Genomic DNA, 55479 nt, shown 5'->3' on the forward strand with positions numbered 1-55479 from the left:
AGTTGGTCGGGTTCCGACGAGAACAGGACCACTACATTGGGCTCGCAATCCCAGCGCGCGTACTCGGCGCCGACGTCCTTGGCCACCTGGCGCATGCGCGCGGCCACGTAGTTGTTCACCTCGGCCGAGGCGCCCCGGACCAGCGGGCAAACGCCTTGGCGGGCGCCGCCCGTCGGGCCATTGCCGCTCCGCAGCCGCGCCATCTCCACGGCGAGGCCGTTCTCCCGCCGCGCATCGCCCATCATGGTGTCGCTCTGCCGCGCCGAGACGGCCGAACCGGACGCCAGCAGCGTCATCACACCGATACCCAGAAGCACTCGTCGCATGGTGTTTTCTCCCAAGGTGATTGCAGGAGAACACAACCTCTGACTGAGAACAAGCGTGTAGCGCGGCTGAAACGTAAGCTGCGGGCGATGGCTCCCAGACGGTCGATAACCTTTTGGCGGCGCGGTGATCCTGACCAATGGCGACCAGGGGCGGGTCACGGGCCTTGTGGGTCAAGTTCACCTCGACGTAAGGCTCAGCCGGTGTTCGTCTCGACCCGGCGCCCGGTTGCTTGGCGCGCCTCCCCGCCGATGTAGGATTTTTGTCCGACCATGACCGACAAAGCCTTGCCCAAGCCAGACCGTCACCGGGACAGCGAAAGTCAGCCTTGCATGGCCGCGGCGTGAAACTCTTGCTCGTCGAGGACGACGCCATGTTGGGCGCGGCGATGAAGCGAGGCCTGGAGAAGGCTGGCTATGTCGTCGACTGGGCCCAGGATGGCGACGAGGCGCTGGGAGGGCTCAGCGCGCAAGCCTATGAGACCGTGATCCTGGACCTGTCCCTGCCGCTGATGGATGGCATCGAGGTGCTCAAGCGGATGCGCGCTCGCCGCGACACCACACCGGTGATCATCGTCACGGCGCGGGGTCGTGGCGATCAGAAGATCGATGGGCTTGACGCGGGCGCCGACGACTATCTGGTCAAGCCCTTCGACCTCGACGAACTGCTGGCGCGCATCCGGGCCCAGATCCGCCGCGCGGAGGGGCGGGTCAACGACCTGCTGAAGGTCAAGGAGGTGACCCTGGACATCGGCGCGCGCCTGGTGCGGCGTGGCGATGCGACCGTACAGCTGACCGCCAAGGAACTGCGGGTGCTCGATGTCCTGATGCGCCGGGCGGGTCGCTTCGTCAGCAAGGACGATCTGGAGAACGCGCTCTATGACGCCGCCGGCGGGGTCGAAAGCAACACTATCGAGGTGACCATCTACGCGCTGCGCAAGAAACTCGGGACAGACTTCATCCTGACGGCCCGCGGGTTGGGCTACATGGTGGGCAAATGAAGTCGCCCCGCTCTTCCGATCCACGCCCTTTCGATCCAAGGGCCTCGGTGACCGGTCAGCTCTTCCGCCGGGTGACCGCCCTGCTGATCGCCATCATGATCACCGTCTTCGGGATGATGTACTGGACCGCCCGCGACGAGATCGACAAGGTCTATGACGGCCAGCTGATCACCGGCGCCAACGTGCTGCGCGCGCTGATGAGCGAGGAGATCAAGGAGCGCGGCCAGAACCGGTCGGGCGTCTCGCTGGAGATCGGCGACGAGTGGCTGAGCGCCGAGGACCGCAAGGCCTTCGACGCCTATGCCGACTGGCGGATGTTCAGGATCTGGAAGGACGGGCGACTGGTCCTGGGCTCCGACACGGGCCCCAGCCTGGCCCCGCCGCGCGGCCAAAAGGGCTTCGAAACCGCGAAGGTCGCGGGCAAGCATTGGCGGATCTTCAACCTGCCGGTGGGGGAAGCCGGCGTCACCATTCAGGTGGGCGAGCGCACCAGTATCCGGTCGGTGCTGGTCAAACAGATCCTGGTCGAGCTGGCCATACCGCTGATGCTGGTGCTGCCAGCCAGCCTGGCGCTGATCTGGCTGGCCCTGAAGGATGGCCTCCGGGCGGTGCGGGCCCTGGTCGCGGCGATCGGCGATCGCGGCTCGCGCGACCTCAGCCCGCTCGATAGCCGGACCTGGCCGCTCGACCTCCAGCCGATGGCGCGGTCGGTCAACGACCTGCTGCGTCGCCTGCAGCGCAGCTACGAACACGAGCGTCAGTTCATCGACAGCGCCGCCCATCAGCTGCGCACGCCCCTGGCGGCGCTGAGCCTGCAGGCCCAACTGATCGCGCGGGAGGACGATCCGGTCGAGCGCGCGACTCAGGTCCAGCAACTGCGCGAGGGCGTGGCCCGGGCCAGCGAACTGACCGAACAGCTGCTGACCCTGGCGCAGCTGGGGCCGCGTATCGACCGGGACCTGACCGCCGATCCGCGGGCCGAGGCTACCGCCGCCCTGGCCGAGATCGCCGTCATCGCCGCCGCCAAGGGCGTGGCTTTGGCGCTGGAGGGCGAGGCCCCGCGAGTCCAGGGCGACCCGGCCCTGTTACGCCTGATCCTGGCCAATCTGATCGAGAACGCCGTCCGCCACGCCCCACCCGATTCGGAGGTGCAGGTCCTGCTCTCCAGCGACCGCCACCTGGGCTGGGTTACCGTTTCCGACCACGGTCCGGGGATCCCGGCCAACGAGCGCGAGCGCGTCTTCCAGCGCTTCTTCCGCGGCGCCAACGCACGTGGCTCGGGGTCTGGGCTAGGCCTGGCGATCGTCGAGGAGGCCGCCCGCGTTCTGGGCGGGCGGGTTGTTCTGGCGGATCGCGCGGACGGCGCCCCGGGTCTGGAGGCCCGCTTCGGCCTGCCGAAGGTCGCTTCCTAGACGGTCCATCCAGGGGCGACCGAAATCGCCTCATCATTGCCCGCTTCTCTTCAGCTTCGCATCAGCTTCGTCGCTCACACATCGCGCCGAACTGGAGCGGCGCATGCAAGTTTTCTGTGATTTCGACGGTACGATCGCCAAGCTCGACACCACCGATCTGGTCCTAACCCGTCTGGCCGATCCGGCCTGGGAGGATCTCGAGGACCAGTGGAAGCGCGGCGAGATCACCGCCGCGGCGTGCATGCGCGGTCAGGTCGCCTTGATCGGCGGCGACGACGACGCGCTCGACGCGGTGCTGGACAGCGTCGAACTGGTCGAGGGCTTCGCGGACTTCGTCGCCTGGTGCCAAGCCAGCGCCGTGCCGCTGACCGTGGTCAGCGACGGCGTCGACTACTTCATCGCCCGGATCCTGAGCCGACATGGTCTGGGACATCTGCCCGTCATCGCCAACCGCATGGTCGGTGACGCGGTCGCCGGACGCCGGCTGGAGCAGCCCTGGTCCCGCGCCGGCTGCGCGGCCGGGTCCGGGGTCTGCAAGTGCCAGGTCGCCTCGGCCGACGCCCAGGCCGGCAACCTCATGGTCTTCATCGGCGACGGGCGCTCGGACTTCTGCGTCTCGGGTCGCGCCGACCTGCTGTTCGCCCGCGACAAGCTGGCCGCCTACGCCCGCTCACGCGCCATGCCGCACCACGAATTCTCGGACTTCCACAGCATCACCACGACGCTCGCCGCGGTCCACGGCCGCCTGGCCCGCCGCGCCGCCATCTGATCGGAGTTTCCCCATGTACGACGCCGAACACCCCGTCCTCGATGAAGCCGCCCTGCGCGACCTCGAGGCCCAGTACTGCTCCTACGGCGATACGGTCCACTACCTGCCAGACCCGAAGTTCTTCACGGGCTGCGAGGGCTCGTTCATGTACGACGCGCAGGGCCGCGAGTATCTGGACCTGCAGATGTGGTACTCGGCCGTCAACTTCGGCTACCGCAATCCGCGCCTGAACGCCGTCGCCCACCGCCAGCTCGACACCCTGCCGCAGGTCGCCAGCCAGTACCTGCACCGCGAGAAGGTCGAGTTGGCCGCCATGATCGCCCAGGACGCAGAGAAGAAGTTCGGCCGCAAGGGCCGGGTCCACTTCAATGTCGGCGGCGCCCAGGCGGTCGAGGACTCGCTGAAGCTGGTCCGCAACGCCACCGGCGGCAAGCAGCTGATGTTCGCATTCGAGGGCGGCTATCACGGCCGCACCCTGGGCGCTTCGGCGATCACCTCTTCGTATCGCTATCGCCGCCGCTACGGCCACTTCGGCGACCGCGCCCAGTTCATCGAGTTCCCGTACCACTTCCGCGGCCCCAAGGGCATGAGCAAGGAAGATTACGGTCACCACTGCGTCCAGAAGTTCGCCCGCCTGTTCGAGACCGAGTACAACGGCGTGCTCGACACCAAGACCGGCCAGGCGGAATACGCCGCCTTCTTCATCGAGCCCATTCAAGGCACCGGCGGTTACGTCATCCCGCCGATGAACTTCTTCTCCGAACTGAAGAAGGTCCTCGACCAGTACGGCATCCTGCTGGTGGTCGACGAGATCCAGATGGGCATGTGGCGGACCGGCAAGCTGTGGTCGATCGAGCACTTTGGCGTGCAGCCGGACGTGCTGGTGTTCGGCAAGGCCCTGACCAATGGCCTGAATCCCCTGTCGGGCGTCTGGGCGCGCGAGGCGCTGATCAATCCGGAGATCTTCCCCCCCGGCTCGACCCACTCGACCTTCAATTCCAACCCGATGGGCACCTCGGTGGCGCTGGAGACCCTGCGCATGACGCACGAGGTCGACTACGGCGCCCAGGTCTTGGCGAAGGGCGCCTACTTCTTGGAAGGCCTGAAGGACCTGCAGAAGCGCTGGCCGCAGATCGGCGACGTCGACGGCCTGGGTTTGGCCCTGCGCGCTGAGATTTGCGAGGCCGACGGCTTCACGCCCAACAAGGCCCTGCTCAACAAGATGGAAGAGGTCGCCATGTCGGGCGAGCTCGAGGTCGACGGCAAGACCATGGGCCTGATCCTCGACGTCGGCGGTTACCACAAGAACGTCATCACGCTCGCGCCCTCGCTGGAGATCAGCAAGGACGAGATCGACCTGGCCCTGAAGCTTCTGGATGCGGTGCTGCGCCGGTGCGTCGACTGAGTGATCGCCTGACCCCGGTGCTCCTGGACCTCGACGGCGCGTTCGAGGACCAGGCGCTGCTGGCCGAGGAAGCCCTGGCCGCGGGCGGCCGCCAAGTCACCGCCCGCGACCTTGGCCCCGCCTTGCGCCTGTGGAGCCGCCCGCCCGCGCTGGAAGCCCTGCGCGAGCGGCTGCGGGCGGCCGCTCCGGCCAGCCCGAGCCTGGTGTTCACCGGCTCGGGCGACTTCCACCATGTCTCGCCACTGCTGATCGAGCGGGCGATCGAGGCGTCGTGGAGCGGACCGGTGACGGTCCTGCACTTCGACAACCACCCTGACTGGGTGAGGTTCGACAACGGCCTTCACTGCGGCTCCTGGGTCGGCAGGGCCGCGCGCCTGGCCGGCGTGGCCAAGGTCGTCACGGTCGGAGTCTGCAGCGACGACATCGCCCATCCGACCGCGAAGGGGGCGCATCTGGACCTGGCCGACGACGGCCGGCTGGAGCTCTACGCCTATCGCGCCCCCGACGGCGGCGCGGCCGTGCGCGTGGGGTCCGCCGCGTGGCCGACCGTCGAGAGCATGGGCGAGAAGGCCTTCATCGACCTCCTGGCTTCGCGTATCGAGACCGACGCCGTCTATGTCACGATCGACAAGGACGTTTTGCGTGCGGAAGACGCCGCCACCAACTGGGACCAGGGGCGCACCAGCCTACGGTTCCTGGAGGCGATGCTCGACCGCATCCTGGCCGAACGCCGCCTGATCGGCGCCGACATCGTCGGCGACTGGAGCCGCCCGCGCTATGGCGGCGGGGTCGTCGCGGCCTTGCTCAAGCAAGGCGAGGCGCTGCTCGACCAGCCCTGGTCGCCGCCAGCGCCCCAGGCCCGCCAGGCCAATGAGGGCGTCAACCGGCGCCTGCTGCGCCTGTTCGTGCAGGTCGCCGCATGAGCCGTATCCTATCCTCGGCCGCCTTGGGTCTGGCCTTTTGCGTCGTGACCGAGATCACCCGCGAGCTGTGCTTCAAGGCCGCCGCCAACCGGTCTCAGGACGGGTCGAACTACGTTCTCGACCTGGCGCGCCAGCCGCTCCTATGGGTCGGTATGGCGTTCTGGATCAGCGAGACCATCGCCCTGGTCCGCGTCCTGGAGATCGCGCCACTTTCCGTGGCCTATCCGATCACCACCTTGCCCTATGCCGGCATCCCGATCGCCGGCGCCCTGGTGTTCCGCGAGCGTCTCACCCGAGGCCAGGTCGCCGGCGCGGTGCTGATCGGACTGGGCGTGATCCTGGTCGGAGCCTCCGGCCTATGACCATTCAAGACCGTGGTTTCCGGCTGAAGGCCGAGGGCCGTCGTGGCGTGCTGCTGATCCACGGCCTGACCGGCGCGCCCGACGAGATGAAGTTTCTGGCCAAGCGGCTGCACCGCCAGGGGTTTGACGTCATGGCCCCGCAACTGGCCGGACATGGCGCCGACATGGCCACGCTGCTGCGCAGCACCTGGCGCGACTGGCTGGACTCCGTGGTCGCCGCCTACGACGCCTACGCCCGCGAGGTCGACGAGGTGTTCGTCGCCGGCATCTGCGTGGGCGGCGCCCTAGGCCTGGAGCTGGCCGCCCAGCGCCCGGAGATCGCCGCCGCCGTCGTCTACTCGATGACCTTCGAATACGACGGCTGGAACATGAAAGGCTGGATGAAGGGCGCCTATCTGATCCAGGCGGTCGCCAACCTGCCGCTGGTGCGCCGGATCAGTTTCGCCGAACCCTATCCTTTCGGCCTCAAGGACGAGCGCCTGCGCGAACGCGTGGCGCGCGCGCCGGAAGCCTTCATCGAGGGCTCTCTGGACCGCCTGCCGTTCGGGGCCCTGTTCCAGATGTATCGCCTGGGCCGGCGCCTGGAGCACGACGCCAGCGCCATCGACGTTCCGTGCCTGATCATGCATGCGCGCGAAGACGACATGAGCGACCCGCGTAACGCCTGGCGCCTGAAGCGCGCCCTGGGCCCAAAGGCCGAGGTGCGGCTGTTCGAGGACAGCTACCACATGCTGCACGTCGACAAGGAGCGCGCCCTGGTCGCCGACGAGACCGCCGCCTTCTTCCTGCGCCACGCCGCCAGCGCCCCGGCCGTAACGGCCGAGCTCGCGCATGCTTGAAGCCCGTGTCGTCGACACCCTGGCCGCCATCCACCGCGCCGCCTGGGACGCCCTCTTCCCCGACGAGGTCGAGCGCTATGACTATCTGGCCGCCGTCGAGGGCGCCGGCCTGGACGGCTTCGCCTGGCGCTATGTACTGGTCGAGGAGGATGGGCGGCTGCTGGCCGCCGCGCCGGCCTTTCTCACCCCGTACGCCCTGGAAACCACCGTCGACGGCGCCGTCAGGACCCTCCTGCGCGCGATCGGCCGGGTCGCGCCGGGACTGACCACGCTGCGCCTGGCCTGCCTTGGCTCGCCGTGCACGGAGACCGCCCAGCTCGGACTGTCGCCAGACGCCGACCCAGGCGCCGTGCTCGGTCTGTTGATGAAGGCGTTCGAAGACGCCGCCCGACGCGAGCGCTGTGGCCTGATGGCGGTCAAGGACGTGCCGGCCCCGCATGCCGCCCTGTGGGCCAAGGCCCTGGGTCCGGCCGACTACCAGCCGATGACCGGCCTGCCGCTGGCCAGCCTGGACATCGATTTTCCCGACCAGGAAACCTATCTGGCGCGGTTGTCACCGGCGACCCGCAAGGACATGCGCCGCAAGCTGCGCGCCGCCCAGGTCGTGCGGGTCGAGGTTCGCCGCGATCTGAAGGGCTTCGAGTCCGAGGTCATGGGCCTCTACGCCGAGACGAGAGCGCGCGGCGATCTGCGGTTCGAGACCCTTACGGCGGACTATTTCACGGACGTACTGGAGAACATGGGCCAGCGGGCCGCCTGCGTGCTCTATTTCGTCGACGACGCGCTGATGGCCGCCAACCTGGTCCTGATCGACGCCGGAACCCTGGTCGACAAGTTCTTCTGCATGCGGGCCGAGGGCCGCGACCACAATCTCTACTTCCTGAGCTGGTTCACCAACATCGGGCTTTGCCTGGACCTGGGCCTGACCCGCTATCAGAGCGGCCAGGCCGCCTACGCCAACAAGCTGCGGTTGGGCAGCGGCCTCATCCCAACGACCATGTATTTTCGCCACCGCGACCCGTTGCTCAACTTGGCTCTGCGCTGGCTCGCCCCGCTGCTGTCGCCGGACGTCCCCCAATTGCCCCCACCTGAACCGGTCGCCGATCCGGCGCCCCCGACCACCTTCCGCGCGCGGTGGGCCAAGCGCCTCCTGTTCCTGGCCCTGCCTCTGCTGGGCCTGGCCTATCAGGTGACCGCCAAGGAGACCGCACAGGTCATGTCCGGCGTCCCGTTCGGCGGTCGATGGCTTTCGAAGGTGCTCACCGTGCCTTGGGCCCAGGCGCTGATCGGGCTGGAGATCGTCAGCTTCTGCGCCTGGATGGTGGTCCTTTCCGAGATCAAGCTGAGCGAGGCCTTCCCTCTGTCCGCGCTCAGCTACGTGCTGGTGGTGGCGGCCAGCTGGACCGTCTTCCACGAGGCCGCCAGCCTGCTGCAGATCCTCGGCGGCGTCGCCATCCTCGCCGGGGTCTGGCTGATGGGCCGGTCGGGCGAGCCGGCGCAATGAGACCGCTTGCAATCATCCTGGCCGCGTCCATCGGCTTGGGCATGGCCAGCGCGGCCAAGGCTGAAGCGGCGTCGCCCGACGGCGGCCCTTGGACGGTGGATGTCGGATTGATCTCTCGCACGCGCCCCGTCCATCTGGGATCGTCCCGCTACACGACAGACCTGCTGCCGATCATCTCGGCGAGCTATGGCGACCGGGTGGAGTTCAGCCTTGATGACGGCCTGACCGCCAGCGTGTGGCGCGGCGGCGGTTGGTCGGCCGGCCCGGTGGTGGAATACCGCCAGTCCTATAACGACCGCCTGCCCCGGCGCGCCTTCGCCATGGACGACGCGATCGAGGTCGGCGGCTTCGTCAAGCGCCGCACGCCCATCGGTGATATCGGCCTGCGGGTGCGCAAGGCGGTCGACGGCTATGGCGGCTGGTCCGGCGACCTTGCGTTCGATACCGGCGCCCAGGTCTCGCCGCGTTGGAAGGTGGGCGCGCAAGCCCGCCTGTCGTGGGCCGACAGCAGCTTTTCGCGCGAGTATTTCGGCCTGAGGCGCAACACCGACCGACCCATGCAGCTGCCGCGTTTCGGCGAAAACGATTTCTACAGCGCCGGTCTGGAACTGGACGTGGCCCGCGCCATCGGTCCGCGCACGGCCATCGTCGCCACGGTCAGTGAAGACCACATTCTCGGCGAAGAATGGCGCAGCCCCCTATTGCGCAACCGCGACATGATGACGTTCGGCCTGGGCATGACCCACCGGTTCGGCTGATTACGGTCAATTCCGGTGGGTTTTACCCACGCTGGCGCGAACAGTCCGAATTGGGCGGATGCAATAGAAAACGGCCGGCTCTAAGGAGAACCGGCCGCTATTTACGTTCTCAGCCTTGTTCGGCCCTAGAAGGGAATCTCGTCGTCAAGGTCGGCCGAGAAGCTTTCGCGCGGGCCGCTGGGCTGGCTGCGCGGGCCGCCGCCGCCGCCGAAGCTGGAGCCGCCGCCGCCGCCGCCCGAATAGCCGCCACCATACTCGTCACCGCCGCCCGACGAGGCGCCGGCGCTGTCGCCGCGACCGCCCAGCATGGTCAGTTCGCCGCGGAACTTCTGCAGCACGATTTCGGTCGAGTACTTTTCGACGCCGGCGTTGTCGGTCCATTTGCGGGTCTGGATGGCGCCCTCGATATAGACCGTGGAGCCCTTGCGCAGATACTGCTCGGCGACCTTCACCAGGTTGTCGTTGAAGATCACGACGCGGTGCCACTCGGTCTTTTCCTTGCGCTCCCCGCTGGTGCGGTCGCGCCAGGTCTCGGAGGTGGCGATGCGAAGATTGGCGACGCGGTCGCCCGAACCGAGGCTGCGGATCTCGGGATCAGCCCCAAGATTGCCCACCAGAATGACCTTGTTGACGCTGCCAGCCATCGCTCGCCCTTGTTCTCGCCCGGCGACCTTCGCGCCGGAATCTGGAGCGAGACGTTAACGAGAGCTTGCGGCCCGCGCAAGTTTTGTTCTCATAACGTTCTTGTGGACGGGAAAGACGGCTGTGGACGGACGAGCCAGCCGCGCCCTCCTCCCTCGAACGCTACTGGCTGGGCTCGCGGCGGATGGCGCCTGGCACGGCCAAGCGACCGTCACCGGTACGAACCAGCGACATGAAGCGCGGACCTTCATAGGTCTGGCCGACGTAGATGCCTTCCTTCTCGAGGAAGATGAACGAGCCCTGGTAGGCGCCGACCATGCCCACGCTGTTGGACTGGCCCAGGCGCACGAAGCGCTGACGCGCGCCTTCAAGCGCCGCGGCGCAAAGCTCCATCTGGGGCACGTTACGCTCCACCGGATTGTACCTCAGCGTGCCGTCCTTGTTGGTCGCCACCTGGAAGCAGACGCCCTGCTCGAACGGCGCCTTGGTCTGCTTCTCGCAACCCGCGAGCGCAAGACTGGAAACGGCCAGAACGGCGGCGACGGCGAGGACGGTCTTGCTCATGGATTACACTTATAAACCTATCAGCCGTTGGGGATAGAGCAGTTGGGGCCCTGGTCGAACGCGGCGTGGAAGCTGCGGTTGTCGGACGAAATCTCGACGCGGCCGGGCACCAGCCGCAGCGTTTCCTCACCCCAGCGGCCGTAGGTGGCGCCGCCGGTCTTCTCGCAGCGGCCGCCGAACAGCTGCTGGGCGCAGGCGTTCAGGGTGATCTCGCCGGGCAGGCGCCGCCACTCGTTGCCGGCGTAGCGCCAGCAGGCGCCGAGCGGGGTGTTGGCCGCGGTATTGGCTGACGAGGTCGGCGTCGACACGGGCGTCGCCGGGGTCGCGGCGGGCGCTGAGACGGTCGGGGTCGGCGGCAGCGGAGTCAGGACCGTGCCCGCCTGGTCGGCCGCGGCCAAGGCGCCCGTCTCGTCGACGCCGACATCCAGGGCGCCGGTGGCCACGCCGTTCTTCTTGGCGCATTCGGCCAGGGTGATCTCGCCGACGAAGGCGCCGCCGACGAAGCAGCGCAGTGGGCGCGCGGGATCCAGCTTGGTGTCGTCGTCACGGCCCGTCTCGACGATCAAACCGCCTCGCGAGGCCGGCGGAGCCTCGTCCGGCTTCTTGTCATGGCCCGACATCAGGGCCACGGCGATGCCCAGTCCCGCCAGCAGCGCGAGCGCGCCGCCGCCGGCGAAGATGAGGGTTCGGCGATCTTTCAGAAAGTCCATGACCCCTGGCTACGACGCGTCGATGACGCTTTCAAGCTCGTCGGGCTAGAATATGAGGCCTAGCCGCCGCCCGTCAGGCGGTTCAGGGCCGCCTGATAGTTGGCCAACTGGCTGGTCAGATAGGCTGGAACCTTGCCGTCGGTCTTGCCCGAGCTTTTCGAGCTGTCGCTCTTGATGCCCATGGCCGTATCGGCGATCTCGCGATAGGCGCTGCGGACCGACGACATCGCCCGCTGGATGACCATGGTGGCGTTCTTGCGCCCCGCGTCCGAGGTCAGGTCCAGTTCGGGCGGCAGGCTGAGGCCATAGACCGGGCCGCTGCCGTCCGCCGAAACGGTCTTGCCGTCCTCGGTCTTGGTGGCGCGCACGACGCCACCTGCCAACCCCAGGGCCGTCAGCACATCGGCGCCGCCCTTGCCCGCCACGATCTCGATCGTCGAGGTATTGGAGGCGGGGCTGATTTTCAGAACGCGGCTGTTGCCACTCGTGGCGGTCTCCACCTTGGCGCGGTAGCCCGAGGCTCGCTTGATCTTGTCCGCCAGGGTCTCGAGCGTATCCTTGGCATCGATGGTGATCGTGGCCAGATTGCCGCGTTCGCGGGTGCGGATCTGGAATGTGTCGCCGGCCCGCGCCGCGGTCGCCGAGACGATGCGGTCGGACTGGGCGTAGTTTACCGCGCCGGCCGGCAGACCCAGGGCGTCCAGCGACGAGGCCCCGGTCTTGGCGACCGCCACCGAGGTCGGCGCGGCATAGCCGTCCTTGCCGGTCAGGCGCTGGCTCCAGTCGACATTGCCCGTGCCGACATTGACCTGGGCCACGTAGCCGTCCTTGGTCCCGACCGTCCCCTGGCCGTCCAGGTTCGCGCCGGCCGAGCCGACCAGCCAAGCCGTACCGTTCGAGACGTCGAAGCCGGTGACAGTATCGTCGCCCGTGCCGCCGTAATAGGTCAGCGCATCGCTGCCATTGTTGGAAAGGTCCAGCGACATGCGGCCAACGAAGGCGTCCATGCCGCCCGAGGGCGCGGTCGTGGCGCCATTGATCGACATCAGGGTGTTGGCCGTGGAGCCGCCGACATAAAGCTGGCCGCCATCGATCTTCAGCCCCACAAGATCACCGCCCTTCAGCGAGCCCAGGTCGCGCTTGGCGCCGGCCGCGACAGTGGCGGTCTTGGTGTAGGTGACCGGCACGGTCTGATAGGCGCCGTATTGATCCAGCTTACTGACGTTCTCGGTCACGACATTGGCCGAGACGTCGAAGCTGCGTAGGGTGGCCGAACCGTTCTCCTTGGATCCGACGATGACCTGCGAGCCGTTGACGACGATGTCGGAGACGCTGTCGTTCTCGGTCGTGCCGAACTTCTGGGTGAACAGCGCCTGGGGCTTGCCGGCGCTGTCGGTGGCGAAGGCCGTCAGATAGGCGTCATAGCCACCGCTGGGGTCCGAGCCGACCGCGCCGGGGAGGTCAGACTTGCTGCGGCCGCCGACATAGAGCACCCCATCCGAGCCGAACGCCAGGGCCGTGGCCTCGTCGTCCTGCAGCCCGCCGCGGCGCACCGTCCACTGCTCGTCGCCCTTGGAATCGTAGCGGGTTACGAAGCTGTCGCTGGTCGCGCCGGTGTCGCCACTGTTGATCGGACCGTTGACCGCGCCATTCAGGCGGCCGGTAACGGAACCCGCGACGGCCACGCTGCCGTCGTCGCCAACGGCCAGGGACAGGCCATTGGCCTCGTCGGTCGCGCCCAGAGTCCGAGCGTACAGCAGATGGCCGGCGCTGTCGTACTTCAGCAGCGCGACGTCGCTGTCGCCCTTGATCGGCTGACCATTGAGGTCGAGCTTGCCGTCCACCGCCGTGTCGACGTCGGCCAGCATGTAGACCGAGCCGTCCGCGCCGGTCACCGACTTGCGGACGCTGTTGATCGTGCCCTGCAGGGTCTCGGTGAACACCTTGCCGCCCGGCGCGCCGGCGTTGGGGCCGTTTCCAGTCCCGGCCGCGCTGTACTTGGTCAGGGTGTTTTCGTAGACGGCGTCGTTGGTCTTCGAGTCCTTGTCAGGATCCGGATTGCCGGCCTTGGTGGTCACATAGACCGCTGGCGCCGTCGTCGGAGCGCTGAAGCTCACCTGCTCGGCGATGTCGCCGTTGATCTTCAGAGCAAAGTCATCGCCCGTGGCGGGAAGGGTCACGGGCTTGCCGCCGACTTGGACCGTGCGCTCCTGGCCCGCCGTACGCTGCACCGCGAAGCTGGTGTTGAACCCTGCCGCCTTCAGCTTGCCGTTCATGTAGCTGACGACGTTGGACATGGTCCGAGGCGTCGAGCCCATCTCGGAGAGGTCCATGGCGACATTCGAGGTGACGCCGAAGCTCTTGACCGAGACCCCGAACGAGACATCCCCCTTGAAGCGCGGCACCTCGTCGTCGACCTGACCGCTGTAGAGCGTGTCGGTCGTGTACGTGGTGCTGTTCTTGGGAACTCCGACCGTGGCCTTGTCGCTGGTCATCACGGCGCCGGTCGACAGGCGCATCTGATCCAGCGACAGTCCCTGAACGTAGCTGGTGACCTCGCCCAGGCCGCGCGCCAGGGCGGTCTGCAGCCGCTTGATCTCGCCGTCGGTCTGACCCTTCTGCCCCGCTTGGGTGACGAGGGCGGCCATGGTGCTGAGCGCTTGGTACGAGGCGAACAGCTTCTTGTAGTCGGGGCTGACGCCCTTGAGGCTGGAGGCGTTGGCGCCTTCGTCGACGAACTTGCGGCCGTTCAGGGCCGAACGGACCTGCTCACTGGCCGCGGGCGCGTTGCCCAGCCAGGGGGCATTCGGCACGACGGCCTTCTTGCCACCCGACGCCGTGGTCGCCGTTCCAGACGCAGCCGCTCCCGTCACGCCCGCGCGAGCTTGATAGTAGTTGAGCAGGAGGTTGGAGTCGAAGCTGATCACGACCTGTTCCAATCAGGGCGCAAAGCGCCCCCGAACTACCCTTGTCAGACCTTCGCTGACGACTCCTTAACGATCAACCTTAAGCGGCGATAAGGTTAGCGTCCGACAGCGCCCGTCGAGCGCCCTCGCGCAGTCCCGCCCACTCCGAGGCAAGGATTCCCAGCAGCACGACGTCGCGCGCCTCGCCGCTCTTCAGCACATGGCCGCGCAGATAACCTTCGCGCCGGAATCCGGCCGAGGATTGAGCCTTCAAGGCCGCGTCGTTGTCGGCCATCACCTCGGCGAACACCTTGTGCAGGCCCAGCTCGCCAAAGGCGAGGTCCAGGCCCAGAACCTGGGCCGCGCGCCCCACGCCCCTGCCCCGCGCCTCGGCCGAGCCGAGGAACCAGTGCAGGCTCGCGCGGCGATGGTGGCTGCCAAGGCCAGTCAGGGTGATCAGGCCCATGGGCGCGTCGGCGCGGGTGATCATCCAACCGCGCATGTCGGGATCGGTCCGCAGGGCGTCGAACCAGGCCGCGTGAGCCGCGCGGCTCGGCAGTTCCGCGTCGGACATCCAGCGGTCCACCTCCGGTTCGGAGCGCCACTGAAAGAGGATCGCCTCGTCCTCGTCTCGCAAGTCGCGAAGTTCGATCATGCCCGTCGCCGAATCCCCGGTTCGCCTCGCGGAACCTTAGCCCGCGGATGCGACAGGACCTAGGCTCCCCTTGGCCTATCCTGGCCCTAGCCGCCCTTGAACAGCGACAGGATGATCTGCGGCGCGCTGTTGGCGATCGAAAGCGCCTGAGCGCCCAGCTGCTGCTTCACCTGCAAGGCCTGCAGGCGAGCGCTCTCCTTGGCCAGGTCGGCGTCCACCAGGTTGCCGACGCCCGTCTCAAGCACGTCGCTCAGCTTGCCCACGAAGCTGTTGTGAGCCTCGATCTGCTTGGCTTGCGTACCGATATTGCCGACGGCTTGGTTGACGGCGATCATGCTCGCGTCGAGGCGCTGCAGCACCGCGTCGGCATTGGTCGGCGTCAGGATGTCGTCGGTCGTCGTCAGGGTGTTGATCGTGCCGCCTAGCGACAGGTCCTGCGCGGTCAAGGTGATCGCCTGAGCCGCATCGGCGTCGGCCAGGAAGGTCATACCGACCGTCTGGCTGCCATTCAGCAGGTTCGCGCCGTCGAAGACCGCGCTCTTGACGACTTGGTCCAGGTTCTTGAGCAGGCCCTGGAAGTCGGCGTTCAGCGAGGTCCGCGAGGATGTGGTCAGCGAGGTGTCCTTGGCGGCCACCACCTTCTCGCGCAGCAGCTTCAGCAGATCGGAAACCGACTCGCCGCCAGCCAGGGCCACGTCGGCGATCGAGGTCGCGCGGTCCAGGCTCATCTTGACCGCGCCGAGCGCGCTCATGTCGGAGCGCTGTTCCTGAGCGATCGACCAAACGGCCGCGTTGTCTTTCGCGGTCGAGATCGACAGGCCCGTGTTGATGCGCGTCTGCACCGACTGCATGTCGTCGTTGGTGCGGTTCAGATTCTGCAGCGCGATCAGCGCGGGCTGGTTCGTGTTGACGCTCAACGTCATGCGCGGCCTCCGATCGGCGATTTTGCCGTTGGTTGCGATCGCGCGCGATTCGGCGAGCGATCTTGTCGCTCCCGAATTTGGGGCCAGAAGGTAAGATTATGGTTAACGCCTATAAACCATATCCATTTACGACCGCGACTCGCCGTCGCACTCGTCCGTAAAGCCGACCGATCCGCTCAGGCCTGGCCGTCGTAGACGTCGCCCGAAGCGTAGTTGGTCGCCTCGCGCAACTTCAGGATCTGCTCGCGCGGAAACTGCTGCAGCGTTTCGCCCGTTCGGCGGTCGATGGTCTTGTAGACATATTCGCCAGAGTCGTTGTCCTGCTCGATCACCAGGCGCAGGTCTCCAGGCTGCGGACCGTGGTCGACAGGCGCGGGCGGCTCGGGCTCGGCCGCCTGGGCAGGTTGAGCCGACTGGGCCGCTGGCGTCAAAACGACTTTCGCGCCCTCGGACAAGTCCGGGGCGTTCGTAGCGGGAGCGGTTGAGGCGACGAAATCTCTGATCGCCGACAAAGCGGCCTTGGGTTCCATTTTCTAACTGCCGGCCCCGCGGACCGACCCTCCTCTCTCTTACGTTCTCTCCCCCTTCGTCGCTCCCTGGAAAAGAAGGAGGCGGGCCACTCGGACCCGCCCCCTCCCCGCTCCTTAACGGAACAGGCTCAGGATCGACGACGAGGACTGGTTGGCGATCGACAGCGCCTGCACACCCAGCTGTTGCTTGGTTTGCAGCGACTGCAGCTTGGCGCTTTCCTTGGCCAGGTCAGCGTCCACCAGGTTGCCGACGCCGGCGTCCAGGCTGTCCTGCAGCTTGCCCACGAAGGTCAGGTGGGTGTCGAGACCGGTCGAGCTCGTGCCCAGCGAGGCCAGCTTGTTGGTGGCGGTGCCGATGGCGTTGTCGATCTGGGTCAGGACCGCCTTGGCCAGGGTGGCCGTGGTGAAGGTCGAACCGGCCGACAGACCGATACCAGCCAGGCCGAGGGTTTTGGCGCTGACGGTGAAGCCCGAGCCATCGGTGTTGGCCAGGAACGTCATCTTGGTGGTCTTGCCGTCGGCCAGGCTGACGCCGTTGAACTTGGCGTTGTCGGCGGCCTTCGTGATCTGGTCACGCAGCGACGTGAAGTCCGCCTGCAGGGCGTTGAACGAGGCGGTGTTGAGCGAGGTGTCGGAAGCGGCCAGGGCCTTTTCCTTCATCTTGCCGAGCAGGTCGGTGATGGTGTCGCCGGCGGCCAGGGCCACATCGATGGTCGACTGGCCGCGTTGCAGCGAGTCCTTCACCGAGTTCAGAGCTTGGGAGTTCGACGACTGGTTCTTGGCCATGGCCCAGATGGCGCCGTTGTCCTTGGCGGTACCGACCTTCTTGCCGGTGTTGATGCGCTGCTGAACCATACCCAGCTCGGTGTTCGTGCTGTTCAGGTTCTGCAGGGCGATCAGGGCGCCAGAATTCGTATTGATGCTATTCAGCGGCATACGAGTAGTTTCCTTTTCAAGGTAGCCGACGCCATTTTGGCTGCCGGGAGCGTTTTGCTCGAAAAGGTCTGTAGCAATTGCCGGGCCATTCTTGCCCAGTAACGCCGCCCTACTAACTAGCTGAAATTATTGAATTATACTTCCGTTAACGACGAAGGCTCCCGGCAATTTCTGCCGGGAGCCTTTCGCCATGGGCAATTATTGCCGGGCACAATATGCGCACCCGGCGGAAAAGAGGCGCCGGGCGGCTTTTGACGGCCGCCCGGCGTATCGGGCTCACCCCTTGAACAGCGACAGGATCGTCTGCGGGCTCTGATTGGCGATCGAGAGCGCTTGGACGCCCAGTTGCTGCTTGGTTTGCAGCGACTGCAGCTTGGCGCTTTCTTTCGCCAGGTCCGCGTCGACGAGGTTGCCCACGCCGGCGTCCAGGCTGTCCTGCAGCTTGCCCACGAAGGTCAGGTGAGTATCCAGACCGGTCGAGGACGTGCCCAGGGACGACAGTTTGTTCGTCGCCGTCTGCAACGCGCTGGTCATGATCGCGATCATGGCCTTCGCGTCCGTAGCGGTCGAGAAGCTGGTGCCAACCGACAGGCTCAGACCGTCCAGGGACAGGGTCTGAGACTTGACCGTGAAGTTGTCGCCATCCTGGTTGGACAGGAACGACAGCTTCGTGGTCTTACCGTCGGCGAGACTCACGCCGTTGAACTTCGCGTTTTCCGTGGCCTTGGTGATCTGGTCACGGAGAGAGGTGAAGTCGGCCTTGAGGGCTTCGAACGAGGCGGTGTTCAGCGAGGTGTCGGAAGCGGCCAGGGCCTTTTCCTTCATCTTCGTGAGCAGATCGGTGATGGTGTCGCCTGCCGCGAGAGCAACATCGATCGTCGACTGACCGCGCTGGAGCGAATCCTTCACGGCGTTCAACGAGCTCGAGCTCGCGCTTTGCATCTTGGCCATCGACCAGATCGCGCCATTGTCCTTGGCGGATCCAACTTTCTTGCCGGTGTTGATACGGCCTTGGGTGGCGGCGAGCTCCGTGTTGGTTGCGTTCAGGTTTTGGAGCGCGATGAGAGCGCCCTGGTTCGTGTTGATCGAGTTCAGCATTTGATACCTACCGTTTTGGTGGGATTTGCCCGGCGTATTGCCGGTCGGGCGTTTTGCCCCGCGCGAACCATCGCAAACGTCGGGCCAACCGAGCCGAGTTCGAGGCCAGGCCGTAAAATGCTGATTTTATTGAGTTTATTATATGTTCCGGACCAAAACGAAACCGCCCGGCGAATGCAGGATTCGCCGGGCGGCAGGTTTTTCCGAAGCAGGTAGGCAAGACGTTCAGTCTTGCGGAGACCGAAGAATCAGGCCGCGTCGGCGCGCGCGGACAGCCCTTGCATCATCATGCGGTTGATCTCGATCAAGGGCTCGAAGTCCTCCTCCTTGCGCATCACGGCGCTGGAGTGACGACCGACCCACAGACTCAGCGAGATGATGCTGGCCCGAAGCTCTTTCGGCAGTTGGTTTTCAGGCAAGGAACAGTCTGTCGCCAAGGCCGACCAGACCTTGCGATTCCAATCCAATGCGTCGATCCGCGTGGAAATGTCGTCCGCCGGGGCCTGGGACGCGTCCATGAGGGCGCGCGTCACCTGACCGAACAGGCGGTACTCCATTTCACGGGGATTCTCAGCCCGCGTCGCCGCCTGCTGATACGCCCGAAGAGACATGCCCCAACCTCTCGTCTTCGTATTCAATCAACCTACGGCTCAACATCAGAGCCTTGTAGTACTCGCGCGCCATCACGTGCTTCGAAATGGCGATGCAATCCTGCAGAACCACAGGATTGCGGACAACTCCCACGAATTCGTTAAGGCGACCCGCGAAGTCCTCGAAGAACTTCTCGGCCGAGGCCTCGTCGAGGTACATCATCATCACCGGGAAATAGATCCGACGCGCGGGCGTCGTGACCTGGTCCGGCTGCATGATATCCTTCTCTCGGAGGACGGAGGCCTTGTTCTGGAGAACCAGAACTCCGCGCCGATCCCCATTCTGGACCACGGCGCCGTTGAGAACGAACTTTTCGCCGGGCTTCAGCGACAGCTTCAAAGGCACTTAAGGCCGCTCCTTCGTTGACGCTGCTTCGCCCGGTTCCGTCGACATGACGGCTTGAAGGGGAAGCTAGGCGAACACGTGTTAACGCCGTCTTGCCGCAATTCACGCGGTCTTGCGACCGTAAGACGCGGCTTAGGACTCAATTAAGCATAGCCCCTCAAAACATGGTTAATAGCAGAGTCCGAAGGTCGGTTCGCCATGTCCCGTAAAAGCGCCCTCGAAGCGTCCGCCAGCGCCATGGCTCAGGCCGATGTCATGGGCGCCGCGCCCATCCAGCCCGGACAGATCGTGACGGCGATGGGCGATTCGGCGTCCGCCGAAGCCCTCGAGCGCCTCAAGCGCTCGGCGCAGGAGATCAAGACCGCGGAGAACGGCAAGATCGTCGGCCAGGCGATCGAGGCGGTGCACAAGCAGGATTTCGCCAAGGCCGAGAAGCTGGCCATGAAGCTGCTGAAGAAGGACGAACAGCTGGGCCTGGGCTGGCATATCCTGGCCATCGCGCGCGAGAAACAGGGCGACTTCGCTTCTTCCCTCAAATGCTACGAGGCGGCGCTGACGCTGCTGACCGACCACAGCTCGGTCGCCGGCGACCTGGGACGTCTGGCGTTCCGCATGAACATGTTCGAGTTCGCGGCCAAGTTCTTCGCCCACTTCCGCCTGGCCCGGCCCGACGACGTCGAAGCCGCCAACAACCTGGCCTGCGCCCTGCGCGAACTGAACCGGGAGAACGAGGCGATCGAGGTGCTGAAGGCCGTCTTGCGGATTCATCCCGAAGCGCCGGGCCTCTGGAACACCCTCGGCACCATCCTCTGCAATGTCGGCGATCCCGGCGGCTCGCTCGTCTTCTTCGACGAAGCCCTGCGCCTGGCGCCCAGGCACAGCAAGACGCTCCACAACCGGGCCTACGCCAAGGCGGACCTTGGCGACATCGCCGGCGCGCTGATCGACGGCGAAGCGGCGATGAAGGAATCCAAGGATTCCGCCGACCTGGTGGTGATGGAGTTCGCTCGCGCCACGCTCCTGCTGGCGCTGGGCCGCATCGCCGAGGGCTGGCAGGCCTACGAGGCCCGCTTCTCCCCGGAAATCGCCGACGCTCCCCTCTTCCATATCCCCGCGGCCCGCTGGGCGGGCGAGGACCTGAAAGGCAAGACCCTGCTCGTCGTCGCCGAGCAGGGTCTGGGCGACGAGGTCATGTTCTCAAGCATGCTGCCCGACATCCTCGAATGGCTAGGTCCCGACGGCGGGCTGACGCTGGTGGTCGAGCATCGCCTCAAGCCGCTGCTCGAGCGCTCGTTCCCCGGCGTCGAGGTCAGTTCGCACCGGACCATGAAATACGAGGGCCGTGTCTACCGCACCGCGCCCTATATCGAGGACTGGGATCGTTTCGACTGTTGGGCGGCCCTCGGCGATTTCCTGCGCCCTCTGCGCAACACGGTCGAGTCCTTCCCCGACCGGAATTCGTTCCTGTCGCCCGATCCGGCGCGTGTGGCCTACTGGAAGGCCGAGCTCGACAAGCTGGGCCCCGCGCCCAAGGTCGGCCTGTTGTGGAAGAGCCTGAGCCTGAAGGGTGATCGGGCCCGCCAGTTCTCGCCGTTCCAGCTCTGGGAACCCGTACTGAAGACGCCGGGCGTCACGCTGATCAACCTGCAGTACGGCGATTGCGAGGAGGAGATCGCCCTGGCCAAGGAACAGTTCGGCGTCGAGATCTGGCAGCCGCCGGGCATCGACCTGAAGCAGGACCTGGATGACCTGACCGCCCTGTGCCGCGCGGTCGACCTGATCATCGGCTTCTCCAACGCCACCACCAACCTGGCGGGCGCGGCGGGCGCGCCGATCTGGATGCTCACCGCCCCGGCGGTGTGGACCAAGCTCGGGACCGACGCCTATCCCTGGTATCCGCGGGCGCGGGTCTTCTCGCCGCCGGAGCTTGGTCAATGGGCGCCCGTGATGGCCGAGGTCGCCCAGGCCCTGCGCGAAAAGGTCGCGGGCTAGGCCGTGGTCCTCGCCATCCTGCAAGCGCGCATGTCGTCGACCCGCCTGCCCGGCAAGGTGCTGGCGCCGGTGGCCGGGGCGCCGATGGTCCTGCGCCAGATCGAGCGCCTGCGCCGCGCCCGCAAGCTCGAACGCATCGTGGTCGCGACCTCGATCCGAGCCGACGACGACCCGCTGGCCGAGGCTCTGGAGACCGCGGGCCTCCCCGTCTTTCGCGGTGACCTCGACGACGTGCTGGGGCGCTTCATAGGCGCCCTGGACGCCTTCGGCCCGGCGCGGACGGTGGTTCGCCTGACCGCCGACTGCCCGCTGGCCGATCCAGAGGTGATCGACGCCACCATCGCGCGGTTCGAGGACAGCGGCGCGGACTACGCCTCCAACGTCGTCGAGCCCCGCACCTTCCCCAAAGGCCTGGATGTCGAGGTGATGACGGCCGCCGCCCTGCGCCGCGCCGCCTCCGAGACCAGCGCCCCTCACGACCGCGAGCATGTGACGCCCTATCTCTACGGGCATCCGGACCGCTTCCGCCTGGCCGGCTACGCCCAGGCCGCCGACGAGGGCGCGGTGCGCTGGACCGTGGATCGGCCCGACGACCTGGCGTTCGTCCGCGCGGTCTATGACGCGCTCTACGCCGGCGATCCGGACTTCACGTCCGATGCGGTCCGCGCCTTCGTCCGAGGCCGACCGGACCTGGCCATGCTGGGAGGGGATCGTCGTGCCTGATGTCGGTCTGCGCCCCGTCGACGAAAGCGATCGCGACCGTTTGCTGGCGTGGCGAAACAGCCCGCGGGTCGCGGCCTTCATGTATTCCGACCACCTGATCGGCCGCGAGGAACACGATCGATGGTTCGACGGCCTCGTCGGCCATCCGCGTCGCCGCGACTGGGTCGTTCTGCTGGACGGCGCGCACGTCGGCCTGACCAGCCTGGTCGATATCGACCGGGGCCAAGGCCGCGCCGCCATAGCCCGCTACCTCGCCGAGGAAAGCGCGCGGGGCCTCGGCGTCGGCGGTTTCACCGAGTTCAAGGTCGCCGACCACGCCTTCCAGGTCCTGGGCCTGCGCAAGCTTTGGTCCGAGGTGTTGGCCACCAACGAGGCCGCCCTCGCCTCCCACCTTTCGAGCGGCTTCCAGCGCGAGGCCCTGTTCCGCGGCCACGTCGTCAAGCAGGGCCGACCAACCGACGTCATAGGCCTCGGCCTGTTGGCCCAGGACTGGCATGAGCATCGGCCGCGCCTCCGCGCCCGTCTGCTCGCCAAGGGCTTCGCGGACGCCGCGCTCGACGCGCCGCTGTGACCGGCTTCCGCCACGGGCACTTGCCAAGCGCGTAAGCGCCGGTAGTTTGATCCATTCGTTTTGAACAACTGTTCGAACCGGACTTGATTCCGGCGGAGATGGGCATGAGCCAGCGCTTCGAAGGCACTTCAGACTACGTGGCGGCCGACGACCTGAAGGTCGCGGTGAACGCCGCGGTCGCTCTGGAGCGCCCACTTCTGATCAAGGGCGAGCCCGGCACGGGCAAGACCGTGCTGGCCTACGAGGTCGCCAAGGCGATGGGCGCGCCGCTGATCACCTGGCACATCAAGTCAACGACCAAGGCCCAGCAGGGCCTCTACGAATACGACGCCGTCACCCGCCTGCGCGACAGCCAGCTGGGCGACGAGCGCGTCAAGGACGTCAAGAACTACATCAAGAAGGGCAAGCTCTGGGAGGCGTTCGAGAGCCAGCAGCGCCCCGTGCTGCTGATCGACGAGATCGACAAGGCCGACATCGAGTTCCCGAACGACCTGCTGCAGGAGCTCGATCGCAACGAGTTCTACGTCTACGAGACCAATGAGACGATCAAGGCCAAGGTTCGGCCGATCATCATCATCACCTCGAACAACGAGAAGGAACTGCCGGACGCGTTCCTGCGCCGCTGCTTCTTTCACTACATCCGCTTCCCCGAGGAGGCGACGATGCAGGCGATCGTCGACGTCCACTTCCCGGGCATCAAGCAGAAGCTGGTGTCGGAAGCGCTGCGCATCTTTTACGACATGCGCAAGGTGCCGGGCCTGAAGAAAAAGCCTTCGACGTCCGAGTTGCTGGACTGGCTGAAGCTGCTGCTGGTCGAGGACATCGATGACAAGGTCCTGCGCGAGAAGGACCCCACCAAGCTGATCCCGCCTCTGCATGGCGCCCTGCTCAAGAACGAACAGGACGTGCATCTCTTCGAACGCCTGGCCTTCCTGGCGCGTCGCGAGGGTTCGGGGTCTCGTCCGGGCCAATAGGCCCGCGACCAATTGGTCGTTACTTGGATTTCACTGGACGCGCGCCCAGCGCGCGCCCAACTTCCCGCCAAATCAGGGAAGACAGACAACCCATGCGGTATTCCAAATCGCGGACGAAATGGCTGGCCGCGGCGCTGATGATCGGCGTCGGCGCGACCGCCCTCACCGCCTGCCAGCGCACCGAGGCCACCAAGACCGAGCACGCCGAGCACGCCGAGCGCAAGCTGGGCCGACGCGAGCCCATCCGGGTCATCGACCGCCTCGACTGCCCCGACAAGCAGGGCGAGCTGAAGCTGGTCTCCAAGGCCGACGACGGCCAGTCCTGCGCCTATGTTTCGAACGCGGCCTCCGTCGACCTTCGGTTGGTCAAGCTGAACGGCGGTGACGCGGAGGCCGCGCTTGCGCCGATCGAGACCGAACTGAAGGGCATCATGCCCCTGCCCCCGGCCCCGCCGAAGCCACCCGAACACAAGGGCATGGGAAAGAACCGCACCAGCATCAACCTGCCAGGCGTAAGGATTGACGCCAGCGACAGCGGAGCCGACATCCGCATTGGCCATCTGACCATCAACAGCGACGGCGGCGCCGCCGAGGTGAAGGTCAACAAGAACGTCAATTTCAGGGGCGACGACGGCCGTGGCTCGGTCAACATCCAGGCCGACGACGAGCACGAGGGGGACGTCACGATCAAGGCCAATGATCATGGGGCGGAAATCCGCGCCAAGAAGGGCGGCAACGACTCGGTTCGCTCGACCCTGATCCTGGCCAACGACAAGGCCCCGAAGGGCTATCGTCTGGCCGGCTACGAGGCCCGAGGTCCCAAGGGCGGCCCGTTGGCCGTCGCCGTCGTCAAGGCCAAGACCCGCGACACCGACGACCACGACCTGTTCAAGGACATGAAGGCGCTGGTGCGCCACAACGTGGGCGGCTGACGCGGTCTACCGCGGAACCGGCTCGACCTGCATCACCTTGTAGGTCAGCGGCCGGCCGTCCTCGTCGGTGACGGTGACGTATTCGCCCAGGGCGAACCGGTGCTCGCCGAGACGATGCAGCGGTTCGTCGTCGGCGACATCCTCGCTGTCGTAGTCGAAGAACCAGCGCGCGCCGCGCTTGTTCAGGCGGCCGTCCACGGCCTCCTCGTCGGGCGCGAAGCGGCGCACGCTGCACGCGCCCTTGACCTTCGCGTAGGCCCCTTCGTCGATATGGCCGTCCTCGGTCAGCGGAGCCGTCAGGGCATAGCCACGGTGGTCGTCGCCGCCGGCGAACTCGGTGCCAGGATTGCGCGCAAGGCGCATGACGATGCGAGACAGAGACATTCCAGACCTCCCCTTATTTTGAGATTTCAGCGCCTTAGTGCGACAGGAACAGGGACGGCCCTTCGCTGCTCAGCAGCGTGCGGGTCGTGCCCCCGAAGATGAACTCCTGCAACCTGGGATGGCCGAACGCGCCGGCGACCAAGAGGTTCGCCCCGACGTCCTTGGCCGCGCCCAGCAGAAGACTGGCGGCGTCGCCGCCGCCCTCCAGCAGCTTCACGCTCGCCTTGACGCCGCGCGCGGCCAGGAACTCGACCAGCCGATCCAGCTCGAACGCCCGAGACGAGGCGCTCGGCGCGCCCGCCACGATCACCGAGCCCGCCTTCTGCAACAGCGGCAGGGCCGTACGCACGGCGCGGCTGGCTTCCTTGCCGCCGTCCCAGGCGACCAGGGCCACGCCGTCGACCCGAAAGCCGGGACGCGCGACCAGGGTCGGGCGCTGCTCGTCGGCGACCAGTTGCTGGAACGACTCCGCCAGCGGCCCCTTGCCCCGCGCCGAGGCGTCGTCGAAGACGATGACGTCCGACAGGCGACCTTCCATGGCCAGGCCCGCCCAGACCGGTGACTCAAGACTGATAACCCGCGTGCGGGGATAGCCGGTCTCGGCCGCCAGCTTGCCGCAGGCGCGAGCCCCTTCCTGGGCGGCTTCCTTCAGGCTTTCCAGCGCGGTGACCTGGACGCCGCCCATGAAACCTTCGCCCATCCAGGGCATCAGGTCGGCCATGTCGGCTGGCGCGTGAACGCAAGCCAACTCGGCCTGGAACGCGCCCGCGAGCGCGGCGGCGGTGGTCAGGACTCCCTTGTCGTTCGGAGTCCCGGCCAGCGGGACCATAATTCTCGCCCAACTCATGATCGAACTCCCTTTCAGGGCATTTCCACAGATGACGGCGACGGCCACATTGATCTTTCTCAATCGATAGGCCAGTCAACCACCTTCACTGTGAGGAACGATCTCGTGGCCAAAGGGCTGCATAGGGGCGGACCGCCCCGTGCTTGGCAAAGAATGCTCTCCGGACGTCGGCTCGACTTGCTCGATCCGTCGCCGATGGACATCGAGATCGAGGACATCGCCCATGGCCTTGCCCGCGTCGCCCGGTGGAATGGCCAGACGGTCGGCGACCACGGCTTCTCGGTCGCCCAGCACAGCCTGGTGGTCGAGGAGATCGCAGCGCATATCAAGCCGGACCTGGAGCCGCGCTGGCGCCTGGCCGCTCTGCTGCACGACGCCAGCGAATATGTGATCGGCGACATGATCAGCCCGTTCAAGGCGGCGCTAGGCGTCAGCTACAAGGACTTCGAGGCCCGGCTGGAGGACGCGATCCACATCCGCTTCGGCCTGCCGGTTAAGACCCCCGCCCCGATCAAGAAGCTGATCAAGCAGGCCGACCGTGCCTGCGCCTTCTTCGAGGCCACCCAGTTGGCCGGCTTCGAGCATTCGGAGTCTCTGGCGATCTTTGGCGCGCCGCCGACCGGCTATGACCTGAAAATCACGCCGCAACCGCCGTTCGAGGCTCAGGCCCGCTACGTCCAGCGCTTCCACGTGCTGTCGCGCGCCGCGGGCTTCGAGTCGGCCCCAGGCGCGGCGTTCGAAACGGAATGAACACCGCGGTCGTCATCGGCCTGTCGGCGGTGGTCGTCGCGATCCGCGACGGCGAGGCCGTCGTCCTGACCGTGCGGCCGCACGATGCGATCACCGACGTCGCCTCGCCGCTCTCGGGCCTGCCGTTCGGCCCGTTCGACCCCGAGGCCCACCGCACCTTCGAGCTGGGCCTGCGGGCCTTCGTGACCGCCCAGACCCGTTTCCAGCTAGGCTATGTCGAGCAGCTCTACACCTTCGGCGACAAGGGCCGCGACGCCCCGCGCGCCGAGGTCGGGGCTGGCGCGGCGCGCGTGGTCTCGGTCGGCTATCTGGGCCTGACGCCCAAGGCCGTCGACACCGACGCGCCCGACACAGCCTGGGCTCCCTGGACGCGGTTCTTCCCCTGGGAGGACTGGCGCATCGGCCGTCCCGCCCTGCTCGACGACGCCATCGCCCCGGCCTTGAAGCGCTGGGCTGGCGATGACGCGACCAAATGGTCCCGCGCCCGCCTGGCCTTCGCCCTGGACGGGGCGCCGTGGAACGAGGAACGCGTCCTGGAGCGCTACGAGCTACTCTACGAGGCTGGGCTGGCTCCGGAAGCCGCCCGGGACGTCGCTCGCGCCGACGGTCATGATCCCGCCGAGCCCCAGGCCCTGTCGGCGGCTCTGGGCGAGCCGATGATCTCCGACCACCGGCGGATCCTGGCCACCGGCCTCTCGCGCCTGCGCGGCAAGATCAAATATCGCCCCGTGGTGTTCGAACTGACGCCCGAGGAGTTTACCCTTTCGACCCTGCAGCGCACGGTCGAGGCCATCGCCGGCGTGCCGCTACACAAGCAGAACTTCCGCCGGGTGGTCGAGCGCGAGGAACTGGTCGAAGGCCTGGGCCGCCTCGACGCCGAGACCGGCGGCCGCCCCGCCGAGCTGTTCCGCTTCCGCCGCGAGATGCTGGCGGCGCGGCCAGCTACGGGCCTTTCGCTTCCGTTGCTGCGGGACTAGCGCTCTGGCTCGCCTCAACGCGCGCCCGCCACTTGGCCTTCAGCGTGTGGGAGGTGTCGCGCGAACCGTCGGGGCTCCAGCCGGGTGGGCCGAATATATAGCCGAGCGCCTCGCGGGGCGATTTCGAACCCGCCACGTCCTTGCCGATGCCGACCCACTCATGGAAAACGTTGTGCAAAAGGTTGAAGTTGCCCAGGTTTTTCACCGTGCCATAGCGGCAGGGCTCCTCGTCGACCTCGGGGACGAAGGTGCCGAACAGCCGGTCCCAGATGATCAGGATGCCGGCGTAGTTGGCGTCCAGGTAGCGGGCGTTGCGGGCGTGATGCACGCGGTGATGCGACGGCGTGTTGAACACCGCCTCGAACCAGCGCGGCATACGCTTGATCACCTCGGTGTGGATCCAGAACTGGTAGACGAGGCTGACGCCCTTCTGGATGGCCACCATGGCCGGCGGAAAGCCCAGGAACGACAGCGGCAACCACAGCAGCCAGGTGCCGGCGACGCCGCCGGTCCAGGTCTGCCGCAGGGCGGTCGACAGGTTGTAGTGGGTCGAGGTGTGGTGGTTGACGTGGCTGGCCCACCAGACGCGCCGCTCGTGCGAGAGGCGGTGGAACCAGTAATAGGTCAGGTCCTCGAGCAGGAAAACAGCGACCCAGGCCCAGACGGCGGTCATCGGGATCGTGAAGACCCGGTGATGCCAGACCCAGACGGTCGCGGCGAACACCACCCCGCCGAACAGAAGGCCAGCCACGGTGCTGCCGAAACCCATGGTCAGCGACATGGCCGTATCGCGCGCCTCGTAGTTGGCCTTTGCCTTGCCGAGACGGCCGACCAGGATTTCCAGGATGATGGCCAGCACGAAGAACGGGATGGCCAGCTGGACGGGGTCGAAAGGGGCTTTCAGCATCAGGCGAGCTCCTTCGGCGGCCAAGCATCGTCATTGACGGCGAACACGGGACGGGCGTCGCCCAGACGCAGGGCCAGGCGACCGTTCATCGGCTTCAGGCCGGCGATCGCGCTCCACGGCAGGTCGCGCGCGACATAGCTGTCGCCTCGCCGGTAGAGCACCAGCGTCAAATCCCCCTCGCGCGCGATGACCCCATCGCCGTCGGCGGAGATCCAGACAGCGTCCGGCTTGTGATCGGGAAATTCGAGCGCGACCAGCGCGCGGGCGGAATCGGGATCGAGCGGCGGGGTCGCTCTCGCCACCCCCATCCACGCCGCGAACGCCACCAGCAGAGCCACGGCGGCTATCGAGCCGCCGAGCTGAATCAACAGCGCCTTGTCCAAGACCGACGCATCCCCCCGTAACTTATTGCCGTTCAGATTGACGGCTCCGAGGGCGACGTCAAGTCGCCAAAGCGCGAACGGCGCGCCCCTACAGAGGGCGCGCCGCCCTGTCAGGCCACGAGGACCGTTCGGCTAGAACTTGCGGACGTAACCCACAGCCAGAGTGTTCGAGCTCAGGTCGCTCTTGGTATATTCGGACTTGGTCCAATCGGCGCGGATGCCGTTCTTGTCGTCGAACTTGTATTCGGCGCCGACGCCGTAGTTCCAGCTGTCGTGGCTGCCGTCGAAGTTCGTCGCGGCCGGGTTGTTGGTCTTGAATTTGGTCGTCCCGTAGCCGGCGCGCGCCAGCAGATCGAGGTGCGGCGTCACCGGCAGGTAGCCGACCGCGTAGCCCGCGACCTGATGCTCCATCTCCACATTGGCCAGACCGCCCGGGGTGTAGACCGTGTCGCCGTCGACGCCGCCGGCCGCCTCGGCCTCGACACCGAAATTAGGCGTAAGCTTGGCGCCGACACGCCCTTGAATAGCGCCGGTGTCAGCGCCGCGCGTCCGAGTTTGACCGTAGTTCAGCGAACCATAGACTTCGGTCGAGTTCTGGGCTTGTGCAAACATCGGGATCGCGAAAACCGAACCGGCGACCAGGGTGGCGATGATGAGAGTCTTCATTGTTGTACTCCAATTCTACTCGTAGTCTTCAGCACCCTCAGCCAGCTTTTGCTAAGCGGATAACGCGGCGAGCATGCGGCGGTTCACGGTCGCGTTCGAGGCCATTCCGTGTCGTGACCGAAAAGCCGCGGTTGATGACGCCCGCGCCATCCGTGCTATCTACGAGTCAAACAAGCGTCAGAACGCGGATCCGCTCCCACCAGGGACGAGGCCCGCGCGCATCATCGGGACCGTCGTCTTGCCGCAAGCCGTCATCGCCGCCACGGGGCTGTACACCCCGCCGTTTTCCATTTCGAACGCCGAGCTGGTCGAGGCCTTCAACACCTTCGTCGAGCGATTCAACGCCGCCAACGCCGAGGCCATCGCGGCCGGCGAGGTGGTCGCCCTGGCCCCCTCCTCGCCCGAATTCATCGAGAAGGCCTCGGGCATCAAGTCACGTTTCGTGATGAACAAGGACGGCATCGTCGATCCCGAGATCATGCGTCCGATCATTCCCGAGCGCCCCAACGAACAGCTGTCGATCCTGGCCGAAATGGCGGTCGAGGCGGCGAAGCAGGCGATCGAGCGGTGGGGCAAGCCGGTCAGCGAGATCGGCGCGGTAATCTGCGCCGCCTCGAACATGCAGCGCGCCTACCCCGCCATGGCCATCGAGGTGCAACAGGCCTTGGGCATCGAAGGCTTCGCCTTCGACATGAACGTGGCGTGCTCGTCGGCCACCTTCGGCATCAAGACCGCCGCCGACTTCGTCGCGACCGGCAGCGCCAAGGCCGTGCTGATGGTCAATCCGGAGATCTGCTCGGGTCACCTCAACTTCAAGGACCGCGACAGCCACTTCATCTTCGGCGACGTGGCCACGGCCGTGATCGTCGAGGACGCTGATCAGGCGACCGACGGCTGGGAGATCCTGGGCGCGCGACTGAAGACCCAGTTCTCCAACAACATCCGCAACAACTTCGGCTTCCTCAATCGCGCCGCGCCGGAAGGCGAAGGCGCGCGCGACAAGCTGTTCGTCCAGGAAGGCCGCAAGGTGTTCCGCGAGGTGGTGCCGATGGTCAGCGAGATGATCATCGAACACGCCGCCGACCTCGGCATCGACCCGACCGGCCTGAAGCGCCTCTGGCTGCACCAGGCCAATATCAACATGAACGAGATGATCGGCCGCAAGGTGCTGGGCCGTGATCCCGCGCCGGGCGAGAACGTCATCATTCTCGACGAATACGCCAACACCAGTTCGGCCGGCTCGATCATCGCCTTCCACCAGGCCAATGACGACTTCGCCCCGGGCGAGACGGGCCTGATCTGCAGCTTTGGGGCCGGCTACTCGGCCGGCACTGTGTTCGTGCGCAAGCGCTGAGCCCTACAAAGCCCTGAACGGAATGAAGCCCCGCGGCCCTTAGGCGCGGGGCTTTTTCACGCCTCAAGACTTCGGATGCGTCGCCTTCCAGTCCATGGCGCGGCGGACGCGGACGCTGACGGCTGGGTGGTCGTAGAATAGCACCTCTTCCAGCTTCGAGGGGGTGGCGGCGCGGTACTCGATGGTCTTAACAAGGGCCTTGGCCAGGCCGTCGGGCTCGTTGAAGTTCACCAGGCTGTAGCGGTCGGCGTCGCTCTCGACCTCGCGCACCAGCGTATTGGTGATCGGCCCGCCGATCAGCCCAAGCACGGCCATGATCACCGCCAGGACCGGAAGGCCAGCCGGATCGGCGATGCCCGTCACCCCCTTGGCGTTCAGCGCCTGCGCGAACCACGGGAACGTCCGATCGACGATGAAGAAGGCGATGACCGCCAGCACGGCGAAGATGCCAGTGATCCACAGGCTGTGCTGATGGGCGTAGTGGCCCATCTCGTGGCCGACGACGCCCCGCACCTCGGCGAGGTCCGCGCCCTTCTTGAACATAACGTCGCTCATCGCCACCCGGGCCGAGCCACCCAGGCCCGAGACGTTGGCGGTATAGGCGTTGGACTGCTTGGAGCCGTTGTAGACAAAGATCTTGTCGCTCGGGATGCCGACCGACTTGGCCATGGCCACGACCTCGTCGCGGACAGCTCCAGGCGGCGCGGGCGTGTATTTGTTGAACAGCGGCTCGATATAGATCGGGGCCAGCAGCATGCCGAACACGATGAAACCCGCCGTCAGGCCGCCGGCCCAAAGCCACCACAGGCGTCTCGCGCGGCGGATCAGCACGTAAAGCAGCGCCAGGAACAGCGACGTGAACACCAGCGAGATCGCCGTGCCCATCAGGTTTTCCGTGAGCCAGCCGCCAAAGGCCTGGCTGGTCAGGCCGTACTGCTTCTGCCGCCACCAGTTGGAATAGACCGACCAGGGCAGCTCCAGCAGCCAGCTGAAGGCGACGAAGACGGCGGCGACCACGAAGCTGGCCAGGAACGGCCGCCCCTTCTTGCGCTCGAGGCCCTGCTCGACCTTGGTCAGCACCCCCGTGCGGATAATGACCCAGGCGGCCAGGACCGAGATGATGAAGCCCCACAGCAGCAGCCAGTGGCCGCCCTGGGTGTAGTGCTGGGCCTTGACGTGCGCCTCGGGCGGCAGCTGCGCCAGATAGGCGGCGGTGGCGGCCGCCGGGTCGAATTGAGCCATGATCTTCCCCTCCCCGGGATGAGCCAGGCAGCAAGCCCCGAGTCCGTCTCGACGTCAGCTTAATTCGCGGTCAGGTGGAGAGCGCTTCGCCATGTTCAGGCTGGCGAAGCGCGCTCGCCCGTATAGAACTGCGACAGATTATTTCGCCCAAAGGTTCGTCCGATGCGATTCCCTGCCCGCCGCGCCGTCCTGTCCGGCCTTGGCTTTGCCCTGCTCGCCGCGTGCGGCAAGACGCCGGACGCCGGCGCGAGCGCCTGGGACAGGATCAAGGCGTCGGGAACCCTGCGCATTGGCCTGGAGGGCACCTATCCGCCCTTCAATTTCCAGGACAAGAACGGCCAGCTGGCCGGCTTCGAGGTCGACTTCGCCAAGGCGTTGGCCGCGCAGATGGGCCTGAAGCCGGATTTCCGCCCCGCCCCGTTCGCGGGCCTTCTCGGCGCGCTTGAGTCGGGCCGGGTCGACGTGGTCATCAACCAGATCACCATCACGCCCGATCGCCAGGCCAAGTACGACTTTTCCGAGCCCTATACCGTCTCGGGCATCCAGATCATCAAGCTCAGGGACAGGCCGGGCCTGGAAAAGCCCGAGGACCTTTCCGGCAAGAAGGTCGGCGTGGGCCTTGGCACCAACTACGAGCAGTGGGCGCGCGCCAATGTGCCCAAGGCCGACATCCGCACCTATGACGACGATCCCACCAAGTACCAGGACCTCAAGGCCGGGCGCACCGACGCGGTGCTGAACGACCGTCTTGTCGCCGCCGACTTCGTCAAGACCTCGCCGGAATTCGTCGCCTCGGGCCCGCCGTTCGCCGCCCAAGGCGCGGGCGTGGCGATGAAGAAGGATCCGGCCCTGAAGGTGATCATCGACCAGGCCATCGACGCCCTGCGCGCCAGCGGCAAGCTGACGGCGATCTCGCAACAGTGGTTCGGCATGGACGTGACGCACTAAGGACATGGAAACCGGTCTGGACCTGCTGCGCCAGTCCGCGCCCCTGTTGCTGAAGGGCGCCGGCTACACCGTGCTGCTCAGCGTCATCGGCATGGGCGTCGGCGTCGTGCTGGGCTTCGGCCTGGCGCTGATGCGCCTGTCGCGCTCTCCGCTGCTGCGCTGGCCGGCGGTTGTGTATGTCTCGGCCTTCCGGGGCACCCCGCTGCTGGTGCAGCTCTTTTTGATCTACTACGGCCTGCCGCAGTTCGGGATCGAGATGCCCGCCCTGGCGGCGGCCGGCATCGGCTTCTCGCTGAACGTCGCGGCCTATTCGTGCGAAATCCTGCGCAGCGCCATCGACGCCGTCGAGAAGGGCCAATGGGAAGCCGCCAGCGTCCTGGGCATGAGCCGCGGCCAGGCCCTGCGCCGGGTGATCCTGCCCCAGGCCGCCCGCACCGCCGTCGCCCCGCTGTCCAACAGCTTCATAGGCCTGGTCAAGGACACCTCGCTGGCCGCCACCATCCAGGTGCCGGAGCTGTTCCGCCAGGCCCAGCTGATCACCGCCCGCACCTACGAGATCTTCACCATGTATCTGGCCGCGGCGGCCATCTACTGGATCCTCTCCACCGTGCTGGCGGTCGTGCAGGGCCGGTTGGAACGCCGCGCTTCGGAGGGCCGCCGATGAGCGCGATCGAGGCCAAGGGCCTGAAGAAGAGCTTCGGCGACACCCCCGTCCTGGCGGGCGTCGACCTGACCGTCTCGCCGGGCGAGGTGGTGGCCATCATCGGCCCCAGCGGCTCGGGCAAGAGCACCCTGCTGCGCTGCCTGGCGGGCCTGGAGCCCTTGAACGCCGGCGACCTGACCATCGCGGGCGTCACCGCTGGCGGCAAGATTCCGCTGGCCAGGGCCCTGAACGGCCGTGTCGGCTTCGTCTTCCAGAGCTTCAACCTGTTTCCGCACAAGACCGCGCTGGAGAACGTGATCGAGGGTCCGGTCGTCGTCCGCGAGGAAGATCCCGCCCAGGCCCGCGCGCGCGGCCTGGCCCTGCTGGAGAAGGTCGGGCTGGGCGGCCGGGCCGACGCCTACCCCGCCGCCCTCTCCGGCGGCCAGCAGCAGCGCTGCGCCATCGCCCGGGCCCTGGCCATGGACCCCGAGGTCATCCTTTTCGACGAGCCGACCTCGGCCCTCGATCCCGAACTGGTCGGCGAGGTGCTGGCCGTGATCCGCGACCTGGCCGCCGAAAAACGGACCATGGTCCTCGTCACCCACCAGATGGACTTCGCCAGAGATGTCGCTGACCTGACGATTTTCATGGACGGCGGCGTCATCGTGGAGCAAGGAGCCTCCCGTCAGTTGCTTGCCTCCCCGCGCGAAGAACGTACCCGCAAGTTCCTGGCCAGGTCGGGTGTCCTCCAGCCATAATTTGGCCCACGGGACGCTTCACGTCCTGCTAGCGCGTCAGGCGAATTGCGTAGGCGGCCTCGCTGCTCAGGCGCGCGATTAACGATCAAATCCAAAGCCCTACGCCGGGTGGCTTTTATGGCGAGGACAGCGTGAAGCCTTATATCGAACTCAAGGGCGCCTCGGGCGCCGTCTACCGCTACAAGCTGGCCGAGAACGGCGACCCGGCGACCACGATCGCCGGCAACTACGTCTATGTCGACGCCAAGGGCGCGGTGGTTTTCGCCGGTGAGGCCAACAACCTCATCGACGCCAAGACACGCTGGTCGGAAGCCTATTCCCGCCATGGCGCGACCTGGCTCTACACGCGCCTCAACGTCTCGGGCGCGTCGCGGGCGGATGAATATTCCGACCTCGTGATCGCGCTTCAGCCTGTGATGAATCAGGACTAAGGCCTGCTCCCCGGGCGCGGAGGCGGCTAAGATCTCGCCAGATGCGCCCGGAGATTCTCTTCCCCCTGTTCAGCTCGGTGTCCACGCTCAAGGGCGTGGGCCCGCGCGTCGCGCCGCTGGTCGAGAAACTGGCCGGCCCGATCGTGCGTGACGTGCTGTTCACCCCGCCGACGGCGCTGATTCGCCGATCGGTGACCACGGTCGACCAGGCCGTCGAGGGCCAGGTCCAGACCTTCATCGTCACCATCGACCAGCATCAGACGCCGGGCCGCCTGGGCCAGCCTTGGAAGATCCGCGCCTGGGATGGGACAGGCTTCCTGACCCTCGTCTGGTTCAAGGGCCACGGCCCGCACCTGGAGCGCCAGCACCCCAAGGGCGCGCAACGCGCCGTCAGCGGCAAGGTCGAACGGCCAGACGGCTACGCCTCCGAACTCCAGATCGCCCATCCCGACTACATCGTCGAGGCCGAGCGCGCCGGCGATATTCCCGAGATCGAACCAGTCTATCCGGCGACCCACGGCCTGCCCTCGCGGACCTTCCGCAAGTTCGCCCTTGAGGCCCTGAACCGCGCGCCCGAACTCCCCGAGTGGCAGGACCAGGCCTGGCGCGAGCGCGAAAAGCTGCCCGGCTGGCGCGAGGCCCTGACGGCCATGCACGCGCCCGCGAGCGAGGCGGATCTGGCGCCCCTGGCAAGGCCGCGCCGGCGTCTGGCCTATGACGAACTGCTGGCTCACCAGCTGGCCCTGGCCCAGCGCAAGGCCTCGCGCCGCGCGACGCCGGGCCCGCGCGTCCCGTCCGGCTCGCTGTCGGAAGCGGCCGAGAAGGCCCTGCCCTTCAGGCTGACCGGCGCCCAGATCCGTTCGCTTTCGGAGATTCGCGGGGACCTCGCTTCCGGCGAGCGGATGAGCCGGCTGCTGCAGGGCGATGTCGGCTCGGGCAAGACGGTGGTGGCGATGCTGGCCATGGCCGACGCGGCCGGCGCGGGCTTCCAGTCGGCCCTGATGGCCCCGACCGAGATCCTGGCCCGCCAGCACTTCGAGACCATCGCGGCGCCGCTGCGGGCGCTGGGCCTGTCGGTGATCCTGCTCACCGGCCGCGACAAGGGCGCCAGCCGTTCGGCCAAGCTGCTGGGCCTGGCGGACGGAACCCACCACGTCGCCGTCGGCACACACGCGCTCTTCCAGGACGACGTCGTTTTCGACCGCCTGGCCCTGACCATTATCGACGAACAGCACCGCTTCGGCGTCAACGAGCGTCGCCGCCTGCAAGACAAGGGCCCCTCTAGCGAAGATTGGGGCGTCCACTTGCTGGCCATGTCGGCCACGCCGATCCCGCGCACGCTGGAGCTGACCGTCTTCGGCGATCTCGACGTCTCGCGCATCGACGAGAAGCCGCCAGGCCGAACGCCGGTCGCCACCCGCGCCGCGCCCACCCCGCGCGTGCCCGAAATCGTCGAGCGCCTGCGCGGCGCCATCGCCAGCGGCGCCCAGGCCTTCTGGGTCTGCCCGCTGGTTTCGGAATCCGACAAGGTCGAGCTGCGCGCCGCCGAGGACCGCGCCGCCGACCTGGCCCGCCATCTGCCCGGCGTGGGCCTGGTCCACGGCCAGATGCCCGCAGCCGAGAAGGACGCGGTCATGCAGCGCTTCGCCGACGGCGAGGTGAGCGTGCTTGTGGCAACCACGGTGGTCGAGGTCGGGGTCAATGTTCCCAACGCCAGCATCATGGTCATCGAGCACGCCGACCGCTTCGGTCTGGCCCAACTTCACCAACTGCGCGGCCGGGTCGGCCGGGGCGCGCGGGAGAGTTCGTGCGTGCTGCTCTATGATCCGCCGCTCTCGGAAGTGGCCCAGCAGCGCCTGGACATCCTGCGCCGCAGCGACGATGGCTTCGAAATCGCCGAAAAGGACCTGGCGCTGCGCGGCGGCGGCGACCCGCTGGGCCTCAAGCAGAGCGGCTTCCCGGCCTATCGCCTGGCCGATCCCGTAGCGCACCGCGACCTGATCGCCGTCGCCGCCGACGACGCCCGCCTGATCCTGGCCCGCGACCCGGACCTCACCTCGCCACGCGGCCAGGCGCTGCGGACGATGCAGGAACTGTTCGACTGGAAACCCGCCTCGCCATTGAATGAAGCCGGATAGGCCCATGATCCGACGCCTCGTCCTGGTGTCGGGCGCGCCCGGCTCCGGCAAATCGACCTTGGCCAAGCCCTTGGCGACGCGCCTGGGCCTCGCGCTGATCTCAAAGGACATCATCAAGGAGACCCTGGTCGACGTCCTGGGCGACGGCGATGGTGACCTGGCCGCGTCACGACGCGTCGGTGGCGCGGCGATGGAAGTGCTTTGGGCGCTTGCCGCCTCCGCTCCGACCGCCGTGCTGGAGGCCAATTTCCGTCCTCGCAGCGTCTACGAACGCGGAAAGATCCTGGCCCTTGGCGGACACCTGGTGGAGGCCCATTGCGTCTGCGGCGCCGAGGAGACCGCCCGGCGCTTCGCGGCGCGCGCGGCCGCATCGGGCCATCATCGCAGCGCTCATCCGCTGGCGACCCTGACGCCGGAGCTGTTGGCCGAATACGATCGCCCGATGGCCCTCGGCGCGGTCCTGGAGGTCGACACTCGAACGCCCGTCGACATCGAGGCCCTGGCAGTCAGGATCGAGGCGTTCTGGCGCGCCTAGTGCGTCGCCGCCGCGCCCTTACGGTGATGCCAAAGGTGCATGACGCCGGCCAGGACACCGCCGACGGCCAGGCCGACCACCGCCGAACCCACCGCGAACGCTAGCCAGCCGGTCACGGCGCCGATGCCCGGGACACCGTGCGCCCAGTGCGAGAAGCCCTCGACCCAAGTCGGGATCGGCGTCAGGTGGAACTTCTCCAGCCCGTGAACGATGATGCCGCCGCCGACCCACAACATGGCCGCGGTGCCGATCACCGTCAGGGCCTCCATGGTCACGGGCATGGCCTTGACCAGGCCACGGCCAAACTTCTGCACGCCCTTGGCCTCACGGCGCGACAGGTGCAGGCCCATGTCGTCCATCTTCACGATTAGCGCTACCGCGCCATAGACCACGATGGTCAGCAGGACGCCGACGATGGCCAGCGCCGCCGCTTGTATCACGAGGCTCAGATGGGCGACCTCGGCCAGGGCGATAGCCATGATCTCGCCGGACAGGATCAAGTCGGTGCGGATCGCGCCATCGACCTTCTGCTTTTCAAGCTCGGGCGCGCTGAGCGCTAGTTCCTCGATCGCCTCGCCCTCCGCCCCTGGCGCGAACGCCTCCAGGATTTTCTCGGTGGCCTCGAAGGCCAGATAGGCGCCGCCGACCATCAGGATCGGCGTCACGGCCCAGGGCGCGAAGGCCGACAGCACCAGCGCGCCGGGCAGCAGAAACAGCAGCTTGTTGCGCAACGAGCCAACGGCGATCTTCCAGACGATCGGCAGCTCGCGGTCGGGCGTGAAGCCCATGGCGTAGCCGGGCGTCACAGCCGCATCGTCGACCACCACGCCCACGGCCTTGGTCCCCGCCTTCCCAGCGGCCGCCCCCACATCGTCCAGCGAGGCGGCGGCGAGCTTGGTGATGGCCGCGACGTCATCCAGCAGCGCGGCGAGACCGGAAGGCATGAGGGATCCTGAGCAGAGTTTAAGCTCGTTGCGTAAGGCGCGCCGGGCTCGCCGTAAAGTCGCGAAGCTCTTGCCTGACGTAAGGTGAAACCTGGAAGCTTGCTCCATGGACATCGCCGCCGCTCTCGATCGCCTCGCCTCGCGCCTGTCGCCGACCGCGACCAGAGCCGCCAACGCCCGCCGCCTGTCGGGCGGCGCCAGCCTGGAAACCTGGGCTTTCGATCTCGACGACGGGACGCCGCTGATTCTGCGTCGCCGCCCCGATGGCGCGGCTATGCGCCAAACCGCCCTGTCCCTGGCGTCCGAGGCTGGGCTGATCCGCGCGGCCGATCAGGCCGGCGCGCCGGCGCCCAGCGTGGTCCATGTCTGCACGCCCGACGACAGCCTCGGCGAGGCCTATGTCATGCGCCGTCTGGAGGGCGAGACCCTGGGTCGCAGGATCGTCCGCGACGAGGCCTTCGCCGCCGTGCGCCCCGACCTTGCTCGCCGCTGCGGCGAGGTGCTGGCGCGGATTCACGCCGTGCCGACCGAAGGCCTGCCGGAGCTGACCACATCCGACGCGCGCGGCGAACTCGCGCGCTACGAGGAGATCTACCGCCAACTGGGCGCCCGGCGACCGATCCTGGAGGCCGCCTTCCGCTGGCTGGAGACGATCGCGCCGCCACCGCCCGAGCGGCCGGTGCTGGTCCACGGCGATTTCCGGAATGGCAATCTGATGATCCACCCGACGGGCGGCTTGGTCGGGGTGCTCGACTGGGAACTGGCCCATCTGGGCGACCCGGCCGAAGACCTCGGCTGGATCTGCGTCAATTCCTGGCGCTTCGGCGAATGGAGAAAGCCCGTCGGCGGCTTTGGCGACTATGGCGACCTGTTGGCCGCATACGGTGGCGGGGTCTCGCTGGAGCGCGTGAAGTTCTGGCAGGCGCTGGGCTCGCTAAAGTGGGGCGTCATGTGCCTGATGATGTATTCCAGCTTCGCCAGCGGCCAGGATCGCTCGATCGAGCGCGCCATGATCGGCCGGCGGACCAGCGAGACGGAGATTGACCTTGTGGTGCTGATGGAGCCGGCATGATCAGCCACCCGACCGCCGCCGAACTGGCCGAAGCCGTTGCCGCCTTCGACGCTGAGATCACCATATCCGGCGATGCGCGCCAGGCCTTTCTGACCCGCGTCGCCGACAACGCCCGCGCCACCCTGGCCCGCGAAGCCGAGCACGGCGCGAGGTTGGAGGCCGAGGCTATCGAGCGGCTTGAGGCCTTGATGGCCGACACCGGCGACTTCGCCACGCTCAACGCCAAGCTCTGCGAGGCCTTGCGGACCAGCGCGATCGGCCCGCTTGATCCGGCGCTTTTGGCGCACCTGCGCGCCACGGCCATCGGCCAGATCGCCATCGATCAGCCCGGCTATGGCGGCCTATCGGCGCTGCGGGATCGTGGGAATGGCGGCTAGCGGGCGGCCGACCATGGTCGCCGACCGCGCCAGGGCGTCGGCCTCGATATCGGCATAGAACAGGTTGAAGGCGTCGACCTTTCGCCGGTCGGCCCACGAGCCGCTGTCGCGCAGCGCGCTCGACTTGGGCTTGCTCGTCCTCAACAGGCCGTTCTCGCAGCGCGCCGAGACCTGCCTTTGCAAAAAGGCCGGCCGGGCGCCCCAATCCAGACCCGTGGCGTTGGCCGCGCCCAAGTTCAGCTTGGCCGGCGCGCGCTCCAGACCGGTCCCGCCCAGCAGCGGGTTGAAGCACAGCGGCGTGCGGTGCTCGAGGTTGACCAGTTGGTCGGTCGCGTCCCAGATCAGCGAGCGGCCCGTCAGTTCCTGGACGGCCCGGAAGTCGCCCTCCTGAGCCGACGCCCAAGCCGCGACGCATCCGGTCTCGCCCTTGTGCTCGCAGGCGGGGATCGGCGCCTTCGGTCCGTATTCGTCGGCCGGCGCCACCGTCTCGACCAGATAGGCGGCGACAAGGCGGCGCTTGAGGTCTGGGTCGGTGGCGATCTCCTCGCGGAGCAGGCGAACGGCCAGGGAGCCGCCCTGCTCCACCCCGACGATGATGAACGGCCGCGCCTCGCCGTAGCGCGACAGATAGGTTCTGAAGGCAAGCTTGACGTCGCCATAGGCGAAGCGCCGCGCGTCGCGGGCATCGTCGCGCAGGGTCAGGTAGGTATAGAGGCTGGCCTGGCGATAGCGCGGCGCGAACACCCTTCCCACGCGGTCGAATGGTCCCGCATAGTTCGGGATCACCACCCGCGACAGGAACCGCTGGGCCTTCGGCTGGTCGATGCCGCCGTTCCAGTCGCGACCGCCGTCGAAGGTGGTCGGGTGAACGAAGAACACGTCGACCGGCTGGTTGGCCCGGGCGGCGCCCGGCAGCAAGACCCAGGACGAGCGCTTGCCATAGTCCGGGGCTGGCGGCGGGCGGTAGGTCAGGAACGGGACCTTGGGGTCCAGGGCGTTGCTGAGGATGTCATAACGGAAGACGAAGGCGGCCGTCAGGAACAGCGCCAGGAACAGCGCCAGCCCCGCGAAAATCCAGCGCTTGAAGCCCTTGAACGTACCGCCCATGGCCTTGAGTTACACCAAGGCCATGGCGGCTTTAAGCCTCTTTTCCCTTAAGCGCCTTCCTGGCCGATGATCGCCACCGAGCAGACGTTGCTGGCTGGCGCCCCGCCCAGATTGTGGGTCATGCCGAAGACCGGATCAGAGAGTTGCCGCTCGCCCGCGCGCCCCTGCAGTTGCAGGTACATCTCGTAGAGCATCCGCAGGCCCGAGGCGCCGATCGGATGGCCGAAGCATTTTAGGCCGCCGTCGATCTGGCACGGCATCCCACCGTCGGCGTCATAGAAGCCGTCCAGCACATCCCGCCAGCCCTGGCCTTCCGGCGAGATGAAAAGGTCCTCCATCGTCACCAGCTCGGTGATCGAGAAGCAATCGTGCACCTCCATCATCGAGATCTGGTCACGCGGCCGCTCGATGCCGGCCTCTTTGTAGGCCTTCCGCGCGGCGATGCGGGCGGTGTGGAAGTGGCTGCCGTCCCAGCCATTGTACTGGCTCTCGTAGCCGTTCGAGACCGACAGCTGCAGGGCCTTCACCGTGACCAGATCGTGCTTGCCGAGCGCCCGGGCGATTTCGGGCGTGGTGACGATCGCCGCGGCGGCGCCGTCCGACACGCCACAGCAGTCGAACAGGCCCAGCGGCTCGGCGATCATCGGCGCGTTCAAGGCTTGCTCGGCGGTGATCGGCTTGCGCAGGTGCGCCTTGGGGTTCTTGGCGCCGTTGGCGTGGCTCTTGACCGAGACATGGGCGATGGCGCGCTTGAGATCATCCTTGGAGACCCCGTGCTTGGCGCGATAGGCGCTGGCCAGCTGGGCGAAGTTGCCTGGCGCGGAGCCGTTCGGCATTACCTGCGGACTGAGCGTCCCCGGATTGGCGACCGGCAGGCCGCCGTAGCCGGTGTCCTTCAGTTTCTCGACGCCCACGGCGAGCGCGATATCCGCCGCGCCGGCCGCCACGGCATAGACCGCGCCGCGGAAGGCCTCCGAGCCCGAGGCGCAGAAGTTCTCGACGCGGGTGACGGCGATGTTGGGCAGGCGCAGGGCGATCGACAGCGGCGTGCCGCCCTTGCCCGAGCCGATCTCATCGATGTGCGTCGAGAACCAGGCCGCATCCAGCTGGGTCTGATCGATGCCCGCGTCCTGCATGGCCTCCAGATAGGCCTCGACCATCAGCTCGTCGGGGCCGGCGTCCCAGCGCTCGCCGAACTTGCTGCAGCCCATCCCGAGGATGGCGACCTTGTCCCGGATACCCTGCGGCATGATCGGTCTCCCTATTCGGCGGCTTGAGAGGTTTGGGCGGCGATGGCCGCGCGATCCGGCGTGGCCTTCCAGAAGTAACGGACAAAGCCGCGCTTCTCGTCGAGCTCCTTGATGCGGAACACCATCCGCACCGGCAGGCCGGTCTCGACGTCACCCGGCGAGACGTCGGTTATGTCCATCATGATCCTGCCGCCGCCCTCGAAGACGATCATGCCGTAGTGGTTCGGCGGAGCCATGGAAAAGGTAAGATAATCAGCTGAATAGCTGAGAACGCTCGCGCGGCGTTCGGCGAAGCGATACGGCTCCTGCGTGTCGACGGCCGGATTGTTCGGCGCGACCGAGATGCGCGTGCGTGGGAACTGAACGACACCCGTCTCGCGGCAGCGGCCGCCGACCAGACCCAGGATCATGTCCTCATTGCGATAGAGGGTGGTCAGGGCCGTCTTGTTGTCCTTCTCGGCCCGCATGCCCTTGTCCCATTCGACCAGGCCGTTGAAGGTCAGGAATTTCAGATAGTTGGTTTCAACTTCTCGATCAGACAGCGAGCCCGTGACGCCCCGCGCGGGACGCGGGCCTTGGCCGGTGGCCCGGAACACCAGCGCCTCGGCGCCCTGGCCGAACTGGGCGACCAGGATCACCTCGCCGGCCTTGGCGTCCTCCAGCGCGTGGGCCAGCATGATCGGTCCGTGCGCGCAGCCCGCCTCGCCCATCACGGCGGCGAGATTGTCGCGAACAGCCTCTGGCCTGATCCCAAGGGCCTTGGCGACGGTCGCGGCCATGCCCGAGAAGGTCGATGGAAAGCAGAAATGATCGACATCAGAGGCGCTTAACCCGGCAACTTCAAGCGCCCTTCGCACAGCCGGCGGGACGAGCTTGACGATGCCCTCATCGCGGATCCAGCGCTCCTCCCAGTAGTAGTCAAAACCGCCGTCGTCGCCCCGGAAGTGGTCGACGAAGTCGTCGGTGACCGAACCCCGTCCCATTAGCTCGGCCGCGCCGGGACCGTCCGTGACCACGAACGCCGCCGCGCCGTCGCCGAAGTCCAGTTCCTGGGCCGAGACGGCGCGGGCCCTGCGGCGCTCGCCGATGGCGACCAGAGAGGTTCCGCCGCTCGCCAGCGCCTGGCCCAGCGCCGTCAGGCCGCAGCGCTGCGAACCGGTCACGTCGCTGGCGGTGATCGACTTCTCAAGGGTCAGGGCCGCCGAGACGATCCCCGCGTTCAGCCGGTCGGCGAAGGGCGCGGTCGTGGACGCGAAATAGAGGCTGTCGATGTGGCCGCGGTCGTCGTCGGGGCCGAGCGCGTCGCGGGCCGCCTCGACCGCCATGGTCAGGGCGTCCTCGTCCCAGTTGGCCATAGAGCGCTCGCCCTTGCCCTTGGCCTTCAGGTTCGGCGCGACCCAGGCATTGGCCTCGGTCATCGCCTTGCGGCTCAGGCGCAGACGCGGCGCGTAAGCGCCCCAGGCGGCGATGCCGGCCATGATGAACTCCCTGACGTCGAGGTTCGCGCCTCGATCTCGGGGCTCAGCCTACGCCCGTCGCCCGGGCCGGCAACCGTGCCCTGACGTCAGCGATACGGGTCGTCGGTATTCAGATAGCCCGCCACATAGTCGGCGACGCCGTCTTCCAGCGTGGTCATCGGCGCGTCATAGCCAGCGGCCCGCAGACGGCTCATGTCCGCCTGGGTGTAATACTGGTACTTGCCGCGCAGCACCTCGGGCATGTCGATATAGGTGATGTCGGGCGCGCGGTTCACGGCCTCGAAGGTGGCCACCGCGAGATCGCGGAACGAGCGCGCATGGCCCGAACCCAGATTGAAAACGCCGTTGACGGCTGGGCTCCTGGACAGCCAGGCGATCACGTCGACCGCGTCGCGGACATAGACGAAGTCGCGCAGCTGGCCGCCGTCCTCGTAGTCCTGATGATGCGACTTGAAGAGCTTGACGCCTTCGCCCGCGGCGACGCGCGGCCAGATCTGGGCCACGACCGACTTCATGCCGTCCTTGTGGTCCTCGTTGGGGCCGTAGACGTTGAAGAACTTCAGGCCCACCCATTGGGCCGGGGCATGGCCGCGATGAGCCTCGCGCACGGCGTAGATATCGAACAGCGCCTTGGACCAGCCATAGGCGTTCAGCGGCCGCAGGGCCTGCAGCGAGGCCGGATCGTCCTTGCCCTCGAAGCCCAGCGAGCCGTCGCCATAGGTCGCCGCCGACGAGGCGTAGATCAGCCGCTTGCCGTGTTGCGCGCACCAGTCCCAAAGGTCGCGTGACAACACGAAGTTGGACCGCACGATCTTGTCGGCGTCCTGCTCGGTCGTCGAGGACACCGCGCCCATGTGGATGATCAGTTCGACCTCCGCGCCGCGCTTGGCCAGCCAGTCGAACAGCTGCTCGGGGGCCACGAAGTCGGCGATCGGATGCTTGGCGATGTTGCGCCACTTGCCGCTGGCCGCGTCGCGCAAGCGATCGCAGACCACGACGTCCAGCGCCGGATCCTCGCAGAAGCGCGCGACGATGTTCGAACCTATGAAACCCGCGCCGCCGGTGACGAGAACGATGCGCCGGGTCATAGAGCGCCCCCGCGGGCGACGACTTGCGGATGATCCAAGGAAACGGTTCCGACGTATTAGGAGTGCAGGCGCCCGAGAGGTGGCCTTTCGGGCGAGGTGAAGCAAGTGCGGACGGACAAAGACCAGGAGCCGATCATCGTCTGGTTCCGCGAAGACCTGCGCTTAGCCGACAATCCCGCCCTGCGCCATGCCGCCGACAGCGGCCGGCCGGTGATCCCGCTGTACATTCTCGATGAGACCACGGACGTCCGACCGATGGGCGCCGCCTCGCTTTGGTGGCTGGACAAGTCTCTGAAGAGCCTGGCCGAAAGCCTTGATAAGCTTGGCAATAAGCTGGTGCTGCGCAAAGGCGTCGCCACCGAGGTTCTCGACGACATCATCGCCCACAGCGGGGCGACCGGCGTGCTGTGGAACCGGCTCTACGACAAGGCCAGCATCGATCGCGACACCGAAATCAAGGCCCGTCTGAAGGAAGCCGGCGTCGACTGCCAAAGCTTCAACGCCGGTCTTTTGAACGAACCCTGGACGGTGCAGAACGGCTCCAAGCAGCCCTACAAGGTCTTCACGCCCTACTGGCGGGCGGCGCGCGAGCACCTCACCCACGTGACTGCGGAACCCGCGCCCAAACATCTGAAATCGCCGGAACATTTCCCGCGCAGCGAAAGTCTATCCGGCTGGAATCTGCAGCCAATCAAGCCCGACTGGTCCAAGGGCTTCGATATCTGGAGGCCCGGCGAGGCGGGCGCGCTGGAGCGACTTGACGCGTTCCTGTCCGGCCCTGTTGACGGCTATGGCGAGAAGCGCGACGTGCCGGGCGTCGAGGCCACCTCGCGCCTGTCGCCGCACCTGCACTTCGGCGAGATCGGACCGCGGCAGGTGTGGATTGCCGCCCGCAACGCCGCCGAGCACGGCGACGCCCCCGCGGGCGAGATCGAGAAGTTCCTGTCCGAAATCGGCTGGCGCGAGTTCAATCACGCCATCCTCTTCCATTGTCCAGAGCTGCCGACGCAGAGTTTTCGGCCCGAGTTCGACGCCTTCCCCTGGAAGCCCAACCCCGCCTTCTTCGAAGCCTGGACCAAGGGCGAGACGGGCTATCCGATGGTCGACGCGGGCATGCGTGAACTGTGGGCCACCGGTTTCATGCACAATCGCGTGCGAATGATCGTCGCTTCGTTTCTGATCAAGCATCTGCTGGTCGACTGGCGGCAGGGCGAGGCCTGGTTCTGGGACACGCTGCTCGACGCCGACCTGCCCAACAATGTCGGCAACTGGCAGTGGGTGGCCGGCAGCGGCGCCGACGCCGCGCCCTACTTCCGGATCTTCAACCCCATCGCCCAGGGCGAGAAGTTCGATCCGCGTGGCGTCTATGTCCGACGCTGGGTCCCAGAGCTCAAAAACGTTTCCGACGAGGTTATCCACAAGCCATGGACCCGAGCCTTGCATCTGCCGGCCGAAGCAAAACGTCTCTATTCTAGACCAATCGTCGACCACGCCGAGGCGCGAGAGAAAGCCATGCAGGCCTATCGCAGCCTCTAGCGGGTTTACGGGCCGGTCCTTAACAGCGTTAATGAACGCGCAACCGGATGCGAGGCCCCGCCTTGGATACGACGCTCTGCAACCACCCCGACCTGAAGGCCGCCCCGACCGCCTTCCGAACCGCCCTGCGGGTGGCGGCGACGAACTGGGAGTTCGGTTCGGTCACCTTCATCCTGCCAACCGGCAAGGCCGTGACCGTGCGGGGGCGCCAGACTGGTCCGGAAGCGACGATCCGGATCCGCGACTACAACTTCGTCCGCCGCGCCTTCTCGTCCGGCGACATCGGTTTCGCCGAGGGCTTCATGGCCGGCGAATGGGAGACGCCCGACCTGTCGGCGGTGCTCGAAGCGTTCTCTCTGAATTTCGACAAGCTGTCCGCCCTTGTGGACGGCAACCCGGTCATGCGGGTCATCAACGTCCTCTACCACCTGTTCCACCGCAACAGCCGAGACGGCTCGCGCAAGAACATCCACGCCCATTACGACCTGGGCAACGCGTTCTATTCGCGCTGGCTCGATCCCAGCATGACCTATTCCTCGGCCCTCTACGAGCGGCCGAACCAGTCCCTGCCCGAGGCCCAGACCGCCAAGTACGCGGCCCTGGCCCGGACCATCGACCTAGCTCCCGGCAAACACGTGCTGGAGATCGGCTGCGGCTGGGGTGGTTTCGCCGAGTTCGCCGCCAAGGAGGTGGGCGCCAAGGTCACCGGCATCACCATCTCCCAGGCCCAGTACGACTTCGCCCGCAAGCGCCTGTTCGAGCAGGGCCTGGCCGAGAAGGCCGACATCCAGCTGATCGACTATCGCGACGTCCAGGGCCAGTTCGACGCCGTGGCTTCGATCGAGATGTTCGAGGCCGTAGGCGAGGAATACTGGCCCTCGTACTTCGGAAAGATCCGCGACGTGCTGACGCCCGGCGGTCGCGCCGGCCTGCAGATCATCACCATTCGCGACGAGCTGTTCGACGACTATCGCGGGCGCACCGACTTCATCCAGCGCTACATCTTCCCGGGCGGCATGCTGCCCAGCGAGGCGCGACTTAAGGAAGAGACCGAGCGCGCGGGCCTTGAGTGGAGCGATCTCAAGCGCTTCGGCCAGAACTATGCCGACACCCTGGCCGAATGGGCGCGGCGCTTTGAAGGCGCTTGGAGCGACATCCGCAAGGACGGCTTCGACGAACGCTTCCGGCGCCTGTGGCGGTTCTATCTCAGCTACTGCGAAGCAGGCTTTCGGACCGAGCGGACCAATGTCATTCAGCTAGGCCTGAGCCGCAGCTGATATCCACAGCTTGTGGATATCATGTCAAGCCACGGTGAAGCTTGAGGTTTGGCGATCCGCCCTGAGGCGCTTTCAGGAAAACTGGGGTTGCGCCGGCCTTTCGCCGCACGATCTGTCAGCCAACCGAAAGATCTTGCCCAAGGCCCCACATGACCGCCCTGCCCAGCGTTCTCGACGCGATCGGAAACACCCCGCTGATCCGCTTGAACCGCGCCAGCCAGGCCACGGGCTGCGAGATCCTGGGCAAGGCCGAGTTCATGAACCCTGGACAGTCGGTCAAGGACCGCGCCGCGCTGGGCATCATCCGTGACGCGGAGGCCAGGGGTCTGCTGAAGCCCGGCGGTCGCATCGTGGAGGGCACCGCCGGAAATACCGGCATCGGCCTGGCCATGGTCGCCTCGGCGCTGGGCTACAAGACGACGATCGTCATCCCCCGGACCCAGAGCCAGGAGAAGAAGGACGCCATCCGCCTGCTGGGCGCGGAACTGGTCGAGGTCGACGCCGCCCCCTACTCCAATCCCGACAACTATGTTCGCTATTCCGGACGCTTGGCCGAGGAACTTGCCAAGACTGAAACCAATGGCGTTGTCTGGGCCAACCAGTTCGACAATGTCGCCAACCGCGACGCCCACTATCGGGCGACCGGGCCGGAAATCTTCGAGCAGACGGGCGGCAAGGTCGACGGCTTCATCTGCGCGGTGGGCTCGGGAGGCACCCTGGCCGGCGTCGCCCAGGCCCTGCGCGAGCGCAAGCCCGGCGTGAAGATCGGCCTGGCCGACCCCTACGGCGCTTCGCTCTACAGCTGGTATAAGGACGGCGAGCTGAAGTCCGAAGGAACCTCGATCAGCGAGGGCATCGGCCAGGGCCGCGTCACCGCCAACCTGGAAGACCTGATTGTCGACCACCCCTTCCGCGTCAGCGACGAAGAGATGCTGGAAGTGGTCTTCGATCTTGTCCAGCACGAGGGGCTTTGCCTGGGCGGTTCGGCCGGCATCAATGTCGCCGGCGCGATCAAGCTGGCCCGCGAGCTGGGTCCTGGCCACACCATAGTGACCATCCTGTGCGACCACGGCTCGCGCTACCAGTCCAAGCTGTTCAATCCCGAATTCCTGAAGGAAAGAGGCTTGCCGACGCCGCCTTGGATGTAAACTCGCCGCCGAGTCTGATCCCAAGAGGCGTTCCATGGCCATTCCGTCCGATCCGTTGGTCTCCACCGCATGGCTGGCGGAGCACCTCGACGCGCCTGACGTGCGTGTGGTCGACGCCTCGTGGCACATGCCGGCCGCCCAGCGCGATCCGGGCCAGGAGTTCCTGGCCGCCCACATCCCGGGCGCGGTGTTCTTCGACATCGACGACATTTCCGACGAGACGTCGGACCTGCCGCACATGATCCCGACGGCGGTCAAGTTCGCCTCGCGGGTCAGGAAGCTGGGACTGGGCGACGGTTCGCGGATCGTGGTCTACGACAGCAGCGGCATCCTGCCGGCCGCGCGCGCCTGGTGGCACTTCCGCGCCATGGGCCACGAGGACGTCGTGGTGCTGGACGGCGGCCTGCCCAAGTGGATCGCCGAGGGCCGCCCGGTCGAGGACGGTCCGGCAATGCCACAGGAGCGGCACTTCACCCCGCGCTACCAGGCCGACATCTATCGCTCGCTGGAGCAGATGCGCGAGATCGTCGAGACCGGCCGCGAGCAGATCATCGACGCCCGCGCCGCCGGCCGTTTCGAGGGTAGAGATCCCGAGCCCCGCGCAGGCCTGCGCGGCGGTCACATGCCCGGCGCCCGCAACATCCCACTCTCGGCCCTGTTGGCCGCCGACGGGACCATGCTGCCGGCCGAGCCGTTGAAGACGGTGTTCGAGTCCGCGGGAGTCGACATCAACAAGCCGATCACCTCGACTTGCGGGTCAGGCATCACGGCCTCGGTCGTGGCCCTGGCGCTGGCGCGCTTGGGCAAGCCGCGCTCTGCGGTCTATGACGGCTCGTGGACAGAATGGGGCGGCTTGGCCGACACGCCGATCGCGACGGGACCGGCGACCTAACGCATCGGCGGCGCGTAGAGCAGGCCGGGCTTGGGCGCGTTCCACAGCGCGTTCAGACCCCGGTCCAGCTTCAGCGCCGAACCTCCGCCGATGTCGCGGTCGAAGATCTCGCCATAGTTGCCGCCGGCCGAGATGGCGCGCGCGGCCCAGTCGGAGTCCAGACCTAGGATCGCGCCGAAGCCACCCTCGCCGAGCAACCGCCGCGCCTCCGGATCGGCGCCGGTCTTCATGTCCTTGGCGTTGGCTTTCGTGACGCCATGCTCCTCGGCCAGGACCAGGGCGTAGAGCGTCCATCGGACGATATCGGTCCAGACAGGATCGTCCTGGCGCACCAGCGGACCCAGCGGTTCCTTGGAGATGGCGTCGGGCAGGATCACGTGGGCGCCCGGATCATCCAGCACCGACCGCGCCGCCGCCAAGGCGGAAATGTCGGCGGTGAACGCGTCGCACCTGTCGGCCTGATAGGCCGAGCGGGCCAACTCCTCGCTATCGAACACCATGGCCGTGTAGGCGATGCCGCGCGCCCGGAAGAAATCCTCGAGGTTTTGAGCCGAGGTGGCGCCGGTCTGGACGCAGATCTTGGCCGTGTTCAGCTCGACGGCGCTGGTCAGGTTCAGATTGCGGCGGACCAAGAACCCCTGCCCGTCGAAATAGGAGATGGCCGCCATGTCCAGCTGGTCGCCGACGTCGCGCGAGAAGGTCCACGAGGTGTTGCGCCACAGGACATCGACCTTGCCCGTACGCAGCGCGGCGATCCGCTCCTCGTTGCCCAGCGGCACGAAGGTCACCTTGTCGGGCTTGCCCAGCACGGCCGCGGCCAGGGCCCGACAGAAGTCGACATTGAAGCCGCGCCAGCGCCCGCCATTGTCCTGAAAGGCGAAGCCTGGCAGCTCGGGATTGACCCCGCAGCGCAATTCGCCGCGCGCCTTGACGGCTTTCAGGGTCTTGCTGGGCGCGGCGGGCTTGATGGCCAACGGCGCGGCCGTCTCGGCCGGCTTGGGTTCCGGCGCGGACCCGCGCTGACCGCACGCCGCGAGCGCCAGCAAGGACAGAACCACTACGCCAAAACGCACCGACAACCGATCGCTCCTTGAACCGTGCGCGCGGAGCCTTAAACCACAAGCGGTAAGCCGCGTCGCCGAGAGTCCCCCGCCATGGATGAAGAAACCCGTCTGGTCCGTACAGGCTCCGAGCCGACCGCCATGGCGCGCACCGTAAATCCGCCGATCCAGCGCGCTTCGACGGTGCTGCTGCCCAATGCGGCGTCACTCTACGACGATGACCAGATCACCTACGGCATTACGGGCCTTTCGTCGCCAGCCGCCCTGCAGAAGGCCCTGGCCGAGCTGGAGGGTTCGCCAGACGTCACTCTCTATCCATCGGGTCTGGCGGCGATCACCGGCGCCATGCTGGCGGTGTTGAAGGCCGGCGACGAGATCCTGGTGGTCGACAGCGCCTACAAGCCGACGCGCCGGTTCTGCGACCGCGTCCTGACCCGTTTCGGCGTCGCCACCACCTACTATGATCCCGCGCTGGACGCCGACGGCCTGATGGCGCTGGTGACGCCCAAGACCCGGATGATCCTGCTGGAAGCTCCCGGCTCCTTGACCTTCGAAATGCAGGACGTGCCGGCCATCGCCAAGGCCGCCAACGATCGCGAGATCATCACCCTGATCGACAACACCTGGGCGGCCGGGCTCTATTTCAAACCGTTGGCTCATGGAGTGACGATCAGCGTCCAGGCCCTGACCAAATATGTGGGCGGCCACTCGGACTGCTTCATGGGCTCGGCCACGACCATGGACGTCGACATCGGCAACGCTCTGGGCAACGCCATGTGGGACATCGGCTGGTCGGTGTCGCCCGATGACGCCTACACCATGCTGCGGGGCCTGCGGACCCTGACGACCCGCCTGCCCCGCCACCACGAGAACGGTCTCGTTATCGCCCGTTGGCTGCAGGACAGGCCCGAGGTCGCCAAGGTGCTGCACCCCGCCCTGCCCGGCGATCCGGGTCATGCGATCTGGAAGCGCGATTTCACCGGCGCCTGCGGCCTGTTCGGCGTGGTGCTCAAACCCTGCGGCCAGCGCGCCGTCCACGCCTTCCTCGATGAGCTCAAGCTGTTCGGCCTGGGCTTTTCCTGGGGAGGCTATGAGAGCCTGGCGATCCACTGCGATCCGCAGCTGAAGAACCGCTCCGTGCCGGCTGCCATTGAAGGGCCGCTGCTGCGCCTGCACATCGGCCTGGAGACGATCGAGGATCTGAAGATCGACCTCGACCGCGCTTTCGAGGCCCTCCGGTCCGCCTAGAGATAGCGAACCTCGGTCTCCGACGGTCGCTCCCACCAGCGATTGTCGCGGCCGTTGCCATAGTTGATCGGCGCGGCCGCCAGCTCGTCGGGTGTGACATCATCCAGCGTCGCCACCTGGATCGAGACAAAGTCACCGCCCAGTTCGGCGACATGGCCGTGGCCGAATACGCGAACACCGCAGGTCGCGCAGAACCGATGATGGCAGCTCATCGAGCCGAACAGGTAGTCACCCAGGCGATCCTCGCCGGTCAGCAGGCGGAAAGCGTCTGGCTTCATCAAGACGCCCCAGCTGCGAGTCTTGGCGCAGATAGAGCAATTGCAGCGGCCGGCGCCGGCTTCCAGGTCGATCTCGGCTTCGTAGCGGACGGCGCCGCAGTGGCAGCTGCCGGTATGGGTCTTGAGCATCGGGTGTCCCTCTCGGTGTTCGTTGCCCACCGTTCTAGAAACACGCTGCTGCCGCCTTACTGTCAGTATCGACGTCGCGATCACGCCAAAAGCGATTGGCCAAAAAGACCGCTGGAATGTGCAATCGCCGCGTAGGCCCTTGCGGTCAGGTTGCAAGGCAAGCCAGTCTCGGCGCCTCGATGTAAGGGGGAGTCTTCCATGTTGCTCTACGTTTTCGCTTTGCTGATCGGCGTGATCGCCGGGCTGCGCGCCATGACCGCGCCAGCGGCCGCGGCTTGGGCCGCCCGTCTGGGCTGGCTGCCGCTGGCCGGCTATCCGCTGGCCTGGCTGGGCGGACTGGCTCCGGTCCTGGTCCTCAGCACCCTGGCCGCGCTGGAGCTGATCGCCGACCAGCATCCCAAGACGCCTAGCCGCAAGGTCCCGCAACAGTTCATCGCCCGCGTGCTCACCGGCGCCTTCGCCGGCGCGGCCCTGATGATGCCCGGCACCCACTGGCTGCGCGGCATGGTCCTCGGCGCTGTCGGCGCTGTGATCGGCACGTTCGTCGGCGCCGACGTCCGCGGTCGCCTGGCGGCCAGATTCGGCAAGGACAAGCCCGCCGCGATCATCGAGGACATCGTCGCCGTCGTCGGCGCCTTCGCGATCTTCTTCCTGGCCAAGGCCGCGATCTGACCATGGCCGCCGCTGAAACCTTCGACGCCATCATCATCGGGGCCGGTCAGGCTGGTCCTTCGCTGGCCGGTCGCCTCAGCGCCGCCGGCTGGACCGTGGCGATGGTCGAGCGCAAGGATTTCGGCGGCACCTGCGTCAACACCGGCTGCATGCCGACCAAGACCCTGGTCGCCAGCGCCTATGCCGCGCATCTGGCGCGCCGCGCGGCGGACTATGGCGTCGTCCTCCAGGGCCACGTCGGCGTCGACATGAAGCGGGTCAAGGATCGCCAGCAAACCGTGGTCCGCAACGCCCGCGGCGGCGTCGAGAAATGGTTGCGCGGCATGAAGGGCGTCACGGTCGTGGAGGGCCACGCCCGCTTCGAGAGCGCCGACACCGTCCGCGTCGGCGAGCGCCTGCTGACCGCGCCGAAGATCTTTCTCAACGTCGGCGGCCGGGCCAACGCCCCGGACATGCCCGGGATCGGCGACATCGACTACCTGACCAATGTCGGAATGATGCAGCTCGATACGCTGCCCGAGCATTTGGTCATCGTCGGCGGCAGCTATATCGGGCTCGAGTTCGCCCAGATGTTCCGCCGCTTCGGCAGCCAGGTGACCGTGGTCGAGATGGGCCCGCGCCTGATCGGCCGTGAGGATCCGGAGATCTCCGATACGGTTCGCGAGATCCTCGAAGCCGAGGGCGTCACCGTCCGCCTCAACGCCGAGTGCATCAGCTTCAGCACCTGCCCCGAGGGCTACTGCGTCCACGTCACCTGCGAGGCCGGCGCGCCACAGGTGACCGGCTCGCACGTGCTGCTCGCGGTGGGCCGCAAGCCCAACACCGACGACCTGAGCCTGGAGGCGGCCGGGATCGCGACCGACAAACGAGGCTATGTCGTGGTCGACGACCATTTGAAGACCAATGTCCCGGGGATCTGGGCGATGGGCGACTGCAACGGCAAGGGCGCCTTTACCCACACCGCCTATAACGATTTCGAGATCATCGCCGCCAACCTGCTTGATGATGACCCGCGCAAGGTCAGCGACCGAATCACCTGCTACGGCCTGTTCATCGACCCGCCGCTGGGCCGCGTCGGCATGACCGAGGCGGAGGCCAAGGCCACCGGCCGCCCGCTGCTGGTCGGCCAGCGTCCGATGACCCGCGTCGGCCGCGCCGTCGAAAAGGGCGAGACGCAGGGCTTCATGAAGGTGGTGGTCGACGCCGAGACCAAAGAGATCCTCGGCGCCGCGATCCTGGGGCTGAACGGCGACGAGGTCGTCCATGGCATGCTGGACCTGATGTACGCCAAGGCCCCCTACACGGTGATTTCGCGGGCGGTGCACATCCACCCGACGGTGTCGGAACTGGTTCCGACGATGCTGCAAGACCTCAAGCCACTTTAGATTTTTAGATTTCACCGCTTCGCTTTCAGACGAAATCGATCCTGTTGCGATTGCGATACGAGACCTCGTCCCCACCTAGCTTCGCAGACGCCGACGGAGGGTCGGCGCCCCGCTCTAGGGACAAGTCTTCATGCCTAACCTGTTCGACCCGCTGCGCGTCGGCGCTCTTGAACTGCCCAACCGCGTCGTCATGGCGCCGCTGACCCGCCTGCGCGCCGGGCCGACCCGCATTCCCAACGCCTTGATGGCCGACTACTACGCCCAGCGCGCCTCGGCCGGCCTGTTGATCACCGAAGGCGTGCCGGTGAGCCCGCAAGGCGTCGGCTATGCCGGCGTGCCCGGCATCTGGTCGAAGGAGCAGGTCGAGGGCTGGAAGCAGGTGACCAGGGCCGTGCACGACAAGGGCGGCCGCATCTTCATGCAGATCTGGCACGTCGGCCGGATCTCCGACCCCGAGCACCTGAACGGCGCACTCCCGGTCGGCCCCAGCGCCATCGCCGCCAAGGGCCATGTCAGCCTGCTGCGTCCCGAGCGCCCCTACCCGACCCCGCGCGCCCTGACGACCGAGGAAGTCGGCGGCGTGGTCGAAGCCTTCCGACAAGGCGCCCAGAACGCCAAGGACGCCGGCTTCGATGGCGTGCAGTTGCACGGCGCCAATGGCTACCTGCTCGACCAGTTCCTGCAGGACGGTTCCAACCAGCGCACCGACCAATATGGCGGCCCGATCGAGAACCGCGCCCGCCTGCTGCTGGAAGCCACCGACGCGGCGATCTCGGTGTTCGGCGCCGACCGCGTCGGCGTCCACCTGGCGCCGCGCGCCGACAGCCACGGCATCAGCGACAGCGACCTGCCGGCCACCTTCGGCTATGTCGCCAAGGCCTTGGGTGAGCGCAAGATCGCCTTCATCTCGGCCCGCGAGCATGAAGCCGCCGACAGCCTGGGCCCGGCGCTGAAGGCCGCGTTCGGGGGCGTCTATATCGCCAACGAGAAGTTCGACCTCGACAGCGCCAATGCGGCGATCGCCGCCGGAAACGCCGATGCGGTCATGTTCGGCAAGGCCTATATCGCCAACCCGGACCTGGTGGAGCGCCTGCAAAAGCGCGCGCCGCTCAACGCACCCGATCCG

The 55479-nt window shown here is 66.8% G+C and carries 58 protein-coding genes (2 of these 58 running past the window's edge); 33 read left to right on the top strand and 25 right to left on the bottom strand.

The genetic code is table 11. The features are described from left to right. A protein-coding gene (locus tag ACW175_RS12335; RefSeq protein ID WP_492104740.1) for a hypothetical protein crosses the window boundary here: on the bottom strand, positions 1 to 326 show its 5' end (the start). 358 nt of this gene lie to the left of the window's left edge; only the first 326 of its 684 coding nucleotides appear in the window; its start codon is at positions 324 to 326; its stop codon lies off the left edge, out of view. A gap of 341 nt (positions 327 to 667) precedes the next feature. Between ACW175_RS12335 and ACW175_RS12340 the strand changes: the two genes are divergently transcribed. From ACW175_RS12340 to ACW175_RS12380, 9 genes are all read left to right on the top strand, one after another. Further along, complete coding sequence (locus ACW175_RS12340) at positions 668 to 1324, top strand: response regulator transcription factor (RefSeq protein WP_492104741.1); 657 nt, start codon at positions 668 to 670, stop codon at positions 1322 to 1324. A gap of 47 nt (positions 1325 to 1371) precedes the next feature. Then, positions 1372 to 2736: an ATP-binding protein gene (locus ACW175_RS12345; RefSeq protein ID WP_492104742.1), complete on the top strand. Its 1365-nt coding sequence runs from the start codon at positions 1372 to 1374 to the stop codon at positions 2734 to 2736. Positions 2737 to 2839: 103 nt separating this feature from the next. Next, positions 2840 to 3505 carry an MtnX-like HAD-IB family phosphatase gene (locus tag ACW175_RS12350; protein WP_492104743.1) on the top strand — a complete coding sequence of 222 codons (666 nt, stop codon included), beginning with the start codon at positions 2840 to 2842 and terminating at the stop codon, positions 3503 to 3505. A gap of 13 nt (positions 3506 to 3518) precedes the next feature. Next, on the top strand, positions 3519 to 4910 hold the full coding sequence (locus tag ACW175_RS12355; protein WP_492104744.1) for an aspartate aminotransferase family protein: 1392 nt from the start codon (positions 3519 to 3521) through the stop codon (positions 4908 to 4910). Continuing rightward, on the top strand, positions 4898 to 5833 hold the full coding sequence (locus ACW175_RS12360) for an arginase family protein (RefSeq protein WP_492104745.1): 936 nt from the start codon (positions 4898 to 4900) through the stop codon (positions 5831 to 5833). The genes ACW175_RS12355 and ACW175_RS12360 overlap by 13 nt, the downstream gene beginning before the upstream one ends. Further along, positions 5830 to 6195 (top strand): DMT family transporter, encoded by a 366-nt coding sequence (locus ACW175_RS12365; RefSeq protein ID WP_492104746.1) that lies wholly within the window; start codon positions 5830 to 5832, stop codon positions 6193 to 6195. The genes ACW175_RS12360 and ACW175_RS12365 overlap by 4 nt, the downstream gene beginning before the upstream one ends. Further along, entirely contained in the window at positions 6192 to 7034 is an 843-nt protein-coding gene (locus ACW175_RS12370) for an alpha/beta hydrolase (RefSeq protein ID WP_492104747.1), read from the top strand. Before ACW175_RS12365 ends, ACW175_RS12370 begins: the two co-directional genes overlap by 4 nt. Then, on the top strand, positions 7027 to 8538 hold the full coding sequence (locus tag ACW175_RS12375; RefSeq protein WP_492104748.1) for a GNAT family N-acetyltransferase: 1512 nt from the start codon (positions 7027 to 7029) through the stop codon (positions 8536 to 8538). Before ACW175_RS12370 ends, ACW175_RS12375 begins: the two co-directional genes overlap by 8 nt. Next, entirely contained in the window at positions 8535 to 9296 is a 762-nt protein-coding gene (locus ACW175_RS12380; RefSeq protein WP_492104749.1) for a MipA/OmpV family protein, read from the top strand. The genes ACW175_RS12375 and ACW175_RS12380 overlap by 4 nt, the downstream gene beginning before the upstream one ends. Positions 9297 to 9421: 125 nt before the next feature. On the opposite strand, the gene ssb is transcribed toward ACW175_RS12380, so the two are convergent. The 11 genes from ssb to flbT all read right to left on the bottom strand — a co-directional run bounded on the left by ssb (position 9422) and on the right by flbT (position 19256). Beyond that, positions 9422 to 9940 (bottom strand): single-stranded DNA-binding protein, encoded by a 519-nt coding sequence (gene ssb / locus ACW175_RS12385; RefSeq protein WP_492104750.1) that lies wholly within the window; start codon positions 9938 to 9940, stop codon positions 9422 to 9424. A gap of 160 nt (positions 9941 to 10100) precedes the next feature. Next, positions 10101 to 10502, bottom strand: coding sequence for a hypothetical protein (locus ACW175_RS12390; RefSeq protein WP_099578055.1), 402 nt, complete (start codon positions 10500 to 10502; stop codon positions 10101 to 10103). A 20-nt stretch (positions 10503 to 10522) separates the two neighbouring features. Next, positions 10523 to 11212 carry a hypothetical protein gene (locus tag ACW175_RS12395; RefSeq protein WP_492104751.1) on the bottom strand — a complete coding sequence of 230 codons (690 nt, stop codon included), beginning with the start codon at positions 11210 to 11212 and terminating at the stop codon, positions 10523 to 10525. A gap of 59 nt (positions 11213 to 11271) precedes the next feature. Beyond that, positions 11272 to 14139, bottom strand: a complete 2868-nt coding sequence (locus tag ACW175_RS12400; protein ID WP_492104752.1) for an autotransporter outer membrane beta-barrel domain-containing protein — start codon at positions 14137 to 14139, stop codon at positions 11272 to 11274. Positions 14140 to 14218: 79 nt separating this feature from the next. Beyond that, positions 14219 to 14773 carry a UDP-4-amino-4,6-dideoxy-N-acetyl-beta-L-altrosamine N-acetyltransferase gene (pseH, locus tag ACW175_RS12405; RefSeq protein WP_492104753.1) on the bottom strand — a complete coding sequence of 185 codons (555 nt, stop codon included), beginning with the start codon at positions 14771 to 14773 and terminating at the stop codon, positions 14219 to 14221. 86 nt (positions 14774 to 14859) lie between these two features. After that, the gene (locus tag ACW175_RS12410; RefSeq protein ID WP_492104754.1) at positions 14860 to 15696 is read right to left on the bottom strand and encodes a flagellin N-terminal helical domain-containing protein; all 837 of its coding nucleotides are present in this window, start codon (positions 15694 to 15696) and stop codon (positions 14860 to 14862) included. A 176-nt stretch (positions 15697 to 15872) separates the two neighbouring features. Continuing rightward, positions 15873 to 16226, bottom strand: a complete 354-nt coding sequence (locus tag ACW175_RS12415) for a hypothetical protein (protein ID WP_492104755.1) — start codon at positions 16224 to 16226, stop codon at positions 15873 to 15875. A 114-nt stretch (positions 16227 to 16340) separates the two neighbouring features. Beyond that, positions 16341 to 17162 (bottom strand): flagellin, encoded by an 822-nt coding sequence (locus tag ACW175_RS12420; protein WP_492104756.1) that lies wholly within the window; start codon positions 17160 to 17162, stop codon positions 16341 to 16343. 276 nt (positions 17163 to 17438) lie between these two features. Further along, positions 17439 to 18260, bottom strand: coding sequence for a flagellin (locus ACW175_RS12425; RefSeq protein WP_492104757.1), 822 nt, complete (start codon positions 18258 to 18260; stop codon positions 17439 to 17441). Between the two features lie 248 nt (positions 18261 to 18508). Further along, positions 18509 to 18871 carry a flagellar biosynthesis regulator FlaF gene (gene flaF, locus ACW175_RS12430; RefSeq protein ID WP_492104758.1) on the bottom strand — a complete coding sequence of 121 codons (363 nt, stop codon included), beginning with the start codon at positions 18869 to 18871 and terminating at the stop codon, positions 18509 to 18511. After that, on the bottom strand, positions 18831 to 19256 hold the full coding sequence (flbT, locus tag ACW175_RS12435) for a flagellar biosynthesis repressor FlbT (RefSeq protein ID WP_492104759.1): 426 nt from the start codon (positions 19254 to 19256) through the stop codon (positions 18831 to 18833). Before flbT ends, flaF begins: the two co-directional genes overlap by 41 nt. Positions 19257 to 19454: 198 nt before the next feature. Here flbT and ACW175_RS12440 point away from each other — a divergent pair, with 198 nt between their 5' ends. The 5 genes from ACW175_RS12440 to ACW175_RS12460 all read left to right on the top strand — a co-directional run bounded on the left by ACW175_RS12440 (position 19455) and on the right by ACW175_RS12460 (position 24448). Further along, positions 19455 to 21248 (top strand): tetratricopeptide repeat protein, encoded by a 1794-nt coding sequence (locus tag ACW175_RS12440; protein ID WP_492104760.1) that lies wholly within the window; start codon positions 19455 to 19457, stop codon positions 21246 to 21248. Between the two features lie 3 nt (positions 21249 to 21251). Further along, positions 21252 to 21971 (top strand): cytidylyltransferase domain-containing protein, encoded by a 720-nt coding sequence (locus tag ACW175_RS12445; protein WP_492104761.1) that lies wholly within the window; start codon positions 21252 to 21254, stop codon positions 21969 to 21971. Beyond that, a complete protein-coding gene (pseH, locus tag ACW175_RS12450; RefSeq protein ID WP_492104762.1) occupies positions 21964 to 22542 on the top strand; it encodes a UDP-4-amino-4,6-dideoxy-N-acetyl-beta-L-altrosamine N-acetyltransferase in 579 nt (192 codons plus the stop codon). The genes ACW175_RS12445 and pseH (ACW175_RS12450) overlap by 8 nt, the downstream gene beginning before the upstream one ends. A 104-nt stretch (positions 22543 to 22646) precedes the next feature. After that, entirely contained in the window at positions 22647 to 23516 is an 870-nt protein-coding gene (locus ACW175_RS12455) for an AAA family ATPase (protein WP_492104763.1), read from the top strand. A 92-nt stretch (positions 23517 to 23608) separates the two neighbouring features. Beyond that, complete coding sequence (locus ACW175_RS12460; protein WP_492104764.1) at positions 23609 to 24448, top strand: hypothetical protein; 840 nt, start codon at positions 23609 to 23611, stop codon at positions 24446 to 24448. Positions 24449 to 24454: 6 nt separating this feature from the next. On the opposite strand, the gene ACW175_RS12465 is transcribed toward ACW175_RS12460, so the two are convergent. After that, positions 24455 to 24832 carry a hypothetical protein gene (locus tag ACW175_RS12465; protein ID WP_492104765.1) on the bottom strand — a complete coding sequence of 126 codons (378 nt, stop codon included), beginning with the start codon at positions 24830 to 24832 and terminating at the stop codon, positions 24455 to 24457. 34 nt (positions 24833 to 24866) lie between these two features. Further along, the gene (locus ACW175_RS12470) at positions 24867 to 25679 is read right to left on the bottom strand and encodes a universal stress protein (protein ID WP_492104766.1); all 813 of its coding nucleotides are present in this window, start codon (positions 25677 to 25679) and stop codon (positions 24867 to 24869) included. A gap of 105 nt (positions 25680 to 25784) precedes the next feature. On the opposite strand from ACW175_RS12470, the gene ACW175_RS12475 reads away from it, so the two are divergent. Further along, the gene (locus ACW175_RS12475) at positions 25785 to 26429 is read left to right on the top strand and encodes a YfbR-like 5'-deoxynucleotidase (RefSeq protein ID WP_492104767.1); all 645 of its coding nucleotides are present in this window, start codon (positions 25785 to 25787) and stop codon (positions 26427 to 26429) included. Continuing rightward, positions 26426 to 27406, top strand: a complete 981-nt coding sequence (locus ACW175_RS12480; RefSeq protein WP_099578087.1) for an NUDIX hydrolase — start codon at positions 26426 to 26428, stop codon at positions 27404 to 27406. The genes ACW175_RS12475 and ACW175_RS12480 overlap by 4 nt, the downstream gene beginning before the upstream one ends. On the opposite strand, the gene ACW175_RS12485 is transcribed toward ACW175_RS12480, so the two are convergent. From ACW175_RS12485 to ACW175_RS12495, 3 genes are all read right to left on the bottom strand, one after another. Further along, a complete protein-coding gene (locus tag ACW175_RS12485) occupies positions 27372 to 28313 on the bottom strand; it encodes a sterol desaturase family protein (RefSeq protein ID WP_492104768.1) in 942 nt (313 codons plus the stop codon). The two genes, ACW175_RS12480 and ACW175_RS12485, sit on opposite strands and share 35 nt — an antisense overlap. Next, a complete protein-coding gene (locus ACW175_RS12490) occupies positions 28313 to 28696 on the bottom strand; it encodes a hypothetical protein (RefSeq protein ID WP_492104769.1) in 384 nt (127 codons plus the stop codon). The genes ACW175_RS12485 and ACW175_RS12490 overlap by 1 nt, the downstream gene beginning before the upstream one ends. Positions 28697 to 28828: 132 nt before the next feature. After that, entirely contained in the window at positions 28829 to 29362 is a 534-nt protein-coding gene (locus ACW175_RS12495) for a porin family protein (RefSeq protein WP_492104770.1), read from the bottom strand. A 238-nt stretch (positions 29363 to 29600) separates the two neighbouring features. Here ACW175_RS12495 and ACW175_RS12500 point away from each other — a divergent pair, with 238 nt between their 5' ends. Continuing rightward, positions 29601 to 30716, top strand: a complete 1116-nt coding sequence (locus ACW175_RS12500; RefSeq protein WP_492104771.1) for a beta-ketoacyl-ACP synthase III — start codon at positions 29601 to 29603, stop codon at positions 30714 to 30716. A gap of 63 nt (positions 30717 to 30779) precedes the next feature. On the opposite strand, the gene ACW175_RS12505 is transcribed toward ACW175_RS12500, so the two are convergent. Beyond that, a complete protein-coding gene (locus tag ACW175_RS12505) occupies positions 30780 to 31958 on the bottom strand; it encodes a M48 family metallopeptidase (protein ID WP_492104772.1) in 1179 nt (392 codons plus the stop codon). A 162-nt stretch (positions 31959 to 32120) separates the two neighbouring features. On the opposite strand from ACW175_RS12505, the gene tcyJ reads away from it, so the two are divergent. The 6 genes from tcyJ to ACW175_RS12535 all read left to right on the top strand — a co-directional run bounded on the left by tcyJ (position 32121) and on the right by ACW175_RS12535 (position 37411). Then, on the top strand, positions 32121 to 32906 hold the full coding sequence (tcyJ, locus tag ACW175_RS12510) for a cystine ABC transporter substrate-binding protein (protein ID WP_492104773.1): 786 nt from the start codon (positions 32121 to 32123) through the stop codon (positions 32904 to 32906). Between the two features lie 4 nt (positions 32907 to 32910). Further along, positions 32911 to 33570, top strand: coding sequence for a cystine ABC transporter permease (tcyL, locus tag ACW175_RS12515; RefSeq protein WP_492104774.1), 660 nt, complete (start codon positions 32911 to 32913; stop codon positions 33568 to 33570). Then, positions 33567 to 34307, top strand: coding sequence for an amino acid ABC transporter ATP-binding protein (locus ACW175_RS12520; RefSeq protein ID WP_492104775.1), 741 nt, complete (start codon positions 33567 to 33569; stop codon positions 34305 to 34307). The genes tcyL and ACW175_RS12520 overlap by 4 nt, the downstream gene beginning before the upstream one ends. Positions 34308 to 34438: 131 nt before the next feature. Further along, positions 34439 to 34738 (top strand): hypothetical protein, encoded by a 300-nt coding sequence (locus ACW175_RS12525; protein ID WP_099578103.1) that lies wholly within the window; start codon positions 34439 to 34441, stop codon positions 34736 to 34738. A gap of 41 nt (positions 34739 to 34779) precedes the next feature. After that, positions 34780 to 36876 (top strand): ATP-dependent DNA helicase RecG, encoded by a 2097-nt coding sequence (gene recG / locus ACW175_RS12530; RefSeq protein ID WP_492104776.1) that lies wholly within the window; start codon positions 34780 to 34782, stop codon positions 36874 to 36876. Positions 36877 to 36880: 4 nt separating this feature from the next. Beyond that, the gene (locus ACW175_RS12535; RefSeq protein ID WP_492104777.1) at positions 36881 to 37411 is read left to right on the top strand and encodes a P-loop nucleotide/nucleoside kinase family protein; all 531 of its coding nucleotides are present in this window, start codon (positions 36881 to 36883) and stop codon (positions 37409 to 37411) included. Here the strand turns inward: ACW175_RS12535 and ACW175_RS12540 are convergent. After that, on the bottom strand, positions 37408 to 38355 hold the full coding sequence (locus ACW175_RS12540; protein WP_492104778.1) for a DUF808 domain-containing protein: 948 nt from the start codon (positions 38353 to 38355) through the stop codon (positions 37408 to 37410). The genes ACW175_RS12535 and ACW175_RS12540 overlap by 4 nt on opposite strands. A gap of 106 nt (positions 38356 to 38461) precedes the next feature. Between ACW175_RS12540 and ACW175_RS12545 the strand changes: the two genes are divergently transcribed. After that, positions 38462 to 39427, top strand: coding sequence for a phosphotransferase family protein (locus ACW175_RS12545; RefSeq protein ID WP_492104779.1), 966 nt, complete (start codon positions 38462 to 38464; stop codon positions 39425 to 39427). Next, positions 39424 to 39804, top strand: coding sequence for a DUF6285 domain-containing protein (locus ACW175_RS12550; RefSeq protein ID WP_492104780.1), 381 nt, complete (start codon positions 39424 to 39426; stop codon positions 39802 to 39804). Before ACW175_RS12545 ends, ACW175_RS12550 begins: the two co-directional genes overlap by 4 nt. Here the strand turns inward: ACW175_RS12550 and ACW175_RS12555 are convergent. The 4 genes from ACW175_RS12555 to rfaD form a co-directional block, all read right to left on the bottom strand. Continuing rightward, entirely contained in the window at positions 39769 to 40911 is a 1143-nt protein-coding gene (locus ACW175_RS12555) for a DUF3089 domain-containing protein (protein WP_492104781.1), read from the bottom strand. The two genes, ACW175_RS12550 and ACW175_RS12555, sit on opposite strands and share 36 nt — an antisense overlap. Positions 40912 to 40958: 47 nt before the next feature. Beyond that, the gene (locus ACW175_RS12560) at positions 40959 to 42161 is read right to left on the bottom strand and encodes an acetyl-CoA acetyltransferase (protein WP_492104782.1); all 1203 of its coding nucleotides are present in this window, start codon (positions 42159 to 42161) and stop codon (positions 40959 to 40961) included. A gap of 11 nt (positions 42162 to 42172) precedes the next feature. Next, positions 42173 to 43639, bottom strand: coding sequence for an OB-fold domain-containing protein (locus ACW175_RS12565; RefSeq protein ID WP_492104783.1), 1467 nt, complete (start codon positions 43637 to 43639; stop codon positions 42173 to 42175). 86 nt (positions 43640 to 43725) lie between these two features. After that, positions 43726 to 44727 (bottom strand): ADP-glyceromanno-heptose 6-epimerase, encoded by a 1002-nt coding sequence (rfaD, locus tag ACW175_RS12570; RefSeq protein WP_492104784.1) that lies wholly within the window; start codon positions 44725 to 44727, stop codon positions 43726 to 43728. 105 nt (positions 44728 to 44832) lie between these two features. Between rfaD and ACW175_RS12575 the strand changes: the two genes are divergently transcribed. The 4 genes from ACW175_RS12575 to sseA all read left to right on the top strand — a co-directional run bounded on the left by ACW175_RS12575 (position 44833) and on the right by sseA (position 49580). Continuing rightward, the gene (locus tag ACW175_RS12575) at positions 44833 to 46263 is read left to right on the top strand and encodes a cryptochrome/photolyase family protein (protein ID WP_492104785.1); all 1431 of its coding nucleotides are present in this window, start codon (positions 44833 to 44835) and stop codon (positions 46261 to 46263) included. Between the two features lie 47 nt (positions 46264 to 46310). Beyond that, the gene (locus ACW175_RS12580) at positions 46311 to 47540 is read left to right on the top strand and encodes a class I SAM-dependent methyltransferase (protein ID WP_492104786.1); all 1230 of its coding nucleotides are present in this window, start codon (positions 46311 to 46313) and stop codon (positions 47538 to 47540) included. A gap of 149 nt (positions 47541 to 47689) precedes the next feature. Beyond that, positions 47690 to 48688 (top strand): cysteine synthase A, encoded by a 999-nt coding sequence (locus ACW175_RS12585; RefSeq protein WP_492104787.1) that lies wholly within the window; start codon positions 47690 to 47692, stop codon positions 48686 to 48688. A gap of 34 nt (positions 48689 to 48722) precedes the next feature. Further along, the gene (sseA, locus tag ACW175_RS12590; protein WP_492104788.1) at positions 48723 to 49580 is read left to right on the top strand and encodes a 3-mercaptopyruvate sulfurtransferase; all 858 of its coding nucleotides are present in this window, start codon (positions 48723 to 48725) and stop codon (positions 49578 to 49580) included. On the opposite strand, the gene ACW175_RS12595 is transcribed toward sseA, so the two are convergent. Further along, positions 49577 to 50653 carry an amino acid ABC transporter substrate-binding protein gene (locus ACW175_RS12595; protein ID WP_492104954.1) on the bottom strand — a complete coding sequence of 359 codons (1077 nt, stop codon included), beginning with the start codon at positions 50651 to 50653 and terminating at the stop codon, positions 49577 to 49579. The genes sseA and ACW175_RS12595 overlap by 4 nt on opposite strands. 81 nt (positions 50654 to 50734) lie before the next feature. Here ACW175_RS12595 and metC point away from each other — a divergent pair, with 81 nt between their 5' ends. Then, entirely contained in the window at positions 50735 to 51889 is a 1155-nt protein-coding gene (metC, locus tag ACW175_RS12600) for a cystathionine beta-lyase (RefSeq protein ID WP_492104789.1), read from the top strand. On the opposite strand, the gene ACW175_RS12605 is transcribed toward metC, so the two are convergent. Continuing rightward, positions 51886 to 52296 (bottom strand): GFA family protein, encoded by a 411-nt coding sequence (locus ACW175_RS12605; RefSeq protein WP_492104790.1) that lies wholly within the window; start codon positions 52294 to 52296, stop codon positions 51886 to 51888. The genes metC and ACW175_RS12605 overlap by 4 nt on opposite strands. A gap of 198 nt (positions 52297 to 52494) precedes the next feature. Here ACW175_RS12605 and ACW175_RS12610 point away from each other — a divergent pair, with 198 nt between their 5' ends. The 3 genes from ACW175_RS12610 to ACW175_RS12620 all read left to right on the top strand — a co-directional run. Then, entirely contained in the window at positions 52495 to 52968 is a 474-nt protein-coding gene (locus tag ACW175_RS12610) for a DUF4126 family protein (RefSeq protein WP_492104791.1), read from the top strand. Positions 52969 to 52970: 2 nt separating this feature from the next. After that, a complete protein-coding gene (locus tag ACW175_RS12615; RefSeq protein WP_492104792.1) occupies positions 52971 to 54353 on the top strand; it encodes an FAD-containing oxidoreductase in 1383 nt (460 codons plus the stop codon). Between the two features lie 130 nt (positions 54354 to 54483). Then, positions 54484 to 55479, top strand: the 5' portion of a protein-coding gene (locus ACW175_RS12620) for an alkene reductase (RefSeq protein WP_492104793.1). 84 nt of this gene lie beyond the right edge of the window; the window shows 996 of its 1080 coding nt (coding positions 1–996); it begins with the start codon at positions 54484 to 54486; its stop codon lies off the right edge, out of view.

The organism is Caulobacter sp. FV1ye6ST (assembly GCF_058681225.1).

Bases quoted from the DNA above. Each gene is read 5' to 3' on its own strand.
- ACW175_RS12350 (WP_492104743.1), top strand. From the start codon at position 2,840: ATGCAAGTTTTCTGTGATTTCGACGGTACGATCGCCAAGCTCGACACC.
- ACW175_RS12355 (WP_492104744.1), top strand. From the start codon at position 3,519: ATGTACGACGCCGAACACCCCGTCCTCGATGAAGCCGCCCTGCGCGAC.
- ACW175_RS12365 (WP_492104746.1), top strand. From the start codon at position 5,830: ATGAGCCGTATCCTATCCTCGGCCGCCTTGGGTCTGGCCTTTTGCGTC.
- ACW175_RS12370 (WP_492104747.1), top strand. From the start codon at position 6,192: ATGACCATTCAAGACCGTGGTTTCCGGCTGAAGGCCGAGGGCCGTCGT.
- ACW175_RS12375 (WP_492104748.1), top strand. From the start codon at position 7,027: ATGCTTGAAGCCCGTGTCGTCGACACCCTGGCCGCCATCCACCGCGCC.
- ACW175_RS12380 (WP_492104749.1), top strand. From the start codon at position 8,535: ATGAGACCGCTTGCAATCATCCTGGCCGCGTCCATCGGCTTGGGCATG.
- ssb (WP_492104750.1), bottom strand. From the start codon at position 9,940: ATGGCTGGCAGCGTCAACAAGGTCATTCTGGTGGGCAATCTTGGGGCT.
- ACW175_RS12390 (WP_099578055.1), bottom strand. From the start codon at position 10,502: ATGAGCAAGACCGTCCTCGCCGTCGCCGCCGTTCTGGCCGTTTCCAGT.
- ACW175_RS12395 (WP_492104751.1), bottom strand. From the start codon at position 11,212: ATGGACTTTCTGAAAGATCGCCGAACCCTCATCTTCGCCGGCGGCGGC.
- pseH (WP_492104753.1), bottom strand. From the start codon at position 14,773: ATGATCGAACTTCGCGACTTGCGAGACGAGGACGAGGCGATCCTCTTT.
- ACW175_RS12410 (WP_492104754.1), bottom strand. From the start codon at position 15,696: ATGACGTTGAGCGTCAACACGAACCAGCCCGCGCTGATCGCGCTGCAG.
- ACW175_RS12415 (WP_492104755.1), bottom strand. From the start codon at position 16,226: ATGGAACCCAAGGCCGCTTTGTCGGCGATCAGAGATTTCGTCGCCTCA.
- ACW175_RS12420 (WP_492104756.1), bottom strand. From the start codon at position 17,162: ATGCCGCTGAATAGCATCAATACGAATTCTGGCGCCCTGATCGCCCTG.
- ACW175_RS12425 (WP_492104757.1), bottom strand. From the start codon at position 18,260: ATGCTGAACTCGATCAACACGAACCAGGGCGCTCTCATCGCGCTCCAA.
- flaF (WP_492104758.1), bottom strand. From the start codon at position 18,871: ATGTCTCTTCGGGCGTATCAGCAGGCGGCGACGCGGGCTGAGAATCCC.
- ACW175_RS12440 (WP_492104760.1), top strand. From the start codon at position 19,455: ATGTCCCGTAAAAGCGCCCTCGAAGCGTCCGCCAGCGCCATGGCTCAG.
- ACW175_RS12455 (WP_492104763.1), top strand. From the start codon at position 22,647: ATGAGCCAGCGCTTCGAAGGCACTTCAGACTACGTGGCGGCCGACGAC.
- ACW175_RS12460 (WP_492104764.1), top strand. From the start codon at position 23,609: ATGCGGTATTCCAAATCGCGGACGAAATGGCTGGCCGCGGCGCTGATG.
- ACW175_RS12465 (WP_492104765.1), bottom strand. From the start codon at position 24,832: ATGTCTCTGTCTCGCATCGTCATGCGCCTTGCGCGCAATCCTGGCACC.
- ACW175_RS12470 (WP_492104766.1), bottom strand. From the start codon at position 25,679: ATGAGTTGGGCGAGAATTATGGTCCCGCTGGCCGGGACTCCGAACGAC.
- ACW175_RS12480 (WP_099578087.1), top strand. From the start codon at position 26,426: ATGAACACCGCGGTCGTCATCGGCCTGTCGGCGGTGGTCGTCGCGATC.
- ACW175_RS12485 (WP_492104768.1), bottom strand. From the start codon at position 28,313: ATGCTGAAAGCCCCTTTCGACCCCGTCCAGCTGGCCATCCCGTTCTTC.
- ACW175_RS12495 (WP_492104770.1), bottom strand. From the start codon at position 29,362: ATGAAGACTCTCATCATCGCCACCCTGGTCGCCGGTTCGGTTTTCGCG.
- ACW175_RS12505 (WP_492104772.1), bottom strand. From the start codon at position 31,958: ATGGCTCAATTCGACCCGGCGGCCGCCACCGCCGCCTATCTGGCGCAG.
- tcyJ (WP_492104773.1), top strand. From the start codon at position 32,121: ATGCGATTCCCTGCCCGCCGCGCCGTCCTGTCCGGCCTTGGCTTTGCC.
- tcyL (WP_492104774.1), top strand. From the start codon at position 32,911: ATGGAAACCGGTCTGGACCTGCTGCGCCAGTCCGCGCCCCTGTTGCTG.
- ACW175_RS12520 (WP_492104775.1), top strand. From the start codon at position 33,567: ATGAGCGCGATCGAGGCCAAGGGCCTGAAGAAGAGCTTCGGCGACACC.
- recG (WP_492104776.1), top strand. From the start codon at position 34,780: ATGCGCCCGGAGATTCTCTTCCCCCTGTTCAGCTCGGTGTCCACGCTC.
- ACW175_RS12535 (WP_492104777.1), top strand. From the start codon at position 36,881: ATGATCCGACGCCTCGTCCTGGTGTCGGGCGCGCCCGGCTCCGGCAAA.
- ACW175_RS12540 (WP_492104778.1), bottom strand. From the start codon at position 38,355: ATGCCTTCCGGTCTCGCCGCGCTGCTGGATGACGTCGCGGCCATCACC.
- ACW175_RS12545 (WP_492104779.1), top strand. From the start codon at position 38,462: ATGGACATCGCCGCCGCTCTCGATCGCCTCGCCTCGCGCCTGTCGCCG.
- ACW175_RS12550 (WP_492104780.1), top strand. From the start codon at position 39,424: ATGATCAGCCACCCGACCGCCGCCGAACTGGCCGAAGCCGTTGCCGCC.
- ACW175_RS12555 (WP_492104781.1), bottom strand. From the start codon at position 40,911: ATGGGCGGTACGTTCAAGGGCTTCAAGCGCTGGATTTTCGCGGGGCTG.
- ACW175_RS12560 (WP_492104782.1), bottom strand. From the start codon at position 42,161: ATGCCGCAGGGTATCCGGGACAAGGTCGCCATCCTCGGGATGGGCTGC.
- ACW175_RS12565 (WP_492104783.1), bottom strand. From the start codon at position 43,639: ATGGCCGGCATCGCCGCCTGGGGCGCTTACGCGCCGCGTCTGCGCCTG.
- rfaD (WP_492104784.1), bottom strand. From the start codon at position 44,727: ATGACCCGGCGCATCGTTCTCGTCACCGGCGGCGCGGGTTTCATAGGT.
- ACW175_RS12580 (WP_492104786.1), top strand. From the start codon at position 46,311: ATGCGAGGCCCCGCCTTGGATACGACGCTCTGCAACCACCCCGACCTG.
- ACW175_RS12585 (WP_492104787.1), top strand. From the start codon at position 47,690: ATGACCGCCCTGCCCAGCGTTCTCGACGCGATCGGAAACACCCCGCTG.
- sseA (WP_492104788.1), top strand. From the start codon at position 48,723: ATGGCCATTCCGTCCGATCCGTTGGTCTCCACCGCATGGCTGGCGGAG.
- metC (WP_492104789.1), top strand. From the start codon at position 50,735: ATGGATGAAGAAACCCGTCTGGTCCGTACAGGCTCCGAGCCGACCGCC.
- ACW175_RS12605 (WP_492104790.1), bottom strand. From the start codon at position 52,296: ATGCTCAAGACCCATACCGGCAGCTGCCACTGCGGCGCCGTCCGCTAC.
- ACW175_RS12610 (WP_492104791.1), top strand. From the start codon at position 52,495: ATGTTGCTCTACGTTTTCGCTTTGCTGATCGGCGTGATCGCCGGGCTG.
- ACW175_RS12615 (WP_492104792.1), top strand. From the start codon at position 52,971: ATGGCCGCCGCTGAAACCTTCGACGCCATCATCATCGGGGCCGGTCAG.